We start from the raw sequence: 56,674 nt of genomic DNA, 5'->3' as shown, positions 1-56,674 counted from the left end.
GTCACTTTGCGCACCCGTGTCACCATCTCGGACTGGCCCCGGGCAAAGAAATCGCGCCCCAACTGGTCCCGCGCCATCAGTCGGGCCGCAGAGTCGCGCATCGCCTGCAGGCGTTCGAGCTGGAACGCAAGATGTGCTGCCAGTTCCTCGCCCGATGGCCCCTCTTCTGTGGGATCAGGCGGCAAGAGCAGGCGAGACTTCAGGAACGCGAGCCAGGCGGCCATCACCAGGTAATCTGCGGCCAGTTCCAGCCGCAACTGCTTTGCCTTCTCGACAAACGCAAGATACTGGCGAGCAAGTTGAAGCACAGAGATTTTGCGTAGGTCGACCTTTTGCGTGCGGCTGAGCGTCAGAAGCAGATCAAGTGGCCCCTCAAAGCCATCGACATCGACAATCAGCGCCTCCGCTGCAAGGCGGTCGGCGACCGAAATGCGGTCTTCCTCGAATGTATCTTCAGCCATGCCCCACGCTTTTATCTGCCCCGCTCAAAAGCGCCTCAAGTTCGGCGTTGAGCTCGGCAATGTCAATGTCGTCGGGGGTCTGACGCGCCGCCAAAGCAGCCTCGGCCCGTGTTTGGGCGGCTTCCGTCATTTGACCGGCAGCATTAGCCGATGCAATACGGTCGGAAAGCGGCGCATTACAGTGCAAAACCACATCGCAGCCCGCATCCAATGCGCGACGCGCAATCTGATCAGGTGCTCCTTTCAGCGCCTTCATTCCGATGTCGTCCGTCATGATCAGCCCGTCGAAGCCGATGTCAGAGCGGATCAGGGCCATGGTGTCTTCAGATAGTGTCGCTGGCGCTTCATCCACAGCCTCGTAGACAACATGCGCGGTCATCCCCATGGGCAAGTCTTTGAGCGATCGAAACGGGGCGAAATCCGTCTCGCGCAGGGTGTCGAGGCTGACATCCACGCGCGGCAGATCATAATGGCTGTCCAGATCGGTGCGGCCATGCCCCGGCATATGCTTTACAACGGGCAGAACACCGCCATCCAGATGCCCTTGCGCGGCGGCACGGCCCAAGGCCGCGATATCGCCCGGTGACGTTCCATAGCAGCGGTTGCGCAGGAAATCGTGGGTTTCCTTGACCACAAGATCAACCATCGGCGCACAGTTGCTGTCTATGCTGAGCGCTTTAAGCTCATGCGCTATATGCCTGTATCGCAAGTACATTGCGCGCTCGGCGTCATCTCCGGCGGCTTGTACGAAATCCAGAGGCGGCAACCATTCGGTCCAGGTTGGGCCACGCATCCGCTGCACGCGCCCACCTTCTTGATCAATGGTGATGATCGCGTCGCGCCCCACCGCGTCCCGAAACTCGGAACACAGGCCGTAAACCTGGTCGGGTGTATCGATATTGCGGGCAAACAGTATGAAACCGAACGGATCGGCATCGCGAAAGAATGCCTTTTCATCCTTGGTGAGACGCAAACCATCCGCATCGAGGATGGTCGCGCCGAAATTGCTCATCGTGTGACCACCGGGATGCAGTCCGCGCCTTCAGCGACAAGCGCCGAACAGAAGCGGCGGGCATCACTGAGATCGGCAAAGCCATGGGCGCGCAAGCGGTAGAAGGTGCGGCCACCCGACTGTGCCTGTTGCACGATCCGGTCCTTGCCCCGCAACAGATCGCCAAAGCGCCCCTGCATCTTGTCCCATTCGGACCGCGCCACCTCTGGGCTATCGAATGCGCCAAGCTGCACCAATCGCGTCCCCGACGGTATTGATGCGGCTTCAAGATCGCTTGTTTGTGGCTCTGCGCGGACCGTGGTTGCAGGAACAACTGTCTGCGGCGCGGAAGCTGGGCGCAGTTGGGGTCGTTTGGAGGCTTTTGGCCCTGGCCCCTTTACGACCGCCGGAACCGGCGTTGGCGTTTCCGGCAGATCAGCAGTTGTTACGCTGGCCAGCACCGGCTCCACCTCAGCCGGGCTGGCTTCAATGGTCTCGGCACCGCTGGTCAGCTGTCTGACCAGATCATCAATATCACCACCGTCAAGCGCAGTCGCCACATCCACTTGAGCGGCCTCAAGGCTGGCTGCGACGTTCAGCGGTTCGGGCTGTTGCACAGGCGCCACCGTTTGAGCGGGGATCGGCTGATCTTCTTCCGTCAGATCCACGGGGCGTGGGGCCAATGTGACCTGATCCACCGGGCCAGATGCTTCGCCTGCAGCGGCCACTTCGTTCACGGCGAGGCCTGTGTTGCGTGCCAGTTGGCCGCCCGGATTTTCAGGACGCACACGCATCTCGCCTTCGGCGGCGCGGACAACCGGGATACCGGATACATCCCGCATCACCAGCTTATAGCCCCAGACCGACACCCCTGCGATTAATGCGAGGGAAACAGCGGCACCTGCGAAATTCGTAAGGTTCTTCAGTGTGTTCGAAGGTGGCGCTGATGTTCCCTGGTAAGCGTCATAGCCCCCGGGACCCGCGTCGTGGGAATAATGCATATCTGCCATCTGTAGCCTCATTGCCCGCACGGATACATGCCCGCGCAAGTCATCTTGTTGGTTGTGCCCGCCCGGTGGCGTGCCTTGGGATATGTGCCTGTGTGCCCCTATTGGCGGGACGTTAACGCAGCTCTTCGGCCGGTTTCACCCCAAGAATACCAAGGCCCGCTGCAATTACAACGGCGGAGGCACGCGCGAGCGCGATTTTTGACTGGGAGGTTGCGGCATCATCCTGCAGGAAGCGCAATTCGGGCAGTTCATTCCCCCGGTTCCACAAGCCGTGGAACACACCAGCAAGGTCGTAGAGGTAGAATGCAATGCGATGTGGTTCATTGGTCCGGGCAGCCGTTTCGACCAGTCGCGGCCATTCAGCGAGCTTGGCGGCCAGCGCCAGTTCCGCCTCGTGATCCAGCTTGGACAGGTCAGCAGCGGCCAAGGTCTTGTCATCAACCCCAACACCTGCCTCTACCGCCTTGCGCAAAACCGATTTCACCCGCGCATGCGCATATTGCACGTAGAAGACCGGGTTTTCCTTGGACTGCTCAAGAGCCGCATCCAGATCAAAGTCGAACATCGCGTCGTTCTTGCGCGTCAACATCATGAAGCGGGTCACGTCGGGGCCAACCTCGTCCACCACGTCGCGCAGGGTCACAAAGGTCCCTGCCCGCTTGGACATCTTGAATTCCTGCCCGTCCTTGAACAGTTTCACCAGTTGGGTGAGCTTGACGTCCAGCGGCACCTTGCCATCGGACAACGCACTGACCGCCGCCTTCATCCGTTTGACATAGCCACCGTGATCCGCACCAAACACGTCGATCAGCGCGTCGAAGCCGCGCTGCACCTTGTCGTAGTGATACGCGATGTCCGGCGCGAAATAGGTCCATGACCCGTCCGACTTCATCACCGGGCGGTCCACATCGTCACCATGATCCGTGGATTTGAAAAGGGTTTGCTCGCGTGGCTCCCAATCCTCGGGCTTCTTGCCTTTGGGAGGCTCCAACACACCCTCATAGATCAGGCCCTTACCACGCAAATCATCCAGCGCCGCCTCGATCCGGCCTGTGCCGTACAGCGACTTTTCGGAGTAAAAGACATCCATCTCAACCCCAAGCGCCGCAAGGTCATCCCGGATCAGGTCCATCATGGCTTCGGTTGCGAACTCCCGCACCTCGGCCAACCAGAACTGTTCGCCCTTGTCGACAAAGGCATCGCCAACCTTGTTTTTCAGCGCTTCACCAACGCCGATCAGGTAGTCGCCGGGATAGGTTCCATCCTCGAATGCAACCTTTTGCCCGTGCGCTTCGAGATACCGGAGGTAGACTGACCGGGCGAGGACATCGACCTGCGCACCGCCGTCATTGATATAATATTCGCGCGTCACATCATGGCCCGCAAAATCCAGTAGCGAGGCCAACGCATCGCCAAAGACCGCGCCGCGCGTGTGACCGACATGCAGGGGGCCTGTGGGGTTGGCCGAGACGTATTCGACATTGACCTTTTGACCGGCGCCCAGATCGGATCGACCATAATCCGTGCCGGCAGCCAGCACGGCGCCAACCACCCCCTGCCAGACCGATGGCGCAAGCCGCAGGTTCAGAAAACCGGGCCCGGCCACTTCGGCACTGGTGATGCGGTCGTCTTCCGCAAGACGCTTGGCCAAGAATTCGGCAATGTCGCGCGGCTTCATCTTGGCAGGTTTGGCCAGCACCATCGCGGCATTCGTCGCCATGTCACCATGCGCTGCATCGCGCGGCGGCTCGACCGTGACGTTGTGCGTTGCCAAATCGGCAGGCAGTTCCCCCGCCTCAGCCATGGCGGCGAGGTTGGTCAGCACAAGGGCGCGGATATCGGCAAAGAGGTTCATGAGGGGCCTATTCATTGGATGCGCGGGGTGTATCACGCGCACCCCAAGCGTCAAGCATGACTACCCGATCAGACGGGCGTGTTCCTGCAGCGCAAATCGATCCGTCATGCCCGAAATATAGTCGGACACGCTGCGGGCCAGCGCCACCTCATCCCGTGCATCCACGTTGCGGCGCCATTCAGAAGGCAGCAGGTCAGGCTTGGACAGGAACAGCGGGAACAGATCGTTGATAATGCACGTCACTTCTTCGCGCTTCACCATGACCGAAGGTGCGCGGTACATGTTGGTGAACAGGAACGTTCGGATCTGTTGCAAATCTGCCCAAAGCGTATTTGAAAAGCGGACCACGGGGCGGCCAAAGTGGCGGATATCCTCGACCGACTGCGCACCGCTTTCAGCGAGCAATGTCCGAGACGTATCGACCACATCCGTTACCATGGCGGCAAAGACACGGCGCAGCCCTTCATGGCGCCGCCGCATCGGATCAAGATCGGGGTGCATCGCGTCTACTTCGGCAAAGGCTGCGCCAATCATGGGCAGGTGGCAGATGTCAGCCTCGTCAAAAAGACCCGCACGCAGACCATCATGCAGGTCATGGTTGTTGTACGCGATGTCATCAGACAGCGCCGCAACCTGTGCTTCCGCACTCGCATGGGTGCCAAGTTCAAGGTCGTGTTCGGAATCGTATTCGGCCAGCGCATAGGGCAGATCACCCGTGACCGGACCATTATGTTTTGCAATACCTTCAAGGGCTTCCCAGGTGAGGTTCAACCCATCGAAATCGGCGTAGTGGCATTCCAGCCGCGTCACGATCTTGATCGCCTGAGCGTTGTGATCGAAGCCGCCAAAGGGGGCCATAAGTGACTGCAGCGCATCCTCACCTGTATGGCCAAAGGGGGGATGGCCCAGATCATGTGCCAGCGCCACGGCCTCGGTCAGGCAATCATTCAGACCCAAGGCGCCTGCAATTGTACGTGCGACCTGTGCCACTTCGATGGAATGGGTCAAGCGCGTACGGTAATAGTCACCCTCGTGCTCGACAAAGACTTGCGTCTTGTGTTTGAGCCGCCGAAAGGCCGAGGCATGAATGATCCTGTCCCGATCGCGCTGGAACGGCGAGCGGAATGACATCTCTTCCTCCGGCCAGCGCCGTCCCCGGACACGGTCAGGATCAGAAGCATATGCGGCTGGCATTTCCGGTGATCCTTGTCGCCTGTTCCTGTCGCGCATATATTGCAGATGCAGCACGAAGAAAACCGTCCGGAGCAGATGCAATGCAATTGCCACCCAAAGTCACCGAACGCGCATTTGAGCGCCTGGCCGAGATCGGCGCAGCCGATCAGGGACAGGCCCTGCGTGTGGCCGTTGAAGGTGGGGGGTGTTCCGGCTTCCAATACGAGATTGCTTTGGACGACCCCAAGGATGACGACCTTGTTCTGGAGGGCGCGGGTCAAAAGGTTGTCGTGGACAGCATCAGCCTGCCCTTCCTTGCCAATGCAGTCATCGATTTCTCCGAAGAACTGATCGGTGCCCGTTTCGTGATCGAGAACCCAAACGCCACCAGTTCTTGCGGGTGCGGTACGTCCTTCTCCATGTAGCCTTCAAGCGCGCGCGAACAGTTCGAAAAACGGCTCGAACTGTGCGGTCGACGCTATGGTCGTTTCCAGGACTAACCCTGCATCGTCATCCAGAAGATCAAAGATATAGTCGCACATTTGCCCCCAATCGCAGCTGCGCGTCTCGGATGTAGCAAGCAGAGCCGCAGATACTGCGCGCAATGCGCTGGGTTGTTCGATCCTTTGCTGAAAGACCGCCCGCCCTTGGGGCAGCGGGCATCCGGTGCCATCTAAGCCAAGAGCCTGCACCGCCCAGGATGCGACAAGGTATTCGTGATAATCGTCTGATGCTGTCCCGGATGGGTCTTCTACAACCCTGAATCCGGAAATCGACCTGCGCACGGCTTCCACCCAAATGGCATTCGGTGCTTTTCCAGCCTGCCGTAATGCGACACAGACCTCGGCCAGTAAGTCGATGTTTTGATCCAGATACGCCAAAATCCCCACATATTCGAGACTTTGCAGCGTCGCGGCATCCAAACATGGGTCGCGGCGCCCGTATTCGGACAGATAAAAAACGATGTGCGTCAGCTCATACGCGGCCTTCTTGTTGGGCAGCGCAAATGTTTCGGGTCGGGCAATAAACCCGCGCAAGCGGTCATCCAGCCCGGGATCGGCGGCAGTGCAATCCACACCGCGGCGGGCCAGCAAACGCCGTGCTTCGGCGCGCTGTAAATCACTAAGCTCAGCCTCCGGCAAATGTTGATGCGCAACCCAATGACACAGACCCTCCATCTGCGTTCCGGGCAGGCCGAGGTCTTCGAGGTCCATGCCTATGGACAAGAGGAATCGGTAGTACTGCGGAAAAAACTGCAGTCGCTCGGACAGCGTCTTGTAAAAATCCTGATGAGGTAGCAACGCCTCAACACCAACTTTGGTGCCTGTACACTCCAGAATGCCAAGAAGCTCTGCATTCTCTTTCAGCCAGAACACATCATCCGGGTGTCGACGGTGCGTTGCAAAAAGTTCGATCAATCCGCCCGCGCGTTCGGTCAGGCGTTGTCGGCGCGGCGGGACGTGAAGCTCAATGACATTTGACATATTTGTCGTGCCCCTTTGTGTGTTGTCTTGTCGTCCCGCCGCCCGAGGTCAGGACCCTGAAGAGAACAGATTTGTCAGTTCACCCTGCATGACCGCGCCTGTCCGAGCAGGCGCACTGCTGGTCGAAAAAAGTTCGACGCCGTCGCCAGCCGCAGTTTCACGCGCAGCCGGTGCACTGCTTGTTGAAAACATCTCGACCCCGTCACCGGCAACGACATCCCGTGCGGTCGGTGCACTGCTGGTCGAGAACATATGAACCCCGTCGCCCATCAGTGTGTCCCGCGCCGTTGGCGCGCTGCTGGTCGAGAACATTTCAACCCCTTCACCAGAGTGCAGGCCACTGATTGAAGTGGTGTCCAGAGCGACGTTTGTTTTGCGTTGAGCCGTCATAGCAGCTTCCCCTTTTCATCTTTTGGTTGTGGTGCCCCAAGCGTTGCCCGTTAAAGGAGATTTGCAAAAGGAAATTTCTTGCTAGAAGCGAGTGGATCAAGGGTTATCCACATAAGGAAAAGCATAGAAGCGTTTGCACGCCCCCGGCTTCAGCCCAGAACATTTTTGGAACAAATTTTCTTATCCACAGCCCTGTTTTTGCTGTGATTTTCCTGTATTGCGCTCAGCAATATTCAAAGATTACCCCGAATCGATTAGTTAAGAAATAGTTAATTTAGGGGATCTGCACCCGTTATCATCGGGTCTTGCTCAGAGCGATTGGATGCGCGACACCGGAAGAGCAGCGCAAACGGGGGCAAACATGAAAATCGCAACCTTCAACATAAACGGCATCAAGGCCCGTATCGAAGCTCTCCCCCGATGGCTGGATGCAGCGAACCCGGATGTTGTGCTGTTGCAAGAGATCAAATCGGTCGACGAAAACTTTCCACGCGAGCTGTTCGAGGATCGCGGATATAACGTCGAAACACACGGTCAAAAGTCGTTTAATGGCGTGGCCATCCTGTCGAAACTGCCGCTTGAGGACGTGACACGTGGTCTGCCCGGTGACGCAGACGACGAACAGGCCAGATATATTGAGGCGACCGTCGTGGGCGACACTCAGGCCGTGCGCCTGTGCGGACTGTACCTGCCCAATGGCAATCCGGTGCCTGGACCAAAATATGACTATAAACTGGCCTGGATGGAACGGCTGCGGCAGCGCGCGATTGCCCTGATGGCCGAAGAGACGCCCTTCCTCATGGCCGGAGACTACAACATCATCCCGCAGGCCGAAGATGCCAAGCGACCGGATGCATGGCGCGAGGACGCGCTGTTCCGCCTCGAAAGCCGCACCGCCTTCCGGCGCTTGCTGAACCTTGGACTGACCGAAGCCTTCCGTGCGCGTAGCTTTGGCCCCGGGCATTATTCATTCTGGGACTACCAGGCTGGCGCGTGGAACAAGGATGACGGTATCCGCATCGACCATTTCCTGCTCAGCCCGAACTGCGCCGACCTGATGATGGACTGTCAGATCGACAAGGCGGTGCGGGGCGAGGAAAAGCCATCGGATCACGTCCCGGTATGGGTTGACCTGGCGGCCTGACATCGCGCCGCCAACAGCGCCCTACATCAGCAATGCGCCCTTGGACTCTTCGGTAAAGACACGGATGTAGTCACCCGGCGACGATCCCGCCCAATACACCCACAGTCGGGTGGGCAGGTTCTCGTCAATCCAGACGTAGTCGCCCTGCTCCAAACCGCGCAGCTCGGTGCTGAGATAGGTTACGCCCGTGTCAGCCAGAAAGTCGGTCGCCGCCATCGTGTCCTGAAAAGCCGCAACCCCAAGGATGGGCGCGTCAAAGTCAACATAGCCAGTGTGAATGCCAGACAGGCTGTCAAAGAACACATAGTGACTTGCGACCACTGTACCTGCTGGAATCAGGCCCTTTTCGCTGCCGATATCCACCCGAATGGGTTCGACCAGCGTGATGTTCTGATCTTCATCGAACCCATACAGATTGTCATCATCGAACGTGTCTTCGCCGACGGCAAAGGGGGTCTCTGTATCCAGCAATACGAACCGTCCGTCTCCGCTTTGCTGGATGATTTTTCCTTGCAATATCTGGGCCGTCACCGGCTGGGTCGCAAGAAGAGCAATAAGACAGGCAATAAAATGGCGCATCCATGAAACATGCCCCAATTCATACGTAGGCGCATGGGGCCTCAGTTCACGAGCACGTGAAGGCGCGACACCATCGCTGCTCTGTTATGCCTGCAGTTCGGCATCCCAATACAGAAAGTCCATCCAGCTTTCATGCAGGTGGTTTGGTGGAAACTTGCGGCCCATGTTGCGCAGCTCTTCCGCTCCGGGCTGTCGCGGTGGTTTGCGCAGGGCCATGCCCGTACGGTGCAGCGCCTTGGAGCCCTTGCGCAGGTTGCACGGACTGCACGCCGCAACCACGTTCTGCCAGCTGGTTACACCGCCTGATGCGCGCGGGACCACGTGATCAAAGGTCAGATCCCCTTTGGCCCCACAGTACTGGCAGCGGAATTCGTCCCTCAGAAATAAATTAAAGCGCGTGAAGGCCACGCGCTTTTGAGGTTTCACATAGTCTTTCAGGACCACGACAGAAGGTATTCGGATCTCGGTACTCGGGGACCGAACGACCTCGTCATACTCGGCCACGATGTCCACCCTATCAAGCCAGGCCGCCTTGACCGCCTCCTGCCAGGGCCACAGGGACAACGGGTAATAGCTGAGCGGCCTGTAGTCCGCATTCAGCACCAACGCCGGGTGCTGTTTTAACGCAGATGGGCTGCGTGTAAATTCCGTTCTGAAATCGCCGTCCATGCGTGACTCCGTCCTCGCCCTGTCTGCCCGTTATGGCACCAGAGCGGGGATCCCGCCCCGGCTTTATGTCGTGACTATATCTTGTGGAAAGCGGGTTGCAAGTGCCATGCTTACCACGAGATGTCGCAGCCGCAATAGAACGGTTTGGTGACAGCGATGTGACGGTTTTTGTGCATCTCAAGCGGTGCGGGGCAGCTACTGTCCGACGGCATCCAGCGGAGTGGACCAGCCTTCCGCACGGCACCGCTCCATACCGCCGAACGGATCGCTTGTTGCATCCTCACCGCCTTCGGTATCCACAGAATAAATGACGTCCCGCACCCCAACAGCAACGCACAGGGCCGGATAGCGTCGCAACCCATGGGCATAGGCAAAACAAGCCGCACCCGGTGAATGCGCCCGTCTCGATCATCGACCAAACGCAGCACGCTCCATTCCAGTACCGTTTCCGCATCCCCGGGCTGATCCACAATCATCCGGCGCAGGGGGTCGTGGAAAATATGATCCTTGTCCGGCACAAACGTATCGCGCCCGTCAACCACCCAGATATAGGCATCCGCGTCGAGCATGGAGAGCGGCGCCACCTCCGTCTCAAAGGCCCCTACCCCGTCATCCAAGGCATACAAATCACGTTTCAGAGTCGGCAGCGCATCACCATCCACGAGAACCGTCAACGGAGTTGCAGAAACGTCAGCGTCATTGGAAGACTGAGCAGTCGCGGACACGTACGACAATGCCATGGCACAGGCCAAGGCGCTTCAGAATGAAGCGGATCAAAGCCCCAGCTTGTCCCGCATAAAGGCCAACGCAACGCTCAACCCATCCGGCGCGATCCCATGCGCTGTGCCCTTCATGACGTGGGCATAGACATCCTTCCACCCCGCCCCCTGCAGGGCCTCTGCGGCCTGCGGCAAGGATTGTGGCGGCACCACATCATCCTGATCGCCATGGATGAGCAAGACGGGCGGGCGGCTGACCACCTCATCGGCCAGCAGTTCGGGGTTCAGCAATCGCCCCGAAAAGGCGACGATCCCTGCGACCGGGTCTTCGCGGCGTGGGGCCACGTGCAACGACATCATCGTGCCTTGGGAAAAGCCAAACAGCACCACCTGTTCGGGCAGCACATCCTCGTCCACCATCAAGGCGTCCAGAAACGCGTTCAGATCCTCCGCGGCAGCATTCAAACCGCGCTCAGCCTCTTCTTCCGACGATCCGTCGATCCACGGGATCGGGAACCACTGATAGCCACCAGGATAGCCCGGAATGGCCTCGGGCGCATCGGGTGCCACGAACAGCGTGTCCGGCAAATGCTCACCCAAGGGTTCCGCCAACCCCAGCAGGTCGGCCCCATTGGCACCGTAGCCATGCAGAAACACAACGATTGACCGCAACTCACCTGATTGCGGCTCAACCCGCCCTGCCTGCAACACCCGTGTCATGTGATCCCCTCTCGGCCCTTTGCGACCCGGTAGTAGGTGAAGAACAGCCGGGCAGCAACCGCCCGCCACGGCGACCAATCATTGGCCATCTGGCGCAGCACTTTTTCCTTGGGCCGCTCCGGCAAATCAAAGATCAGGCGCGCGGCCTCCTGCAAGGCCAGATCACCCGGGGCAAAGACATCCGCCCGGCCAAGCGCGAACATGGCATAGATCTCGGCCGTCCAGACGCCGATGCCCTTCACTGCAGTTAGCGTGGCAATGACATCGGTGTCAGGCGCATGGCGCAATGCGTCGTAGTCGATCCCGGCCTCGGCCAGCGCGAGGGCATAGGCAATCTTCTGACGGCTCAGGCCTGCAGCGCGCAGACCGTCCTCTCCTGCCGCAATCACAGGCGCGGGCGCTACCAACCCGGCCTCTTGCATCCGCGCCCAGATTGCATTGGCCGATGCGGTACTTACCTGTTGGCCGATGATGGCATTGAGCAGTGCGGCAAATCCATCTGGCCGGCGCCTGAGCGGCAGAGGACCCGCCAACTCTAACGCATCCGCCAGCGCCGGATGTCGCGAAGCCAACCACGTAGCACCTTCGGTCACGTCTTCATTGCTGTCGATGATACGCCCGGTCACAGATTATCCATCCAAGCCAGCAGCGCGTCCGTGTCGCTCACAAGCGGCGCATTGCCGGTGTCAGGTTGCGCAATCAGGATCACCGGCAGTCCCAGCGTCCGGGCGGCCTCAATCTTGGGAAACCCGCTGCTTCCACCAGTGTTCCGCGCCAACAGCACATCAATTTCCAATTCTGTGAACAAAGCCACTTCTCCGGCCACGTCGAACGGACCGTTCCCAAACACGTAAGCGCAACCATCCGGCGCAGGATCGTCATGGCGGTGTAATTGTCGCAGGAAGACAGGCCCATCGTGATGCACCAACGTCTCTGCACTGTCGCGGCCAGACGCTGCAAAAATCCGCGCGCCTGACGGCAATGCCGCTACGGCCTGCGCCAGATCATCAACCTCTTGCCAGCGATCTTCAATGCCGGGCGTCCAGGCCGCCCGCCCCACTCGAACTCTCGGCAAAGCAGGCGAAAACCGCGAGATCATGGCAGGCAAAATCTCGTCAAACGGATGCGTCGCATCAACAACCACATCGGCAGACTGCACTCCCGCCCGCAGGGTCGCAGCGCGTGGCAGATCCGCCACCACGGGCGCGCGCGACCAATAGACCTGCACGTCATGCCCCGCAGCCTGCAAGGCACGAACCGCAGGTTCGGTCATGGCCGACCCGCCCAGAACAAGGACCTGTTTCATGCCGCCACCCTAGCCCCCTGTCGCCGGTGCGCAACCACCTGTGCTTAATCGCGCACTTGCCGCAGCAGGCGCTCAGGGATAGCCAGCAAACATGACCTACGTTGATGACACCCGCGCCAAGCGCAACGTGGCCGTTCTGGTCGCGGCGCAGGCCTTCCTTGGCAGCCAGATCACCATGATGTTCGTGGTGGCTGGTCTGGCCGGACAACAGCTCACACCCTACGCCTGTTTGGCGACGTTGCCCATCTCGCTCATCGTGTTCGGGTCGATGACAACAGCGCCGTGGCTGTCGAACGTCATGCAGCGCTTTGGACGCAAAACGGGGTTCATCGTAGGCGCGCTTGGCGGACTGGCGGGTGCAGCCATCGGGGTCTGGGCGCTGAGCATCGGCAGCTTCTGGCTGTTTCTCGCGGGCAGCTTCATGACCGGCATCTACATGTCGGCGCAGGGTTTCTATCGCTTTGCGGCTGCCGACACGGCATCTGACGCCTTCCGCCCCAAGGCCATTTCTTACGTGATGGCAGGCGGCCTGCTGTCGGCCATCATCGGACCGCAGGTCGTTGGTTATGTGACCGCAGACACAGCCGATGCCACGGTCACGCGCTACATTCCGATCTATTGGGTTGCCATGGGCTTCAACGTGATGGGCATGGCGCTGTTCATGCTGCTTGATATTCCCAAGCCAGCCCCGCCGTCAGCGACAGAAGGCGCGGGACGCACGCGCAAGGAATTGCTTCGGGATCCGCGCATCGTGGTCGCCGTAATCTGTGCCGCCGTATCCTACGCGCTGATGAACCTCGTGATGACCTCCACACCTCTCGCCGTGGTCGGCTGCGGGTTTACTGAACCAGACGCGGCAAACGTGGTCACAGTGCACGTTCTGGCCATGTTTGCCCCGTCCTTTTTCACCGGCCACCTGATCTCGCGCTTTGGGGCCGAGCGGATCATGGGTCTTGGCCTTGGCATCCTTGGTGTGGCTGGCGTTGTCGCACTTCAGGGCGTCGACCTCGCCAATTTCTATTGGGCGCTGTTCTTCTTGGGACTGGGCTGGAACTTTGGGTTCATCGGGGCCACCTCCATGCTGGCCGGGGCCCACTCGGCGCAGGAACGGGGGCGTATGCAGGGCATGAACGACCTGATCGTTTTCGGCGGTGTCACCTTGGCATCGCTGGCATCCGGCGGCTTGATGAACTGCGCAGGCGGAGACCCAGTCGAAGGCTGGGCGGCGGTGAACATCGCCATGGTGCCCTTCCTCGTTCTGGCCGGAGGGTCGTTGATCTGGCTTGTGATGCGGAAACGCGCAATCGCCGTGTAAGGCGCATCTTGATGCGCCAGCCTGTGGGCTACAGCATCACACGCCCCGTCAAAGCGCTGAAACTCAGCCGCCATGGCGCGACGGTCGGCACGCGCCCCTCTGCCACCATGGCCGGGTCGCGCGCGATCTGATCTAACAAGGATCGGACGCCAGTTGCGGGCCAAAGCGCTGCCCGCGCCGATGTGGGCAATCCTGGAGCCGTAAGGCGCATCCTGATGCGCCCAGCCAAGGCCGCAACACCGTCCTGAGTGCCATCAAGTAAGGGAATACGTCCCGCGTCTTCCAGCTTGGGAACAGCCCGCAAAAACGCAACAAGCCCCGCCGCCAAGGCAACGGATCGCACCGAGCTTTCCTGATCTGCAGGCGCCCCAAGACATTCTGCAGCGGTCCACATCAGGTGGCCTGCGGTCTGGTCGATATAGCGGTCAAAGTGCGCCTCATCCTCGAAGGCGTCGCGGTAAACATCCCAACGCCGCGCCGCCACGCTTTCGTCCAACCGCCGCGCCATGTCCGTCCTCAGCACCCCGGCCAAGGGCGTTGTGACCTCATGCTTACGCACCTGTCGCCCCTCCGCAATCTCCTCCAGCGCATCCCGCCACCATTGCAAACGCATCTCGGCAATCATCGCCTCTTGCGTCACCCAAGGCGCACGCGACACCTCCACATTCAGGGCATAGAGAGGAAACAAGATCGCGCGCGCCGACACCGGCGCCGCCATGACCGTTCGAAACCGATCAGGATCGCCCTGCTCGACAATCCGCGCGCAGGGAATGACCATCTCTGGCAGGCTCATTCCGGAGCCACGATCAACAGCGCATAGGCAATCTCATCCCGGGCGGCATGCCACAGGTCAATCTCGCGCTGGCATTCGGCCACGGCTTCCGCGATCACCGGATCGGTGTTGGTCGCCCGCAAATGGTCAATCCGCGTCTGCATCGGATTATAGTAGGCGAGCCAAGGCGCACCGACGATCATACGATGATCCAACACGCGGTAACCAGCGGCGGAAACACGCGCCTCTATCCCGGCAAGGTCGGTGATCTGCGGATACTCTTCCCAGAACGCAGCGGCATCGGCCGACAAAGGCCCCAAAGCAACCGGTTCGGAAAAGGCGACATGCCCACCAGGTTTCAACGCATCACGCCACAGGGTCAGTCCTTCGGTCACGCCCAGAAAATACAGCGCCCCGGCACACCAGATCAGGTCATAGGTCCCACCCGGCTCGGCCATGCTGCCAAGCTCAACGCGCACACGGTCCCCGAACGGCGCAAGACGCGCTTGTGCATGGGCTACAAACGGCTCTGTCGTATCAACCGCCCTGATCCGCGCCTCGGGCAAAGCCTGCGCCAAGGTGACAGTGTCGCCCCCCGTCGCGCAGCCCGCGTCAAACACATCAACCGCGCCAGAGAGGCCAATACGGTCCAAAGCCCAATGCACATCCTCTGGCGCACCCGGCCCCTCGCGGGGCAGGTCATTATGGACCTCCAAAAAAGCAGTCCACTGCTCAGGCGTCATTCCGCACCATCCTGCACCAGTTTCCACCGGATCGCATCCAACAGCGCCTCGAACGACGCGTCCACGATGTTGGCCGACACGCCCACGGTGGACCAGCGCCGTCCCTGCCCGTCCTCGCTGTCGATGATGACACGGGTCACCGCCTCGGTCCCTCCTTGCGTGATCCGCACCTTGAAGTCGACCAGGCGTATATCCTCGACATTCTTCTGATATCGGCCCAGATCCTTCGCCAGCGCCTTGGCCAGCGCGTTGACCGGGCCACGGTCGGTGCCCAGCTCGTCCATGGATTCGGACACGGACAGCATCTTTTTGCCATCGACCTTCACCACAACAACCGCTTCGGACAAGGACACCATCTGGTCCCGCTTGTTCTTGCGGCGCTCAATGGTCACGCGGTAGCGCTTGACCTCGAAGAACTCCGGCAACAGGCCCAACTCGTCCCGCGCCAACAACTCGAACGACGCCTGCGCGGTGTCATAGGAATACCCGGCATCCTCGCGTGTCTTGATCCGATCCAGAATGCGCGGCAAGGCCGAGTCCTTCGCAGGCACCTCCAGCCCCATCTCGGCCAGACGCTTGCGCAGGTTCGACTGCCCCGCCTGGTTCGACATCGGAATGATGCGCGCATTGCCCACCGTGTCTGGTGCCACATGCTCATAGGTGGTCGGATCCTTCAGGATGGCCGACGCGTGCAGCCCGGCCTTGTGCGCAAAGGCAGACGCCCCGACAAAGGCCGCCTGCTTCTGCGGTACCCGGTTCAGAATGTCGTCGAGCATCCGGCTCGTCCGCGTCAGCCCCGCCAGTGCGTCCTTCGACACACCCGTCTCGAACTGACTGGCATAGGGCTCTTTCAACAGCAGGATCGGGATGATCGACGTCAGGTTCGCATTCCCGCACCGTTCGCCCAGCCCGTTCAACGTGCCTTGGATCTGCCGCGCACCCGCATCGACGGCGGCCAAAGACCCAGCCACCGCATTCTCGGTGTCATTGTGGGTGTGAATGCCCAAACGGTCTCCATCAATGCCCGAGGCAATCACCGCCTTGGTGATGGCATGGATGTCATGCGGCAACGTCCCGCCATTGGTGTCACAAAGCGCAATCCACCGCGCCCCTGCGTCATAGGCCGCGTGGATCGCCTCAAGCGCATAGTCCGGGTTGCTCTTGTAGCCATCAAAGAAGTGCTCGGCATCAAAGATCGCCTCGCGCCCGTTGGCGACCAAATGTGCAAAGGTCTGTGCGATGTTGTCCGTATTCTCAGCCAGAGAGATACCAAGGGCCTTTTCAACGTGGAAATCATGGGTCTTGCCGACCAGACAGACGGCTTGCGTACCGGCATTCAGGACGGCGGCGAGGACATCATCATTCTCCGCACTGATCCCGGCCCGCTTGGTCATGCCAAAGGCGGTAAAGGTCGCGCGGGTCTCGGGCGCGTCTTCGAAAAACGCACTGTCGGTCGGGTTGGCACCCGGCCAGCCGCCTTCGATGTAGTCGATGCCAAGACTGTCCAGCGCTTGCGCGATCTGGTGCTTTTCAGGGGTCGAGAACTGCACGCCTTGGGTCTGCTGCCCGTCGCGCAAGGTTGTGTCAAACAGGCAGAGGCGCTCCTTGGTCACAACACGTCCCCAATCTTCTTTGTTCCGGCCGTGGCGCGAGCGTCACGGCCAGCCCCCGACCGCCCCCCCGGGCGGGGGCTACACCCCCACCCGCGGTCGAGGGCTGGCCTTTGTTCAGCGTAACTCATAGGAGGCCCTCCAGTTTTGAGGGATCGAAGTTGGGACCCGGCAACAAATCAACACTGTCTTTTGTCATCCGCACCTCAACTCCTGCAGCAAGCAGACCTGACTTCAGTCGATCCACAATCGCAAAGTCTTTTGTTTCCATAGCAGCACGGCGCGATGCCTTGAGCGCATCAACATAGTCCATGAAGTCAAACCCCTTCGGAACGGCCCATTCGGGGGCTTCATCACCCATCAGCCCAAGAAATTGCAGACTATGACGCAAAGCGGTGAAGTCCTCGGCCAATGAAAGCTGATGCAACTCGGCAATGGCACCTGCCGTGTTGAGGTCATCGCTCAAAGCGTTCGTCACGCCGAAATAGGGTTCGCCAGTACCAACAGCCTGTATGGCTTGCGCATACCATTTGCGCAGGATTTTCTCCGCCTCAGCCCGTTTCTTCTCGGTCCAGTCCATCGGCTTACGATAATGCGTGGACAGCATCACAAACCGGATCACCTCCCCGGGAACGCCCTGATCCAAAAGGTCCCGCACGGTAAAGAAGTTGCCCAAGGACTTGGACATCTTCTTGCCCTCGACCTGCAACATCTCGTTGTGCATCCAAAATCGGGCAAACCCATGGCCAGCGCATTTCGACTGGGCAATCTCGTTCTCATGGTGCGGAAACTGCAAGTCGTTGCCACCACCGTGAATATCGAACGTATCACCCAGCAAATCATAGGCCATGGCCGAGCATTCGATGTGCCACCCGGGCCGCCCTCGCCCCCAAGGACTGTCCCAGCCGGGCAAGTCATCATCCGACGGCTTCCACAGCACGAAATCCATCGGGTCTTCCTTGTAGGGCGCGATCTCAACCCGCGCACCTGCGATCATGTCGTCAACGGAACGACCCGACAGCGCGCCATACTTGTCATACTCACGCACCCGAAACAGCACATGACCGTCCTTGGCATAGGCAAAGCCCTTGCCGATCAGATCCTCGATCATTGCGACCATCTGCACGATGTATTGGGTCGCCCGCGGCTCTTGCGAAGGGCGCAAAGCCCCCAACGCATCCATATCTGCGTGATACCAGCCGATGGTCTCGTCTGACCGCTCGGCGACCAGCTCTTCCAGCGTACCATCCGCACCCGCTTCTTTGCGGGCTAAGGCCGTAGCGTTGATCTTGTCGTCCACATCTGTGAAGTTCCGAACGTAAGTCACTGCATCTTCGCCACAAACATGGCGCAGCAGTCGGAACAGGACATCAAACACAAGCACGGGCCGCGCATTGCCCAGATGCGCCCGATCATAGACCGTGGGGCCGCAGACATACATGCGCACATTGTCAGGATCGAGGGGCTCAAACACCTCTTTCCGGCGGGTCGCAGTGTTGTAAAGCTGGATCGTCATGGCATGGTCTCGCAAGGCATGAGTGTGGGCGCAGGGTTGGCGCGGGCCTAGCAATTCTGATCTGTCATGGAAACAAAGAACCGGCCCGCTGAAGAAATCAGCAGATAATGCAGCAAATGATGCAGGTGTTCCGGGTCATAAACTGTCACTAGCGCGCACGCCCGACGCCGGTCAACCCTTGTTTCGGCACGCAGGCGCCCCCACACTCGCGAAATGACACTCGAAAACGCAAACCGTATCTGCAGCGCCCTGCCCGGCGCGTGGTATCACTCCAGCGCAGATGGCGGGCTTGAGGCCTGGAAAGTCGGTGACAAGATGTTCGCCTGCTACGGCCACGCGCTTGACGGGATTTCGGTCAAGACAGCCGACCCCGAAAGCGCCCAGTTCCTGATCGAAATTGGTGCCGCCGAAAAAGCCAAGTACTTCCATCGCTCATGGGTCCGCATCCCTTTTGATCACCCCGGCGTGTACGCGCTAAAGGACCGCATCCACACCTCCTACGGCATCATCCGCAAAAGCCTTCCCAAAAAGGCCCAAGCCGAACTCGCCGCATGGCAGGACGACACCTGATCCTCCTTCATCTTGCCAAGTAAACTTCGGGGGTCTGGGGGCTGGCCCCCAGTCCATGTGTTGACATCCCCCGCCCCCTCTGCCCCCTTGGCGCCACCACCGCCAAGGAGCCAAACATGAACCTGTCCCAACGCATGCAAACCCTCACCGGCGGCGGTTCAGACGGTTGGGACGTGTTCATCAAGGCACGCAAAATGATCGCCGAGGGCACGCCAGTCACAGAGCTGACCATCGGCGAACACGACATCCGCACGGCAGCTTCGATCCTGCAGGATATGCACAAAAGCGCGCTTGGCGGGCATACCGGCTACGCCATGGTCCCAGGCACGGACACGCTGCGCGACACGGTGGCAAAACGCACCAGCGAACGGACAGGTGTCCCCACAACCCGCGACAACGTACTGATCACACCGGGTGGGCAGTCGGCCCTCTTTGCCGCCCACGCAGCAGCCTGCGACCCGGGCGACACGGCGCTCTACCTTGATCCGTACTATGCGACCTATCCCGGCACGATCCGCGGGGTCTCCGCCATCCCGCACGCGATCCAGACCCGAGCCGAGGACGCCTTCCAGCCCCGCGCTTCAGACATCGCCGCGCACGCCCAAACTGCCAAAAGCCTGCTGATCAACTCGCCCAACAACCCAACGGGCACGGTCTATTCCCGCGACACGCTTACCGGCATCGCGCAGATGTGCATGGATAGCGACCTGTGGCTGATCTCGGACGAAGTCTATGACACGCAGGTCTGGGAGGGCGAACATATCTCACCCCGGTCTCTGTCCGACATGGCAGAACGCACACTGGTTGTCGGGTCCATGTCAAAAAGCCACGCCATGACGGGGTCGCGCTGCGGCTGGGTGATCGGACCGGAAGAGGTGATTGCGCACCTGATCACGTTTGCGACGCACACAACCTATGGCGTGCCCGGGTTCATCCAGGACGCCTCGGTCTTCGCACTAGATCAGGGCCCGAACTTCGAAGCCGAGATTGCCGCACCGTTCAAACGCCGTCGCGCCATCGCAAAACGGGTATTGTCAGGCCAGAACACTATTGGCCTGATCCCGGCACAAGGGGCCATGTATCTGATGCTGGATATCCGCGCGACGGGAATGACCGGGGACGACTTCGCTAACGCCCTTTTGGACGAACACCACGTAGCTGTCATGCCCGGCGAAAGCTTTGGACAAGCCGCCGCCGGTCACGTTCGGGTCGCCATGACAATCGACGACGCCGACTTTGAACAGGCACTGCGCACGCTTACGGCATTTGCCGAAGCGCGCGCAGCCTGAGATCAGAAGCGAATCGAACCGCGTACGGTCAGCGTCGTGGCATCCGCATCGACGCCCGAGCCGTCGATATCGTCAAAGCTGTGCTCCAAAAGCTCGGCCCCGACAGTGTAACGGTCGTTGATTTGGTAGGCCACGCCGATACCGTAAAACTCGCCGGTCTCAGAACCGATCGACGTGTCCAAATCAGCAACACCAGCTGTGAAATACCCCAGCGTGCGACCGAAGTCGTAACCAGCCTGCAGCTTCAACCGGGCGACACTGTCAACATCCGCAGCGCCGTTCAGGTCAATGTCGGTGAAGTCATAGTCAAGCTCGCCACCCAGGACGAAGGTCCCGAAATCGTAGCGATACCCGACATGCGCACCGTAAAGAATGTCGTCACCATCCGCATCGCCAGATCCATCGACATCGCCATAACCCAACTGCAAACCGGCATAACCACCCGTCCAGTCGCCGCCAAACGTCTGTACCGGCGCGGGAGGCGGGGGTACAGGCGCCACAGGTTCAGGTGCTGGGGGCTCAAGGCTGCCAGCCAGAGCCGGGCTTGCCAGGGCCGTTGCCAACCCAATCGCAAAAATGCGCGTCTTCATAAGTCTGCTCCTTTTTTCGTGGCACAGCGCGATCACGCGCCGCCCCGTACACAACTGTGCATGACGCGGCACAGTTCCAGTCCTCACCGCTCACAGTGCAATGACTGCGCATCAGACCGCCCAAATCCGCGCAAAGTGGCAGCAATAAGCCGCGTGCACAGTGTCGCAAACAGACAAGACAGGCGGCGTTTCGCACGCCAGCGTGACGAAGAGTGACATGTTGAAACAAAGGTGACGGAGGAGTCGCACACCGTGCAGGGCACCTTTAGCAAGATTTCACTGGTGGCACGCACCATCGGGGCCGAACGCGGCAGGGCGGCGCGTGGGCGACCCGTATCGTTGTGATCTGACCTCACTCGATACCTCGCCACTTACCCACGGACCATGCAAATGAACGACCAATCTCCCTCTCGCTCTGGCGGCCGGGCCGCACGCCGCGCTGCGCGCGCCACCGCCCTCCCCGACCACCTGCGCCCTGTGCGCCCCGGCCTTGAGGGCGGCCGCTACAATCCACTGACCGACGCAGAGGTTCAGCGCATCCACACGGCTGCACTGGACGCTCTCGAAACTATCGGTCTCGCCGACGCTCCACCGTCAGGCGTGGAGTACCTGACCAATGCGGGCGCGATCCTGGGCGAAGATGGGCGCATTCGTTTCCCTCGCGCACTTGTCGAAGACACCATTGCGCGCGCGAACAGATCCATCACACTATGCAGCCGCGACGGCAAGCACGACCTCGACCTCAGCGGCTCCCGCGTCCACTACGGCACGGCGGGTGCGGCTGTGCATATGGTCGATATTGACGGACGGAACTACCGCGACAGCACAGTGCAGGACCTGCACGACGCGGCGCGTATATGCGATGTGCTCGACAACATTCACTTCTGTCAGCGGCCGATGATTTGCCGTGACATCCCCGACACGGTCGAGATGGAGTACAACTCGGTCTATGCTTGCGTATCGGGCACAACCAAACACATCGGGACCAGCTTTTCCGAACCGCATTGCGTGGCTCCGGCGGTCGAGATGCTGCACATGATTGCAGGCGGGGAGGACGCCTGGCGCGCCCGGCCCTTTGTCTCCAATACAAACTGCTTTGTCGTGCCACCGATGAAATTCGCCTCTGAAAGCTGCCAGGTGATGGAGGCGTGCATAAAAGCCGGGATGCCGGTCCTGCTTTTGTCGGCGGGCATGAGCGGAGCCACCGCCCCCTCGACCATTGCAGGCGCCATTGTGCAAGCCGTGGCCGAGTGCCTCGCGGGCCTCGTCTATGTCAACGCCGTCAGACCGGGCGCACCTGCCATCTTCGGCACATGGCCCTTCGGCCTTGATCTGCGCACCGGGGCAATGTCGATCGGCTCAGGCGAGCAAGCCTTGTTGACAGCAGGCTGCGCACAGATGCACCGGTTCTACGATCTGCCGGGCGGCGCTGCTGCCGGTGCGTCGGACAGCAAGCTGCCGGACATGCAGGCGGGATGGGAACAGATGTGTTCCAATGTCATGGCGGGGCTGTCGGGGCTGAACATGGTCTACGAGGCCGCAGGCATGCATGCATCGCTTCTGGGGTTCTGCCACGAAAGCCTGATCCTGGGCGACGACATCATCGGTCAGGCCCTGCGCTGCACACGCGGGATCGAAGTGACGGATGAAACGCTGGCCCTGGACCAGATGGCGCAGGTGTGCATGGAAGGCCCAGGTCACTACCTTGGGACCGAACAGACGCTGTCGCGCATGCAATCAGATTGCGTCTACCCGACATTCGGAGACCGCACCTCACCCAAGGAATGGGCCGAACTAGGCAAACCGGACCTCCTGGAGAAAGCGGCGGCGCGCAAGGCGGAAATTCTCGCCAGCCGTCCAGCGGCCGCACTCGAACCCGCGCTCGATGCAGATCTCCGCGACACATTCAAAATCCACCTGCCAGACGCCTGAACCAGAATAAGGAGGGACCACCCGGTCAGAACGGTCCCTCTTCCCTGTTTCAAAAAAATCCGCCCCGAAGGGCCCGTCGGCCAAGCAGCCGATGCGTGGCAGGCCGAGGGCTCAGGCCTCCACATACCCAGCAAATGGCGTCGCGCAGCGTCCTTTGGATCACCGTGCGTTGCGTTAACCTCCGCTCCTCCGCCCGTTGGGGGTGTACAGGGGGTGTACGGATGCTGCATGGGGGGTGACACCCTGTCACCGGCCTTCATCTTCATGAAAACAAGGTGAATCCACGGGCGAATCCGCCCCTGTTACACCTCAAACAAAAATGAGGCCCGGCCCCTGGGGGGAGACCGGACCTCACACCCCCACCCTTCACCACGCGGACAATGACACGCGGTAAAAGTCGGGTGTACGGGTTAGCCGTCCGTGGGTGGCATAAGGCCGGCTTCTTGGGCTGCGGCGACTTCATCTGCATCCAGCGCGCCATCGGCGTTCAGGTCCATCGCGGTGAAAACATCGGATGTTACGTCGGGAAAGCTTGCTTGCACTTCGTCGATGGTCAGCACGCCATCCCCATTCGTATCAAGATCCGCTGCGCCCTGGGCCACTGCAAAGGCCGGGATAGTGAGCGCTGCTACGAAAGTCAGAGAAGCAATCTTGGTCATTGGTGAACTCCTATCGAGTTTGGTTGTTTGAGGGGCCTGTTTCCGGCGCCCTTGATGTACATGAGCACAAATTTCAGGACTGCACCCCCCTCGAGATCGCCACCCCTGCAACCGCGCAAGCGCCTGCCGATCCGGGCAATTGGCATGCGCGGCGTGCTGCCCAAAAAGAGGGCGCAGCGGGGATCGGCGAAAACCCCCGGGCTATTCAAGCGGTATGAGAAAGCCCAGCTTCGCAGCCATGACTCACCCCATCAGTCCCCGCGGCCTCGTACCACTTATCCCCCTGTTGACGCGGCGCGCGCTCAAGCTGGCGGGCAACCGCGCCGAGGCCGAAGACCTCGTGCAGGACACGTTGCTCGCCCTGTGCCAACGGCTGCGCGACGGCCATCCCATCGACGACTTGTCCGCCTACGCAATGCACACGCTGTCAAACCGTGCGCGGCGCGGGTTGAGACTGCAGACCACGGACAAGCTGAAGGATGATCACGCGCTGACAGAACCAGATGCCCTGCTGCGACTGGATTGTGCAGACACCCTTGCCGCGATCACAAAGCTGCCCAAACCACAGCGCCAGTTGATGGAACTCGTCGTTACCGGAGAAACCTCACCCCGCGCACTTGCAAACAGCACGGACCTGCCTCTTGGCACGGTTATGTCGCGTCTCGCCCGCGCCCGCGCAAAACTACGGCTTGTCCTGACCGAGTAAGAACAGAAGCGGTCGCCCCTCCGCAGGGGCGGTGGGTGGGCGAATTTGCGCAGCAAAGAGAGCACCAACCGCATCAAAAGAAAAAAGGGGGACCAAAAGGCCCCCCTGTGAGTTTCGCCGTTCAGGCTCAATATGTTAACCGCCCGGTACTTTTCTGCCTGCGGCCTGAACGTCGTTAGGGGCGAGCGCACCCGCCCCGTGTAAAGGTGGGGGGACAAAGTACCGCCCCACCCTATTCCATCTTCGTCGGGAGCCAGACCGGTCCAGCCGGCCCGGCCCCCTCGCGCCCCTTCCCCGGGGTGCGTAACTCTTAGCTACACCCGGACGTGCCGCCGCAGGTGTTGCACTTCATGCAAGTGCCGTTGCGCACCAGCGTGTAGTTGCCGCATTCGCCACATGCCTCGCCTTCGTAGCCCTGCATCTTGGCCTTGGTGCGGGCGTCCATGGTCGTGGTTGCCGCCGTCACAGTCGTGGTCGACACCGATGCCGCACCGTTCACAGCCACCTCGGGCACCAGCGTCTGCAATGCGACTTCTGCGTCCACCGTGACCCCTTCAGCCATGCCGCCCTGCAGCACCACCAGATCCTGGGGCAAACGCTTGCGCAGATAGCCGGTCGAGCTGATTTGTTTCAGCACTTCCAAGGACTTCGATGCTGCCGTCTCAGACAGTTCCGAAACGTTGGACACGCCCTCTTCCTCGCCCCGACCGATATCGTCGAACGTGGCCCCTTCGGGTTTCACATGCGCCAAATCCGTGCGGTCAAGGTAGGACACAGCCAGTTCACGGAACACGTAGTCAAGGATCGACGTCGCGTTCTTGATGCTATCATTGCCCTGGACCATACCTGCGGGTTCGAACTTGGTGAAAGTGAAGGCGTCCACGAACTCTTCGAGCGGCACACCGTATTGCAGGCCCACGGACACGGCGATGGCAAAGTTGTTCATCATCGCACGGAAGCCAGCGCCTTCCTTGTGCATGTCGATGAAGATCTCGCCCAGATTGCCGTCCTCATACTCGCCCGTCCGAAGGTAGACTTTGTGGCCCCCAACGATGGCCTTCTGAGTGTAGCCCTTGCGGCGCTGAGGCATCTTTTCGCGATGAGATTTCACAATCTCTTTCACGATGATCTTCTCAACAATCTTTTCGGCCAGCACGGCGGCCTTTTCGGCGGGTGCACCGCTTTCCAGCACCTCTTGGGCGTCCTCGTCATCCTCGACCAGCGCAGCCGCCAAAGGCTGCGAGAGTTTGGAGCCATCACGGTAGAGCGCGTTCGCCTTCACACCCAATGACCAAGACAGCTCATAAGCACGCTGGCAGTCTTCGATGGTGGCATCGTTCGGCATGTTAATGGTTTTGGAAATCGCACCTGAGATAAAGCTCTGTGCAGCGGCCATCATCGTGATGTGGCTGTCCACGCTCAGGAAACGCTTGCCCTTCTTGCCACACGGGTTGGCGCAGTCGAAGATATGGTAATGCTCTTCTTTGAGGTGCGGAGCGTCTTCCAGCGTCATCGTTCCGCAGACGTGATCGTTCGCAGCGTCGATATCGGCCTTAGAGAAGCCCAGCGACTTCAGCAGGTCAAAGGTTGGGTCGTTCAGCTTTTCGGCCGGAATGCCCAGCACGCCTGTGCAGAACTCTTCGCCGAGCGTCCACTGGTTGAACACGAACCGGATGTCGAAGGCACTTTCCAGCGCCGCATCCACTTTCGCCAACTCGTTGGCACCAAAGCCATGCCCAGTCAGTGTCGTGTGGTTGATCGCAGGCGCATTACCGATGGAGCCATGGCCCACCGCGTAGCTGATGATCTCTTCGATCTGAGCCGAGCCGTAGCCGAGGTTTTCGAGCGCCGCAGGCACCGAACGGTTGATGATCTTGAAGTAACCACCACCGGCAAGCTTCTTGAACTTCACCAGGGCAAAGTCAGGCTCAATCCCGGTTGTATCGCAGTCCATGACCAGGCCAATCGTGCCGGTCGGTGCGATCACAGTGGATTGCGCGTTGCGGTAACCGTTCTTCTCGCCCAGTTTCAGCGCTTCGTCCCATGCACCCATGGCGACGTCGATCAGACGTGGATCTGGGCAGTTGGCGTGGTCCAGAGCGACCGGTTTGACCGCCAGTTCCTCATAACCTTCGGTCGCACCATAGGCCGCGTTGCGGTGATTGCGCATGACCCGCAGCATGTGGTCGGCGTTCTTCTTGTAGCCCGGGAACGGACCCAACTCACCCGCCATCTCGGCAGATGTGGCATAGGACACGCCGGTCATGATGGCAGTCAGGGCACCACAAAGCGCGCGGCCTTCGTCGCTGTCATAGCCGTGGCCCATGTTCATCAGCAGTCCGCCGATGTTTGCATAGCCAAGACCCAAGGTACGGAAGTCATATGAGCGCTGCGCGATTTCCTTCGACGGGAACTGCGCCATCATCACGCTGATTTCCAGTGTCACAGTCCAAAGGCGGGAGGCATGCATGTAGTCCTCGACCTGAAACTGCCCGTCCTTGAGGAAGGTCAGCAGGTTCATCGACGCGAGGTTACATGCAGTGTCGTCGAGGAACATGTATTCCGAACACGGGTTCGAGCCACGGATTTGCCCGTCTTCGGGGCATGTGTGCCAGTCGTTGACAGTGTCGTGGTACTGAATGCCCGGATCGGCACAGGCCCATGCGGCATGGCCCACTTGTTCCCACAATTCGCGTGCCTTTACCGTCTTGGTGACCGATCCATCGACACGGCTGATCAATTCCCAATCAGCGTCCTTTTCGACCGCAGTGAGGAAGGCGTTGGTCACGCGGATCGAGTTGTTCGAGTTTTGGCCCGAGACTGAGCTATACGCTTCAGAATCCCAGTCGGTGTCGTAGGTCGGGAACTCGATGGACGTATGCCCCTGACGAGCGTAGTCCAACACGCGCTTGATGTAGGTTTCAGGGATTGCAACCCTCTTGGCCGCTTTCACTGCATCCTTCAACGCGTTGTTTTTCTTGGGATCGTAAGCGTCCGCTTCCGCACCATCCCAGGTACCAATGGCTTCAAAGATGCCGTTCAGCTTTTCCTCGTGCATCTTGGAGCCTGCGACGATGGACGCCACTTTCTGCTCTTCGATGACCTTCCAGTTGATGAAGTCCTGAATATCGGGGTGGTCTGCATCCACGATCACCATCTTGGCTGCGCGCCGAGTGGTGCCGCCCGACTTGATGGCCCCAGCTGCGCGGTCACCGATTTTCAGAAAGCCCATAAGACCCGACGACTTGCCGCCGCCCGACAGGCTTTCACCCGCAGCGCGCAGGCTGGAAAAGTTGGTGCCGGTGCCGGAGCCGTATTTGAACAGCCGCGCTTCGCGCACCCACAGGTCCATGATACCGCCATCATTCACCAGATCGTCGGCGACAGACTGAATGAAGCAAGCATGCGGCTGCGGATGTTCATAGGAAGACTTGGATTTGGTCAGCTTGCCGGTCTTGTAGTCGACATAGTGGTGTCCTTGCGCGGGACCATCAATGCCATACGCCCAATGCAGGCCGGTGTTGAACCACTGGGGAGAGTTCGGTGCAGCGCGTTGCGTCGCCAGCATGTGACGCATTTCGTCGTAATAGGCGCGCGCATCTTCTTCGGTCGAGAAGTAGCCACCCTTCCAACCCCAATAGGCCCAGGCGCCTGCCAGACGGTCAAATACTTGCTTGGAGGACGTTTCACCGCCCATTTCGGCGCCGTCAGCCGCTTCGGACCGCCAAAGGAACTCGGGAACGTCCTTTTCTTCGACCTTCTGCAGTTTGGAAGGCACGCTAGCCTTGCGGAAATACTTCTGCGCGATGACGTCGCTGGCAACCTGGCTCCAGCTGCCCGGCACTTCCACCTCGTCCAAGCGGAACACGACGGTTCCATCAGGATTGCGGATCTCGGACGCGGTCGTCACGAAATCAAGAGCCGCATATGCGTCCTGACCGGCTTTGGTGAACTGTCTTTCAATCTTCATCGCGCTGCCTCATTCCCAGCTGGTGTTCCGAAAGGTGCGCCTGACGTTGCAGGGCCCCGTTGTTAATGCCGGCACAAATTCACTGAACCACCCGCCAGACCCGGATACGTGTCTGCGAAATCCCCTAGTATGGCGGTGTCCCCTATCCCTCGTGCCCGGCGGTTCACTCATAGCGTTGACCACTAAATGTTGTGGTGAACCACCCGGCCCACACAAACTGACGTATAGGGAGGGTTCACGTCAACGACATTTTAAAAGTTTTTTGACATCTTTTTCCTTGACCGTCGGAGGCAATTTTGCGCGACGGCGTTGCACGCGATTCACTTCGTTAATACCTCGGTGTTTCGGCAAAATTTCGTCCACGGCATCCATCCGGAAAACGCAAACCAATCTCGCTACTTAATCCAAGCTGTGGATGCTTCACGTTAAGTTATCCACAGTTAACGTCCGCAAAGGCAGAAAGGTTTTGCCGCGCTGCGGAAAATATGATGAGGTCTGCATATCCCCAAACAGAGGCACGGAAATGCGACCCCTGATAGCCTGTTTCGCGGTCGCCCTATGCGCCTGCGCACCACAATATGTAGAAACCGTGGTGACTGACGAACAAGATCTGCCTGTGCGGCGAGCCTCGTTCACGGCGAATCCAGAAACTCTTGATGAAGCTATGCGCGCCTCATGCGCTGCACCCGGCGATGAGCTGCGTGAAGTGTCCGGCTCAGTCATTCAATGCAGGATTCTGCCGCCGCCGGATTTTGCCGCTTTTTTGGTACTGCGGTATGATGGTGCCTTAGAAGCACCCGCGCTCGTGCTGCAAAAGGAAACAGACCAGAAGGACGAGACCTACACTGTGGGATTGTCTTTTTTTGCAGAAGTCACGCAAAAGTCCGGAAATCCACGCCGCATATACTTTAAGCTGCTTGGCCTCGACAAAATGATGGATCGGCTACTCATTTCGACCGGGGGGATGCCAGAGGATTTTTGAAATGGTCGGAGCGAGAGGATTCGAACCTCCGACCCCCTGTACCCAAAACAGGTGCGCTACCAGGCTGCGCCACGCTCCGACCGTGGCGCTGTCTTAGACGGGGCAAACGCAATTGAAAAGCCCAAAGCGTGCAATCAACAGGGCCAAACCGCGATATCTTGATCAAAGCTGGGGTGTCGCATCTGCGCCCCTTCCTGAATCCCCATCATGCGCGCAAGGCCCCCGTTGATTTCGAGGACATGAGTAAGGCCATCCCCCCCGGGAATAGGCGTCTCGTCCAGCGGGATCGCCTCGTGATGTATCTTGGTTACCGTTCCAGTCGGATCCACGAATAACAGATCAAGCGAGATCAGTGTGTTTCGCATCCAGAACGACAGCGGTTGCGGGCGGGGATAGATAAACAGCATCCCCTCGCTTGTTGGCATTGACGGTCTGTTCATCAGTCCAATGGCGCGCTCACGATTGGTATCTGCAATCTCAACGTTAAAGCGCGCCGAACCAAAATCACCACGGAGCCAAACAGTCGCATCATTGCACTTTGCTGCAACAACCTGCGCACATAGACAAAAAATCAGTACTGCAAATGCCCGATGCAACGAGCCGCGCATGATCAATCGCCCTTCTTGGTGAGCGCCGCTTCCCACGCCAACACTTCGGCCGCCATGTGACCGCGCTTTCCATCAATCACGCGCAACGCAAGCGCTTCGCCCGGCTGGAGGTCAGACAAACCGGAGCGGCGCAATACTTCGACGTGCAGGAACACGTCATCTGCACTGCCGAACACATTGGCAAATCCAAACCCCTTACCCTTGTCGAACCACTTGACGCGACCCGGTTGCAACGGCGCATCTGTCACATCGTGCTGGTCCATCTCAGCAAGATCGGTAAGGGAGGACGAATCCGTATGGTCTGGTGGTTTTATCGATATGACCTCGACAGCCTGCACGCCACGCTCCGTATGTTGGATACGCACGTTTACCTCGGCGCCATCCGCCACCGAAGACTGACCAAAGTTTCGCAACACATTTACATGCAGCAAAATGTCCGGACCACCTGAATTGGCCACGATAAAACCGAATCCCTTAACGGGATCGAACCACTTCACGGTCCCAGTGACCACATCCGTATCTTGAGTGTGTTGTGACACGACTTGTCTTTCTATGAGTGCATTATGCCGCATACCAAGACTTGCGCCATTTTCACCTCATAATTCAAGCATGAAATACTGTTTATAATTCAGTTATTTACATTTCACGCTACGTGAAATTCATGGGCTGAGCCGTGTCACTTGCCACGCAGAACCAGGTTTTTCACGCCTCCAGCAGAAGCGATCATGCAATCGGAACGCACCGTCAGCCCAAAATTCGATCTCAACCGGTGTGATCCTGTAGCCGCCCCAAAACGGTGGACGGGATGGATTGGTGCCCTGTTGCGCTGTGACCTTGGCGACCGTAGCCATCAGTGCGGCACGACTGTCCAGCGGCGCACTTTGGTCCGACGCCCATGCCCCAAGGCGTGATTTCAATGACCGGGACGCATAGTAGGCGTCGGCCTTCGCTCCCTCCTCTTTCTCGACAATACCGCGCACCCGCACTTGCCGCCGCAGCGACTTCCAATGCATCACAAAGGCGGCCTTGCCCGCCTGATCCAGCTCTGCCGCCTTCGCGCTGGTGTAATTTGTATAAAAGACAAAGGCGTCATCCTCGACATCCTTCAACAACACCATGCGGACATTGGGCAAGCCGTCAACGTCCACGGTGCTGAGCGCGATGGCATTCGGATCGTTCAGCTCCGCCTCTTCCGCCTCGGCCATCCATGCACGAACAATATCAAAAGGGTTCTCGCCAGCGAATTTGCCCGCTCGGTCTGCCATATCTGTCTCCTGTCGTGTTTTGAAACAGCTAGCCCTGCACGCAACCAGGTTCAACTGCCGCACCCTCTCTTGATGCGTGTTGGGCAATGGCATAAAGCTGGCCGCCAGACACAAAGCCAATAACGAGGGACGGGATGGGTAGCGACATGGCGAGCGATCTGATGACGGGCAAGCGAGGTCTGATCATGGGTCTCGCCAATGATAAATCCATCGCATGGGGTATTGCACGGACCCTCAGCGAGGCTGGGGCCGAACTTGCGTTTTCTTATCAAGGTGATGCACTCAAGAAGCGCGTCGATCCGCTGGCCGCTCAACTGGGCAGCGACATCGTGCTTCCTTGCGACGTGGGCGATGAGGCATCGATTGATGCCCTATTCGAAGCACTGAAAGAGCGTTGGGGCAAACTGGACTTCATCGTTCACGCCATCGGCTTCTCGGACAAGAATGAGTTGCGCGGCCGCTATGTTGACACAAGCCGCGGCAATTTCACGCTGACGATGGATATCTCAGTCTATTCATTCACCGCGGTAATGCAGCGGGCCGAAAAGATGATGACAGATGGGGGCAGCGCCCTGACCCTCACATACTACGGCGCTGAACAGGTCATGCCGCACTATAACGTCATGGGTGTCGCCAAGGCTGCACTTGAGGCGTCGGTCAAATATCTGGCCGAGGATCTGGGCAAGGACAACATCCGCGTCAATGCGATCAGCGCTGGACCGATCAAGACCCTTGCAGCCTCGGGCATCGGCGACTTCCGCTACATCATGAAGTGGAACGAGTACAACTCGCCCCTGCGGCGCAATGTGACCATCGATGATGTTGGCAAATCGGCGCTGTTCCTGCTCAGCGATCTGGGGTCTGGCACGACCGGCGAAAATCTTCACGTCGACGCGGGCTACCACGTGGTCGGCATGAAGGCGGTCGACGCGCCTGACATCGAAAAAGGGTAACGGATGAGCCTGACACTGGCAGAGCTTGTTGCCTTCAATACCATCCTGCTGGCTGCCTTGCTTTCACCCGGAGCAGCCATGTTGTTCATTACCAAGGCAACCGTGACAGGCGGCCGAGCCGCCGGGATTGCCACCGGCATTGGTCTTGGCACCGCGGCCGCGATGTGGACCCTCGCGGCATTGCTTGGACTTGAGGCTGTGTTCACGTTCTTTCCATGGACTTACACCGCGCTCAAGATCGGAGGGGCGCTGTACCTGATCTGGATTGCCATCCAAACGTGGCGACATTCGCGCGACCCGCTTGGGGATGCACCGAAACCGCGCGGGCAAGCGATCTTGTCCGGAATACTTTTGAATTTGGGCAACCCGAAATCGATGTTGTTTGCGGCGGCTGTGATCGTCGTTGTCTTTCCCAAAGGGCTCGCGGCGGCTGATATCGTGGTGATCGTCCTGAACCACTGGCTGCTTGAACTTGTGTTCTACACCCTTCTCGCCCTTGCTCTGAGCACGCCGCACATTCGACGCGGCTATGTCAGCCTCAAACCTGTTTTCGACCGCATCGCGGCTACACTGCTTGGCGCGCTTGGCCTGCGCCTGATCCTGGAGAAATAACCAATGGCAGACCGCCTCCCCCATGAAAAAGGGTTCCACATCAGCTGGGATCAAATCCACCGCGACAGCCGGGCGCTGGCGTGGCGCCTTGACGGGCAAGGACCGGACAACGGTGCCTGGCGCGCCGTGGTGGCGATTACGCGTGGCGGCATGGCACCGGCGATGATCGTCAGTCGCGAGTTGGATATCCGCACTGTGGATACGATCAGCGTCAAATCCTACCATCACCAAAGCCAGGGCGAAGTTGAAGTCCTGAAAGCACCTGACGCAAACCTGATGGGGGATGGCACAGGCATCCTTGTCATTGATGATCTGGTCGACTCTGGCCGCACCCTCGAAGTGGTGCGCGATCACTACCCAAAGGCGCATTTTGCCACTGTCTACGCCAAGCCCAAGGGCGAGCCGATGGTTGATACGTTCATAACCGGCGTCAGCCAGGACACATGGATATTTTTCCCATGGGACATGGCGCTGCAATATGTCGAACCATATCGCGGCACCGATTAATCTCCGTCATCTTGCCAGATAACTACCGCCGGAGACTCCGGTGCTTTCAAAACGAGCGACCTCATGACCCTGACGCGCACCGCATCCACATTCGCTCCTCCGGTGATGGAGGCGCGGCGCTGGATTGAAGGCGTCAATTTCCCTGAAGACCGTCCGCTGATCAACGTGAGCCAGGCCGCTCCGGTCGATCCTCCACCGGATGCCCTGCGCCAAGCCATGGCCGATGCGGCTCTCACCAAGGACGACGCGCATCTCTACGGTCCGGTTCTAGGCATGACGGCCCTGCGCGCCGGATTGTCTGACCAGATCAACCGGCACTATGACGCGCGCACGACGGCAGAAAACATCGCCATCACCTCCGGCTGCAATCAGGCCTTCGCCGCGGCAATCGCAACGCTGTGCGAGGAAGGGGATGAAGTTATCCTGCCAACCCCATGGTATTTCAATCACAAAATGTGGTTGGACATGAGCGGGGTTGCCTCCGTGCCGCTGCCTGTCGGGAACGGTATGTTGCCGGATGTCGCCGCAGCAGAGGCTTTGATCACAGACCGGACACGCGCCATCGCACTGGTCACGCCGAACAATCCGGCAGGTGTCGAATACCCCGACAAACTCGTGCTGGATTTCTTCGAATTGGCAAGGGCGCGCGGAATTGCCCTAATCGTCGACGAAACCTATCGCGACTTTGACAGCCGCAGCGGCGCGCCCCATACCCTTTTCCAGCAGGATGGCTGGGATGAGACGTTCATCCACCTCTATTCGTTCTCCAAGACATACCGATTGACCGGTCACCGGGTCGGCGCATTGGTCGCGTCCCCTGCGCGTTTGGCCGAGGCCGAGAAGTTCCTTGATACGGTTGCCATCTGTCCCGGCCAGATCGGGCAATACGCTGCCCTTTGGGGGCTTGAGAACCTTGCCAATTGGGTCGCCGGAGAACGGAACGAAATCCTTGTTCGGCGCAAGGCCATTACCGATGGGTTTTCTGTGTTGGCGGACAAAGGTTGGGAGCTTATGGGGTTGGGCGCCTATTTCGCCTACATGAAGCACCCGTTCGATATGTCGTCGGCCGAGCTTGCCCCGAAACTGGTGCAGGAGGCGGGCATCCTATGCCTACCCGGTACAATGTTCTGGCCCGACGATGCCGTCGAGGGACGCCAACAATTGCGCATTGCCTTCGCCAATCTCGACGCCAGCGGCATAAATGAACTCTACACAAGGCTGTCAGCCCTGACCCTTTGAATCCCACGCGCTCTTGCCCGTCTCCGGCAGTGCCGTTAGACATCCTCAACCGAAACGACACCCGTTAGAAGGCGCACATGGCCAAGAGCAAAACATCCATCTCGAAAATCGCCGTTTGGATCCTTCTGGGCCTTTTATTCGTCGGTCTCAGCCTCGGCTTCGGCCTTGATGGTCTGGGCGGTACGATCCGCACCGTGGGCAAGGTCGGCGACAGGCACATCGATGTGCAAACCTACGCCAATACGCTGCAGCGCGAAATGCAGGCGGTAGGGCAACAGACGGGCAGCCCACTGACCTTTGCCCGTGCACAAGCCATTGGACTGGACCAGGCCGTTCTGGCCCGTCTGGTCCGCGCCCGTGCGCTGGACCACGAAGCAGGTGAAATGGGCCTGAGCGTGGGTGACGAAACGATCCGAGATGAAATCCTGAACATTCCAGCGTTCCGTGGCCTTGATGGTTCGTTTGACCGCGACGCCTATCGCTTCACCTTGGATCAGCAAGGCACCAGCGAGTCGGAGTTCGAAAATCAACTGCGCGAGGAAGTGTCCCGCTCAATCCTGCAAGGTGCCATCGTTTCGGGTGTCAGCATGCCTGAAACATATGCCCGCACGCTCGTGTCCTTCCTTGGTGAAACCCGCGACTTCACATGGGTGCGTCTGGGTCAGGCCGACCTTGAAACGGCACTGCCCGCACCCTCGGACGAGGTGTTGCGCGCGTATTACGACGACAACCTTGACGACTACGAACTGCCCGAAACCAAGCGCATCACCTATGCAGCACTGCTGCCCGACATGATCCTGGACTCCATGGAGGTTGAGGAAAGCACGCTGCGCGCCGAATACGACGCGCGGGCGGATCAATACAACCAGCCCGAGCGGCGCCTCGTTGAACGTCTCGTCTATCTTGATGCAGATGCAGCTGAACGTGCTGCGGCGCAGCTCGAGGTGGACGGCACCACGTTCGAAGCACTGGTGACGGAACGCGGGTTGGAATTAGCTGATGTCGACATGGGCGACGTGAACCGGCTTCAACTGGACGCAGCGGGTGAAGCTGTTTTCAATGCCGAGGTCGGAGATGTCGTTGGCCCACTTCCCTCATCGCTTGGCCCGGCGCTGTTCCGTGTGAACGGGGTCCTTCCTGCTCAGACCACCAGCTTTGAGGACGCCGAACCACAACTGCGCCAGGAACTGGCGCTGGACGCCGCACGCCGGCAGGTCGCCGTTCTGGCCGAAGAGTTCGACAATCTGTTGGCCGGAGGTGCCACGCTCGAAGAATTGGATGCGGAAACAGATATGCAGCTGGGAACCATCGACTGGTTCCCGGTCATGGGCGAAGGCATTGCAGCCTACGATGGTTTCCGCGATGCGGCGGTGGAACTGACCCAAGACGACTTCCCCGAAATCGTCGAACTGGACGACGGTGGCATCGTCGCCATGCGGATGGACGAACTGCTGCCGCCACGCCCTGCCCCGTTTGAAGAAGCGAAGTTGAACGTTCAAGGGAACTGGGAAGCGGAGCAGACCGAAGCCCGCTTGACCAAAAAGGCCGAAGCCCTGCTGCCCGCGTTGGAAGCTGGCGAAAGCTTTGCCAGCCAATCCTTGGACTCCATCGTTGAAACCGATCTGGATCGCAGCGCGTTTGTGCAGGGCACGCCGCCCGCGTTCATGCCAGCCGTGTTCGAGATGGAGCCCGGCGACGTTGGCATCATCCCGGGCTATGGCGCTGTGCTGGTTGTGCGCCTCGACGCAATCAACGAAACCACTGACACACCGGAAGTTCAGGCGGAAACCGAAGCGCTCAGCGCCGAGATGGGTCAGCTCCTCGCCGGTGAAATCTTCAACATCTTTGGCGAAGATGTTGTGCTGCGCGCGGGAACGCAAATCAACCAGCAGGCCCTGGACGCCGTGCACGTGAACTTCCCCTGATGGCACTGGTTCCCGATTTCGACAGCTTTGCCGCAGCCTATGCGGAGGGCCAGAACCAAGTGGTTTACACCCGGCTGGCGGCAGATCTGGACACACCCGTGTCTCTCATGCTGAAGCTAACGGGTGCTCAGAAAGATGCCTTTGTACTTGAGTCCGTCACCGGAGGTGAGGTGCGCGGGCGATATTCGATCATCGGGATGAAACCGGACCTGATTTGGCGCTGCGATGGCGAAGCGTCCTCGATCAACCGCATGGCGCGTTACGACGCTGACGCGTTTGAACCGCTCGATGGCAATCCGCTTGATGCGCTGCGCGCCCTGATCGAGGAAAGCCGCATCGCCCTGCCCGACGATCTGCCGCAAGCTGCCGCCGGCCTGTTTGGCTATCTTGGCTACGACATGATCCGGCTGGTTGAACGCTTGCCAGACATAAACCCTGACCCGCTTGGCCTGCCCGATGCACTGATGCTGCGCCCGTCCGTCGTTGCCGTTCTTGATGGCGTGAAGGGTGAGGTCACAGTCGTCTCGCCTGCATGGGTGAGCGATGGCCAATCAGCCCGCGCCGCCTATGCACAGGCCGCAGAACGGGTAATGGACGCCGTCCGCGATCTTGAACGCGCTACGCCGGTTGAAACCCGTGATCTGGGGGATGCAAGCCCGCAAGCCGAACCGGTGTCGAACTTCACCAAGGATGCCTACAAGGCCGCCGTCGAAAAGGCGCGCGACTACATCAAGGCGGGCGATATCTTTCAGGTCGTACCGGCGCAGCGTTGGACGCAGGAGTTCCGGGAGCCACCCTTTGCGCTCTACCGGTCGCTCCGGCGCACTAACCCATCGCCCTTCATGTTTTACTTCAACTTCGGTGGGTTTCAGGTCGTCGGCGCAAGCCCCGAAATCCTGGTCCGTGTGTTCGGCAACGAGGTCACGATCCGCCCGATTGCAGGCACCCGTCCCCGCGGGGACACACCTGAAAAGGACAAGGAACTGGAAGCCGATCTGCTTGCCGACAAGAAAGAGCTGGCAGAGCACCTCATGCTGCTGGACCTCGGCCGCAACGACGTGGGCCGCGTGGCCAAGATTGGCACCGTGCGCCCCACCGAGGAATTCATCGTCGAACGCTACAGCCACGTGATGCACATCGTCTCGAACGTCGTGGGCGAACTGGCCGAGGGCAAAGACGCGCTTGACGCATTCTTTGCCGGGATGCCCGCTGGCACCGTATCTGGCGCACCCAAGGTAAGGGCGATGGAAATCATCGACGAATTGGAGCCGGAAAAGCGCGGAGTGTATGGCGGCGGCGTCGGCTATTTCAGTGCGGGTGGCGACATGGATATGTGCATCGCCTTGCGCACGGCCGTTGTTCAGGACCAGAAGCTCTACATCCAAGCTGGCGGCGGCGTTGTCTATGACAGCGATCCCGAGGCCGAATTCATGGAAACAGTGCACAAGTCTGGCGCCATCCGGCGTGCGGCAGCGGATGCTGCGCGCTTTGGCGGCGGCAATCAGTGACGCACAGACTGGCGTGGCAATGGGTCAGAGCTGATGCCGCGTGACGCGTTCGAGCTGGGCGGCACAAGTGTTGCAGCAGGCAGCCGCGCATCGGTAGCCCTGCCCGTTTCGGATTTGCCGGATCACACGCCGGTTTCCCTTCGGGTCGAGGTTTTGCACGGCAAACGCCCAGGCCCAACCATGTTCGTCAGCGCCGCTGTACATGGGGATGAGGTGATCGGGGTAGAAATTGTACGCCGTCTGCTCCGCACATCGCAGCTCGACAAATTGCGGGGGACTCTGCTGGTTGTTCCGATCGTAAATGCATTCGGCTTTCTGGCGCGATCCCGCTATCTGCCAGACCGCCGCGACCTGAACCGTTGTTTTCCCGGCAGTGCGAGCGGATCCCTTGGATCGCGCTTGGCCCACATCTTTCTGAATGATGTGGTTCTGCGCTGCGATTTCGGCATCGACCTGCATTCAGCAGCCGTTCATCGCACCAACCTGCCTCAAATTCGCATCACGCCTGGCGACCCGATCACCGCGAAAATGGCGCGCAGCTTTGGTGCACCTGTCATTCTGACGTCCTCCCTGCGCGAGGGATCATTGCGCGGCGAAGCGGCAGAGCGCGGGACACCCGTTTTGCTTTATGAAGCAGGTGAAGGTCTGCGGTTTGATGAGTTTTCTGTGCGCGCTGGCGTCGCGGGCATCCTCCGCGTCATGCGCGACCAGGACATGTTGGCCGCCAAGGGCATCGCACCCCCAAGGACGCCATCTTTGACCTGCAATGGCTCTACGTGGCTGCGCGCGCCATCCGGCGGTCTGCTGCGGACCTTTCGGGCAGAGGGCGACGTTGTCGACGAAAACGAGGTTCTGGCGGCTATTTCCGATCCATCCGGGTCGACGGAAACCGAGCTCGTTGCCCCGTCGCCCGGCATCCTGATCGGACGCGCCGTTTTACCGGTCGTGAACGAAGGGGACGCCGTCTTTCATCTTGCCGAGATCAGTCCCACGGCAGACGAAGACACGGTCGGGGCGATGACGGCCCAATTGGAAACCGACCCACTCTTTGACGAGGATGAGATTATCTGAGCGCTATTGCGGTTGTTCGGCAAGCAACTGCAGGACAGATGACACTGGCGCAAGCGCCACGCGCTCTGCCCTGTCTTGCAAGCCCCACAACAACAGGGCCGAGATTGTGTCCGGCCGCACCCGCCCCACCATGATCACACCGCCTTCTTGCCCCGCGCGGAACGCCGCCTGATCCAAAAAGCGCCGGATGACCGTCGGTGTCTGACCCGCGCTATCGAAGTCGCGGAACACCAGACCGGTCGGCACTCCGTCGCGCGCGGCCAGCTTTTGGGCAGTGTTCAATCCCTTGGATTGCAGGATCAATCCGTGACCGGATGCCAAGACAGCCGCAGCCACCTGGTCGGATGTGTCGCGTGTCTCTTGCAAGCCAGTGCCAGTCCCTTCCATTACCGCAACAGCTTCCGGCACGGCATCTATGGCCGCCGAAAGCGTCACCTCGGTATCAGAGGCCGTTGCACCCGCAGGCAGATCCAAAAGCGCCGCAACCTCGAACCCCTGTCCGCGGTACTCGGCGGCCCGCTCCGCTGCATCGGGCAGCGACGCCTTCACCGCGAATGTCAGCGGATAGGGAAAACTCTGCAAAGCAGCGAGGCCAACGCTGCCGCCGGTAAGATCTGCGCCCTCATCAATCAAGACAATGGACATCAAGGGCTTGTCTTCAGGGTTCTCGAAAGGCGCAGCATAAATCTGGATCGGAGGCCCATCTGCCGCTGCACCATTTGCCACCTCGTCCGTCTCTGCAAGCGGCTCCTCCGCACTGGGAGCGCGATCAACCAGGGACGTGGCAGGGCGCCCAATCGTGGGCCGTGCAATATCAGTCTCTGGATCCAGCGCCGAGGGAAGTGCGGCAGACCGTTCAGGTGCTGTTTCTGGATCAGCTGGTGTATCGACCCGCTCGGGAACGTCCGGAGCCGGGGCAGCATCTGGCGCATCGGGCGCCGCAGCTTCGGCGGTTGGCGCGTCCGTGCCGTCAGGCGTTGTTGGCGCGTCTTCAGCGAATGCGCTTGGCGCATCCGGAACCTGCGGTGCAGGCGGTTGCGCGGGGTCTGTCGAAATGGACAATTCCGTCTCACCCACAGGCGCTTGTGGCGCTTCGCCCTGTGGGCTGGGCTGCACCGGTGCATCCGTGTCGATTGCGACAGTTGCACCTTCACCAACCTCGGCAGGATCAGCCAGCCCTTCTGCCTGACCGGTCTGTGGTACAGATGGTGTATCGGCACCCGCCGCTTCTGCGGCAGTCAGGTCATCGGCCTCCGGACTGTCGATTTGTGGCGCGTCACCATCCATGACCAGATCGGCATCGCCACGGGTCTGCGGCGTCTCGCCTGTGCCTTCCTGAGGTGCGTCAACACCCTGCGGTGCGCGCACGACTGCATCTGGCGCCGTCGGGCCGTCACTGGCAATAGACAAGGCCGCCGCGCCTGCAACGCTCACCACGCCACCCCAAAAAATGCCGCTCAGAAAACCCCGTGCCATATCTGACCTCTTTGCCTGTCCCGCTGTGACCTCGCTTTGCGATGTGCCACAGCCTGCTCTTCGTGCCTGTTCGAACACCCCCCGCCTCTTGACGCTGGCGGGCAAGCCTGAACATGTATGGCGCAACTATACCGGCCAACGCCCGCCCTTGGAACATCGAATACGCCCATGCTTCTGCTGATCGACAATTACGACAGTTTTACCTACAACCTCGTCCATTATTTGGGATCGTTGGGGGCGGATGTTCATGTCTACCGCAATGACGCCCTGAATGTGCAAGAAGCGATGGCACTCAAGCCCGAAGGCATCCTTCTGTCACCTGGTCCCGCGACGCCGGATCAGGCCGGTATCTGTCTTGCACTCACCGCAGCCGCTGCTGAAACACGCACCCCCCTTATGGGTGTATGCCTTGGTCACCAGACCATCGGGCAAGCCTTTGGCGGCAAGGTCGTGCGCGCGGACGAGATCGTTCATGGCAAGATGGGCACCATGCACCATGACAATCGCTCGGTGTTCAAAGGGTTGCCCAGCCCGTTCGAAGCAACCCGTTACCATTCGCTGATCGTCGACCGGGACAGCCTGCCGGATGAGCTGGAAATCACCGGCGCGCTCGAAGACGGCACGATCATGGGCCTTGCCCACAAGGAATTGCCGATCCACGGCGTGCAATTCCATCCGGAATCGATCCGCTCGGAACATGGGCACGCCATGCTCCAGAACTTCCTGGATCTGATGCCGGTGGCCGCATGAGTGACGCACTAAAACCGCTCATTGATGCAGCGGCAAACGGTCCCCTGACACGCGATCAGGCCGAATCTGCTTTCCAGATTCTCTTCGATGGCGAAGCAACGCCCAGCCAGATCGGCGGATTGCTCATGGCCTTGCGGACGCGCGGGGAAACCGTTGATGAATATGCGGCAGCAGCGGCTGTCATGCGTGCCAAGTGCAATGCGGTCAGGGCGCCTGAAGGGTCAATGGACATCGTAGGCACAGGTGGGGATGGCAAGGGGACCTTGAACATCTCGACAGCCACCGCATTCGTCGTGGCAGGCGCAGGCGTGACGGTCGCCAAACACGGCAACCGCAACCTCAGCTCCAAATCCGGGGCAGCGGATGCGCTGACCCAGATGGGAATCAACGTGATGGTCGGCCCCGATGTGGTCGAAAAAGCCATCAAGGGTGCTGGCATTGGCTTTATGATGGCCCCCATGCATCACCCCGCCATCGCCCATGTGATGCCGACGAGAGCAGAACTTGGCACGCGCACAATCTTCAACATCCTCGGACCGCTCACAAATCCCGCAGGCGTCAAACGGCAATTGACGGGCGCATTCTCGCGCGACCTGATCCGCCCCATGGCCGAAACACTGGGTCAGCTTGGTTCCGAAGCTGCATGGCTGGTGCACGGTTCGGATGGCACGGATGAACTGACGATCACAGGCGTGTCCTGGGTGTCCGGCCTGTCCGATGGCACAGTCACTGATTTTGAAGTGCACCCAGAAGAAGCTGGCCTGCCCACCCATCCGTTCGAGGCGATCGTAGGCGGCACGCCGGAAGAGAATGCCAAATCGTTCGCAGCCCTGCTGGACGGGGCGCCGGGCGCCTATCGCGACGCTGTCCTTCTGAATTCCGCAGCCGCACTCAAAGTTGCCGGCACCGTCACGGACTTGAAGGAAGGGACCGCACGCGCCGCGGAAAGCATCGACAGCGGCGCCGCACGCGACAAGATCAATATGGTCGCAAAGATCACGCAAGCGGGTTGATGCTCATTCACCCAGCCAGATAAACTCCGGAGAGCACGAGAGACTGCCCCTCGTCCCCACCGTCAGACAAAAAGCGCGCCAGATGACCGATACGATCCTCGACAAAATCAAAGCCTACAAACTTGAGGAAGTGGCGGCCGACAAGGCGTCCAAACCGCTCGAAGCCGTGGAAGCGGAGGCACGTGAAGCGTCCCCCGTGCGCCCGTTTGCAAATGCGCTGCAGGTTGCGAACCGCGAAGCCTATGGCCTGATTGCCGAGATCAAAAAAGCCAGCCCGTCCAAAGGCCTGATCCGGGCGGATTTTGATCCGGCGGAGCTCGCGAAAGCCTACGAAGACGGCGGCGCCACATGCCTATCGGTCCTGACGGATACCCCAAGTTTTCAGGGCGCCAAAGAGTTCCTGACACAAGCCCGCAACGCCTGCGCCCTGCCCGCTTTGCGCAAGGATTTCATGTACGACACCTATCAGGTGGCCGAAGCGCGCGCACTTGGGGCCGATTGCATCCTGATCATCATGGCATCAGTCAGTGATGCACAGGCCCACGAGCTGGAAGAAGCGGCGATGGAATGGGGCATGGACGTGCTGCTAGAAGTGCACGACGCGGAAGAGCTTGAGCGCGCTGCGGCTCTGAAAAGCCCGCTCATGGGCATCAACAACCGCAACCTCAAGACATTCGAGGTGACGCTCGACACCACTCGTACCCTGTCCAAACAGGTGCCAGCCGATCGGACCATCGTGGCCGAAAGCGGTCTCAACACACCGGCCGACCTCGCTGATCTTGCCATGTACGGTGCTCGAACCTTCCTGATTGGGGAAAGCCTGATGCGGCAGGACGACGTGGCCGCTGCCACGCGAACCTTGCTCGCCAACCCGCTCACTGCCGGAGGGGGGATGTAATGGCACTTACGCATTTCGACGATCAGGGTGCGGCCCACATGGTCGATGTGTCTGACAAGGATGTCACTGACCGCATCGCCGTGGCTGAAACATGGGTGAAGATGAAGCCGGAAACCTTTGATATCATTACCGAAGGACGCGCAAAAAAGGGTGATGTCATCGGGGTTGCACGTCTGGCCGGGATCATGGGGGCCAAGCGCACTGCTGACCTGATCCCGCTGTGCCATCCGCTGCCCATAACCAAAGTGTCCGTTGATCTGACCCCTGACGCCGCCCTGCCGGGTCTGCGTATCACGGCCACTGTGAAGACAACCGGCCAAACCGGTGTCGAGATGGAAGCGCTGACCGCCGCCTCCACCGCCGCTCTCACGGTCTACGACATGGCCAAGGCCGTCGACAAAGGCATGGAGATCGGCGGTCTGCGCGTCGTTCTGAAAGATGGCGGGAAGTCTGGGCGCTACGAGGCGACATGATCACCGTCACCCAAGCGCTGGAAAACCTGTTCGACCTTGCGGACGAAATGCCGACCGAACATGTGCCCCTTCTTGAAGCGGATGGTCGGGTGCTGGCTGAACCCGTCGCTTCGCAGCGCACCCAACCGCCCTTTGCCGCATCTTCAATGGATGGCTACGCGCTCAAGGCGGTCGAGGCAGATTTGCACGCGCAGTTCAAAGTGGTGGGTGAAGCCGCCGCTGGACATGGATGGAACGGGACCGTCGGCGCCGGTCAAGCCGTGCGCATCTTTACTGGCGCGCCAGTGCCCGATGGAGCGGATAAGGTTGTCATCCAGGAAGACGTCACACGCAGCGGCGATCTGATCACGATCACGGACGATCCCGGCACAAAAGACAACATCCGTCCCGCTGGCATCGACTTCTCTGAAGGGGACACGCTCGACGCCCCCCGCATCCTCGCCCCGGCCGACATTGCGCTTTTAGCGTCGATGAACGTGCCGCAAGTTGCCGTTCGGCGCGCACCGGTCGTGGCACTGATCGCAACAGGTGACGAGTTGGTTATGCCTGGCGAAGACCCCGGCCCGGATCAGATTATCGCATCGAACACGTTCGGCCTGGCTGCGATGCTTAGACGGCTTGGGGCGATACCCCGCCTATTGCCGATTGCACGTGACAGCGCCGCATCCCTGACAACCGTGTTCAGCCTGGCAAAGGGCGCTGATCTGATCGTCACCATTGGTGGCGCATCGGTCGGCGATCATGACCTGGTTGGCCATGTTGCAGGCGAGTTGGGTATGGAGCGCAGTTTCTACAAAGTCGCGATGCGCCCTGGCAAACCGCTGATGGCGGGACGACTGCACGGCACGCCCATGGTTGGCCTTCCGGGAAATCCAGTGTCCGCCATGGTGTGTGGTACTGTTTTTCTGGCTCCGATGATCCGCGCAATGCAAGGGTTGGGCCGGGCTCCCGCCACACGTCACCTGATGCCGCTCTCTGCGCCACTTGGCGCAAATGGCCCGCGCGAGCATTACATGCGCGGGCGGGTCCGGAATGGTGCCGTAGAAGATGCCGGGCTGCAGGACAGTTCATTGTTAAGTGTGCTGGCCAACGCAAATGCCCTTATCGTGCGCGCGCCAAATGATCCGCCCCGTAACGCCGGTGATCTGGTGGATGTGGTAGATTTGACCTGACCCGTTGACACAAAAGGGGAACGTCCGTAGAACAAACCCAAACAAAATGGGCTTGGAGGACGAACAGTGTTGACAAAGAAGCAGCTGGATCTGCTCGAATTCATTCATAAACGGGTGCAGCGCGACGGGGTTCCCCCCAGCTTTGACGAGATGAAAGAGGCGTTGGACCTGCGGTCCAAGTCGGGCATCCACCGCCTGATCACGGCGCTTGAGGAACGCGGCTTCATTCGCCGCCTCGCCCACCGCGCCCGTGCCATCGAAGTTGTGCGGCTGCCTGAAAGTCTGGGCGGTGCCCCGAGCGGCTTCCAGCCCCGGGTCATCGATGGCGACAAACCTGACGCGCCGCCCCCGGCTGCTGCCCGTCCTGTTGAGACCGCAGACGCGATAAATTTGCCTGTTATGGGCCGGATTGCCGCCGGGGTGCCAATCTCTGCAATATCAGAGGTCTCGCACTCCGTGGCTGTGCCCGGACAGATGCTTTCGGGACAGGGCGATCACTATGCGCTTGAGGTCAAGGGCGACTCGATGATCGATGCAGGCATCAATGACGGCGATGTCGTGGTCATTCGCGAAACATCAACGGCGGACAACGGCGACATCGTTGTGGCACTTGTCGAAGACCACGAGGCAACGTTGAAGCGCTACATGCGCAAGGGTGATACGATTGCGCTTGAAGCGGCAAACCCAGCCTACGAGACACGTGTTTTCCCCGTGGGACAAGTCAAGGTGCAAGGGCGGCTCGTTGGTTTGATCCGCACCTATTGAACAAGGGCGCACGACACGTGCGCCTTACTCGTTACGATCACCGCACAGAATGTGTGTCGTAGGGCGGACCAATGGTCCGCCTTACTTGTTTTCCGCAACAGCCCAATTGTTTTCGAAAAGCCTTGTCAGTTCGGGTGGTGGGGCTTTGGCCCAGCCAGACCACATGCGATCCCCGGCAACGTCACGCGCTGTGCGAATACGCAACCCGCCCCCTGTTTCCACAAAGGCAATGGCACCGGTGCGCCGCAGAATGGGTGGGGATAGCACAAGACACGGAAGGTTTGCAGCGTCGAGCAGCTCCGTGTTGCTGACAACAATGTCGCCCTTCGCGCAGCCAGAAAATCCCGCAGCCGCGCGTTTGCCACTCAGGTGCACGATCCGGGGACCGCTCCCCTCTTTCCAGCGCGCTGCGGCATCTTCTTGTTCAATCCCCTCCCCATCGTTTTCCAACCAGTTGCGCGCGACAAACCCCGCGCCCTTGGCTTTGCTCAAGGCGCGCCCTTCATCGGTCATGAGGCCCACGATACCGCCCGTATCGGCCACCAACACCTGCGGGCGCGATCCTGTTTGCCAAAGCAAGAAAGCAAGAGCGACGGCGGCCCCCCCTGCAAAGCGCACACGCCCCTGCCAAAGGATCACAAAGAGCATGCCCAAAGCCATCAAGGGCAACACGGCTGGACCCGGCCCCGCCACGTAACCCTGTGCCCCCTCCAACCCGGACACTGTATCGGCAACCCAAAGAATCCAACGCAACCCCAGACCCATCAACCACAAACCGATGCCATCAAGGCCAACAGGTGCCAGCACCAGCGCCAAAACCGCCGCCGGAATCACAAGCGTGCCCATGAGCGGCACACTTGCGAGGTTCGCAATTAGCCCGTAATGCGCCATCGTGTTGAAATGCGCGGCACCGATGGGTGCCGTCGCAAGCCCTGCCACAGCCGAAGAGATCACAACCCCCAATACAGGCTGCAACCATTTCGGACCTAGCGACCAATCAAGATCGCGGATCCAGCCAAAGACAGCGACAAGTGCGGTGGTGGCGGCAAAGGACATCTGGAAGCCGGGGCCCATCAACGCCTCTGGTCGTAAAGTCAAAACAATCAACGCGGCCATGGCCACCGCCCGCAGGCTGAGGGCACGCCGATTGACCAGCACCGCACAGAGGGCCACCGCTACCATAACAAAGGCACGCTCGGTCGCTACATTTCCTCCGGACAAAGCAAGATAGACCGAAGCCGCGATCAAAGCGCCCACGGCGGCCATTTTTCGAGCAGGCCAATACAGTGCAATGCGTGGTATCAAGGCAAAGAGCAGGCGCAGCAGACCGAATACAAAGCCCGACAGCAGGCCCATATGCAGCCCCGAAATCGCCAGCAAATGCGCCGTGTTTGAGGCTCGCAGGTCTTGCAAGGCATTCTGGCTGATCCCGCTGCGATCCCCCGTGGTCACAGCCGCCGCGAACCCGCCCACATCCCCAGGCAGGATCGCCCGTACATGGGTCGAAACAGTCATGCGGATACGGAAGACTGTCTGGCGCAGATCGAATTCCGCCATGCTGATGGCAAGCAAAGGCACGCGAGTGTAACCGACCGCACCCAGTTCTGCGAACCACGCATGGCGTTGGAAATCGAAACCTCCGGGCTCCACCGGGCCACCCGGAGGCCCAAGATGCGCGGTGGTCATCACCCGCAAACCGGGTTCCGGCGTCACACCCAGATCAGATTTGTCATGTAATGAAATGCGCACCCGTCTTGGCGTATCCGACGGGGCAACGCGGTCCAGCTTGACGTGATCCAGGGTCAGGCGCACAGCATCAGATGCACTGCGATCCATACCAACGATGCGTCCCTCAACTGGCCCGTAATAGCGCCAGTCCAGCACCGGACCAGCCACGGAATGCGCCCGCCATCCGGCCAGGACAAAGCCAAGAGCAATCATTGTCAGGAACACGAACGCAGGTGACATCACCTCGCCAATGCGCCGGGACAGAAACGCAGCACCGGCCCCCGCCCCCCCGACACTCAGGATCAAGGCCACCGATGGCTCAAACCGTAATCCGAAAAACAGCGCAATCCCGCAGGCCATTCCAACCGGACACCATCCAAACAGGTGGCCGCGCTGGATCAGCATCACGTGGCGAAATCCCAGGCCATGCCCCATGCTTGCCCCTCTCGCCCATGGTGAGTATCAGGAGCGCAAACCGTAGACCCACCGTGGTTAAACAAAGGTAAACGCACACCATGTCACAACCCGTCGTCACCCGCTTTGCCCCTTCACCCACGGGGTTCCTGCACATCGGCAGTGCACGCACGGCGCTGTTCAACTGGCTGTACGCGCGGGGGCGCGGCGGAACCTTCCTGCTACGGATCGAAGATACCGATCGCGCGCGCTCCACCCCGGAAGCAACACAAGCAATCTTCGATGGGATGGCGTGGCTCGGGCTTGACCACGATGGCGAGGCGACCAGCCAGTTCGCAAACGCTGACCGCCATGCAGAGGTCGCGCATCAGCTTCTGGCAGAAGGCAAAGCGTACAAATGCTTCTCGACGCAGGAAGAGATTGCAGCCTTCCGCGAAACCGCGCGGGCCGAAGGCAAATCGACCCTTTTCCGTTCACCCTGGCGCGACGCTGACCCCGCCACACACCCCGATACGCCGTTCGTTGTTCGGATCAAGGCGCCTCAGGAAGGCGCGACCGTGATCAGTGACGAAGTCCAAGGTGATGTGACCATTCGGAATGACCAACTGGACGACATGGTTCTGCTGCGCGCTGACGGCACGCCCGTCTACATGCTTGCCGTCGTGGTGGATGATCACGACATGGGGGTCACGCACGTGATCCGCGGCGACGATCATCTGAATAACGCCGCCCGACAGATGATGATCTATGATGCCATGGGCTGGGATGTTCCCGTCTGGGCGCATATCCCACTCATCCACGGGCCAGACGGTAAAAAATTGTCGAAACGGCACGGTGCGCTTGGTGCGCAAGAGTATCAGGTCATGGGGTATCCCGCCGCCGGTATGCGCAATTACCTTGCTCGCCTGGGATGGAGCCACGGCGACGACGAGTTCTTTACCGATGCGCAGGCAAAGGAGTGGTTTGACCTTGGCGGCATCGGGAAAAGCCCCGCCCGCTTCGACGTAAAGAAGCTTGAAAACCTCAGCGGTCAGCACATCGCGCAGACCGAAGACGCTGCGTTGCAGCAAGAAATTGAGAACTTTTTGAAGGCTGCGGGCAAGGAACCTCTGAAACAATCGCAGAAAGATGGGTTGTTGAACGCGCTACCCCACGTCAAGGAACGGGCAAAGACCTTGCCAGAACTGCTTGAAAAAGCGCATTTTGTTCTGACAGAGCGGCCAATCGCACCGGATGAAAAGGCATCAAAAGCGCTTGATACGGTATCCCGTAGTATACTGTCGCAATTGACGCCGCAGTTGCAAACCGTTACTTGGTCCCGTGACAGTTTGGAGGCGGTCCTGAACGATTTTGCTGCGTCACAGGACACGAAATTCGGCAAGCTGGCAGGCCCGTTGCGGGCCGCCCTTGCGGGTCGGGCCGTAACGCCTTCGGTCTTTGACATGATGCTGGTGCTGGGGCGCGAAGAAACCCTTGCAAGGCTTGAGGATGCTGCCGCCTGACGAGGTTCATCAATCGTTCATGGTGCGCAGTCTAACGATGGGCACGCGGGTCTACCGCGGCCCAAGGCGGGCATGCCCGCCACGCGACGAAAGGAACGACCCTGATGGCCGATACCCAAAAATCCGCAACCCTGACAATTGGTGACGACAGCTTCGATCTGCCAATCCACTCGCCCACCGCGGGCCCCGATGTGCTGGATATCCGCAAACTCTATGGCCAGGCGGGTGTGTTCACCTATGACCCCGGCTATACCTCGACCGCCAGCTGCGACAGCACCATCACCTTCATCGACGGGGACAAGGGCGTGCTACTGCACCGTGGCTATCCCATTGATCAACTGGCTGGCAAATCGCACTATCTCGAAGTGTGCTACCTGCTGCTCTATGGTGAATTGCCGTCAGCCGCACAATTGGAAGAATTCGAAAGCCTCGTGACAAACCACACCATGCTGCACGAGCAGATGGTGTATTTCTACCGCGGCTTCCGCCGGGACGCGCACCCTATGGCGATCATGACCGGCGTGGTTGGGGCGATGTCGGCCTTCTACCACGACAGCACCGACATCCACGACGCCCACCAGCGCGAGGTCGCCTCGATCCGCCTGATCGCCAAGATGCCGACGATTGCCGCCTGGGCCTACAAATTCTCGATCGGCCAGCCGTTCATCTATCCGCGCAACGATCTGGATTATGCGTCGAACTTCCTGCGCATGTGCTTCGCCGTCCCCGCCGAGGACTATGAGGTCAACCCGATCCTGTCCCGTGCCATGGACCGCATCTTTACCCTGCATGCCGATCACGAACAGAACGCCTCGACCTCGACTGTGCGTCTGGCGTCGTCCTCGGGTGCCAACCCGTTTGCGTGTATCGCGGCCGGTATCGCCTGCCTCTGGGGCCCGGCCCATGGCGGTGCAAACCAGGCATGCCTCGAGATGCTCAAGGAAATCGGCAGCGTCGACCGCATCCCCGAATTCATTGCCCGCGCCAAGGACAAGAACGATCCGTTCCGCCTGATGGGTTTCGGCCACCGCGTCTACAAGAACTTCGATCCCCGTGCGACGGTGATGAAGCAGTCGGCCGACGAGGTTCTGGAGCTCTTGGGGGTCGACAACAACCCGATCCTGCAAGTTGCCAAGGAACTTGAAAAACAGGCGCTGGAGGATCCGTACTTCGCCGAGAAGAAGCTGTTCCCGAACGTGGACTTCTATTCCGGCATTATCCTCGAAGCGATGGGCTTCCCCACGTCGATGTTCACACCAATCTTTGCGATGTCGCGGACGGTGGGCTGGATCTCGCAGTGGAAAGAAATGATCGCAGATCCGCAGAACAAGATTGGCCGCCCGCGCCAGTTGTATCTGGGCGAAACGTCCCGCGATTACGTGGACATCGAAAACCGCTGATCCAAGGAAAAGCCCCGCCCAGTGCGGGGCTTTTTTTCGGTCAATTCAATCTGTTTTCCCGCATCGTTTCGTCGCCGTCGACAATGCCCATATCTGCTTGACAGAAGACGCACCACCGCTCCAAAAAAGACAAAACACTGGGGGGTGTTGTTATGGTAATTGGTTTTACTCTTCTGACGTTGCTGGGCATTGGCCTGATCGTTAGTCTTGTGGATGATGACGACGACAGTTCAAGCAACTCGGTCACAGAGCCAGACGGTGTAGAAGTCACCGGCACCGAAGATTCAGAGATCATCAACGGGACAGAAGGGACGGACCTTCTGATCGGCGGCGATGGTCAAGACATAATCAACGGTGATGCATCTTCGGACACGATCGAAGGCGGCGCAGGTGACGACCGCATTGTGGGCGACGCTGGTGATGACCAACTTCTAGGCCAAGCGGATGACGATGTGATCATCGGCGGCGGAGGCGATGATACAATTGCCAGCGGCCAAGGCGACGACTTTGCACAAGGTCGCGGCGGCGATGACAGGCTGACAGGCAGTCTCGGTCGGGACTGGCTTGAAGGCGGCGACGGCAGTGACACCATTGCGGCCGGGTTCGGAGAAGACACGTTGGTTGGCGGTACCGGCGCCGATTCACTTGAGGGCGGCGGCGGCACTGACTTGATCATGGGCGGCGACTTGGCCGAGATTGACCTGTCAGAATTTGAATTGGTCGGTTTGCGGGATGGGACGCTGAGCTTTGTCGAAGCCGCCGGGCTGGAAGACTTGGACGACGTCCTGCTTGACGTGGGCGACGCGGAAGACAACGCCGCCGATACACTGAACGGCGGTGACGGCAATGACGCACTACTCATCGGAAGCGGAGATATCGCAACCGGTGGCGAGGGCGAGGATGAGTTCGGGATTTTCGCGGATGCCCTGTCCGGAGATCAGGGCCCGAGCACCATCACGGACTATGTCCCTGGAGAAGACTTTATCTTCATTCTGGATGATCCAGATGCCGCGACACCAGCAAGCGTTTCTGTCCTGACAGCAGGTGACGACGCAATTGTCGCCCTGAATGGTCAACCTGTTACGATTGTGAACGGGGCAGCAGGATCGCTGTCAACGGACGACATCGGCTTTATCGCCGGTATCCCTGTCTCGGTTCTCGACCCCAACACAACGGTCTGATCCGCGGGGGTGCTGATCCCGCGCGGGTCAGCGCCCCTCGAAACTCGGCTTGCGCTTCTCGACAAAGGCCAGCACGCCCTCACGGAAGTCACGGCTTTGACCGCAATCGCCCTGCTCGGACGCTTCTGATGCCATCTGTGCCTCAAGGTCGTTGCCCCAGCTTGCGCGGATCACGCGCTTGGCGGCGGCAAAGGCCTTGGTCGGACCATTCGCCAGATGCGCGACACGCGCTTTCCAGTGATCCTCGAACCCCTCATCCGCCACGGCTTCCCAGATCATGCCCCATGCGTCCGCTTGGCGGGCCGTGATCTTTTCGGCAAACAGCGCGGCCCCAATGGCCTTGGCCATACCCATCGTACGCGGCAGCACATAGGTCCCCCCCGCATCCGGGATCAGGCCGATCCGGGTAAAGGCTTGCAGAAAATACGCGCTTTCTGATGCGATCACTACATCGCATGCCAGTGCAAGGTTCGCCCCTGCCCCGGCGGCCGCACCATTGACCACAGCCACAGTGGGTACGGGGCAGTCAACAATCGCATTCAACATCGGTGTGTATTCGTCGCGCAATGTGCGTTCCAAATCCAGGTTGGACGCATTGGCGCGATCCCCCAAATCCTGACCCGAGCAAAAGGCACGCCCGGCACCAGTCAACACCACAACGCGCGCCGTCTTGCCTGCATGGGTAACGGCCACCTCGATCTCCGCTCGCATCTGCGTCGTCAGCGCATTCATCACGTCGGGCCTGTTCAGCGTGATGATCGCCGCGCCATCTTCCATTGCGTAGGTGAGCGTCTCGTAATTCATGGCCGGTGTCCCTTCAGGTTCCGATCCTCAATATCAAACCGATCAGTTTAGAAAAGCCCCGACGCGCCGTTACTCGTCCATAATCTCGCGCAAACGACGGGTTTCCTCATCGCTCAACCCGGCTTCTGTGGTGACAGGCGCACGACTGCGTCCGCGCAAATAGCCAAAACCGATGCCAGCGGCCAAAAGGAACATCAGCGGCCCAGCCGCCCACAACATCCAGTTGGACCCAGATGTGCGGGGCGTCATCAACACGAACTCTCCGTAGCGTTCGACAAAGAAATCAACAATCTGCGCGTTGCTCTGTCCCTCCGCCACCTGCTCGCGAATGACCTGCCGCGCATCAATGGCCCACTGTGCATTCGACGATGCAACGGATTCGGACTGGCAAACCACGCAGCGCAGCGCATGATCCAACGAACGGGCGCGTGCCTCTTGCTCGGGGTCTTCAAGCATTTCAGACGGATCAAGCGCCAGTGCTGCTGTGCTCAGAACCATCCAGAAAAGAACAACAAGCCGCTTCATTCCGCAGGCACCGCCTGAACCTTGCGCGCCCCAACGGCCACACGGAAGCGCCGGTCGCTCAGTGACAAGAGCCCTCCCAGGGACATCAGTGCACAACCAATCCAGATCCAGTTGGTCAACGGCTTGATATACGTCCGCACTGCCCAACCGCCGCCCTGCTGGGCGTCACCGATCACAACATACACATCCCGAGCCAAATCATAATCGATCCCGGCTTCGGTCGTGGGCATCTGCGCCACCGGATAGATACGTTTCTCGGGGCGCAGCTGCGCAATCTCACTCCCGTTTCGTGACAGCGTGATAGAGGCCATCGTGGACAGGTAGTTCGGTCCTTCCACATCCTCGACGGCATCAAGGGTCAAATCATATCCACCGACATTGAATTGCTCCCCAATCTGGGCGACACGGATGTCTTCGGTTTGCCAAGCCGTCAGGCCCGCAACACCAATCATCGTGACACCCAGGCCAGCATGGGCAACCGTCTTGCCCCAATCCGCCCGCGGAAGGCGCCAAAGCCGTCCGAAATCAAATTTCTTCCCGGTCCGAGACGCAAGATCGACCATTGCCCCCATCACCAGCCACGCGCCAAGGAACGCACCCAGTGGGCCAGTCAACGGCTTGCCTGTGTTCATCGCCCAGGCCAACCCACCAAAGGCCAAGGCCAACACAAAGACATAGCGCAGCGGCCGCACCGCTTTCGAGATCTGCCCCCGCTTCCACGGGATCATCGCGCCGATCGGCAAGATCAAACCAAGGATCACCATGAACGGTGTAAACGCCATGTTGAAGAAAGGCGGACCAACACTCAACTTCCGGTCAAAAAACATCTCGGCCACCAGCGGCCACATCGTACCTACGAAAACCACAAAACAACTGACCGCAAGCAGCAGGTTGTTGGCAATCAGTGCACTTTCGCGGCTGACCATGCCAAACACGCCCCGCGCCTCCATGGTACCCGCGCGCAGCGCAAACAGCAGCAACGCGCCTCCCATGAAAAAGCCCATGATCATCAGGATGAACACACCACGCTCGGGATCATTGGCAAAGGCGTGGACCGAGGTCAGCAAGCCAGAGCGCACGATAAACGTGCCGATCAACGAAAACCCAAAGGCAAGGATCGCCAGCAGGATGGTCCATGATTTCAGGCTCTCGCGTTTCTCAACCACGATGGCCGAATGCAGCAGCGCTGCCGCCAGCAGCCATGGCATGAAAGACGCGTTCTCGACCGGGTCCCAGAACCAGAAGCCGCCCCAACCCAGCTCGTAATAGGCCCACCAGGATCCCAGCGCGATTCCAATGGTCAGAAAAACCCAGGCCGCCAGCGTCCAGGGTCGCACCCAACGGCCCCAGGCCGCATCTACACGGCCTTCGATCAACGCAGCGACGGCAAAGGAAAACGCCATGCTCAGGCCAACATAGCCCAGATACAGAAACGGCGGGTGGAAGGCCAAACCGGGGTCCTGCAACAGCGGGTTCAAATCCTGCCCGTCAAAGGGCGGCACGGCCAAACGTAGAAACGGATTCGATGTGAACAGGATGAAGGCAAGAAAGGCGACACCAATCGCCCCCTGAACCGCCAGCACCCGTGCGCGCAGCGTGGGCGGCAGATTGTCCCCAAACCACGCGGCCATCGCGCCGAACAGGGCCACGATCAGCACCCAAAGCAGCATGGAGCCTTCGTGGTTCCCCCATGTGCCCGAGATTTTGTAGAGCATCGGCTTTGCCGAATGGCTGTTCAGCACCACCAGCCGCAAAGAGAAATCCGAGACGATGAACGCCCACATCAGCGCCGCAAAGGAAAAGGCAATCAGCAGGAACTGAGCTGACGCCGCAGGTTCCGCAACCGCCATCCAGCGCGCATCGCGCCGCCATGCGCCGACCAACGGGACAACAGCCTGAACAATGGCAATCAGAAAGGCGAGGACGAGGGCGAAGTGACCGAGCTCTGTAATCATGTCTCGGTTATATGACGCCCTATGCCCGCCGCCAATGGGTATGCCGTTTATGTCGCATCACGACATCGCCAGAAACTGCGTTTCTTCTGACAATAAATACGACGGGGACGCCGCAGGCGGGGGCAGAGCCCCTGAAGAGCGTCGTCGCGCAAGCGGCCTTTGGATCACGCCGCAGCACGCCACTCGTCAAGTGCCGCATTCTCGCCCCGCGCCAACGACGCGACAGTCAGCCGCGCATCACCGTCCGTCGCAGCCGCACCAATCCCGTCATGCCGCATCTTCCGAAGGGCCGAGACATTCTCCATCACCTGTGGAACATGCGACATCGTCTGCACGATCTCGCGCTGAAACTGCTGCGCCTTAACCTGATGGCGGGCGCCGAAATAGAACGACACGATCACACCCAACAGCCACCACAGCGGCTCAGGCACCAGCGCAATCCCCTGCATACGTTCCGCAAACCACAAGGGCGCCACCATGGCCGACACGAACAAGCCCAGGGTCCCCAAAGCCAGCGCCGGACGTGGCAAGCGGTTGATCCCGTCCATCACGCGGTCAAACCAACCCACGCGCGGCACCGCAAACTCGGCCCCCAACTCGCGCATCGCCTGAATTTGAACCTCATGGGCCCGTGCCGATCCAGCCTCGGCATTCTCCCGGAACACCTCAACCGTGTCCTTCACCACATTACGATCACCGCCGAACAGCAGCGCGAACAACCCCTGCATCAGCCCCATGCCGCAACCCTTTCCCGAAACTGCGTCTCTGTCAGATGAAAGCGCGGGGCGATGAACTCCTCCGCCCGCTTGATCCAGCCACCCTTCCCGCCTGCACGGCTGCGCGCGTATTTGCGGCTAGCGGGCCGATTGTCAGCGATGCGGAAGTAATAGTTGCGCCGCGCAATACCGTAAGCATCAACCAGATGATCAGGGGCGGCGTCATAGGCTGCGCGCGTGGCCCCGATGCTCTGAGGTCCCAGCGCCCCATCCACCACAACGGCATGCCCCATCGTATTCAGCAAACGCTGCAATATCTTGATCGCATTGGCACCGGCGTTGACATACATGTCAAAGACGGTGGCGTGCAGTGGTTCCGGCAATGCTGCAATTCGTGGCCGCTCGAAGTAATGCGTGACGAAAATATCCACTGCTTGCGCACGGCTCAGACGGCGCACATCGCGCACGTCCACATCGCCATCCCGGTCCAGATCAAGACCCAAGCGCTCCATTGTGTGGATCGTGACACCAAACTTCGTGGCGCCGCCCGGATCATCCGGATCATTCACGAATCCGCCCTCGCGGCCCACAATCTCTTCTGCAATGTCTCGGACACTCTGCATCGGCCAGCCCTTCCCGTAGATGTGATGGGAAGACTGCTGTGATGTCGGTTAACGGGCTTTAACTTGACCGAACGCTACGTGTCGGGCTCTTTGTAGACACCTTGCGCCTTGAGCGCATCGACGACCTCCGCAGGCATATAGGTCTCATCGTGTTTCGCAAGAATTTCAGAGGCTTCAAATACGCCGTTGATGTACGATCCGGTCCCAACCATGCCTTGGTTCTCTTCAAAAAGATCCGGCAACACACCTGTAAACACAACGGGCACCGTTGCGCCGCCATCGGTCACTTCAAAGCGAATCGACTCGCCCTGGCCACGTATCAACGACCCTTCAGCGACCAGTCCGCCAATGCGGAACACCTCGTTTGGACCAGGCGGTTCCGCCATAATCTGACTGGGCGCCCGAAAAAAGTTGATACCGTCGCGCATGGCATAGC

General features: G+C 59.8%; 55 protein-coding genes and 1 tRNA gene (2 of these 56 running past the window's edge). 24 read left to right on the top strand and 32 right to left on the bottom strand.

All coding sequences use genetic code 11. From position 1 onward, the window contains the following. From Q1A51_RS09010 to Q1A51_RS08990, 5 genes are all read right to left on the bottom strand, one after another. Positions 1-461 carry the 5' portion of a ScpA family protein gene (locus Q1A51_RS09010; protein ID WP_299597122.1) on the bottom strand. The gene continues 343 nt to the left of window position 1, outside the view, so 461 of the gene's 804 nt are visible here — the first part of the coding sequence; the start codon lies at positions 459-461; its stop codon lies beyond the left edge, outside the window. After that, a complete protein-coding gene (gene nagZ, locus Q1A51_RS09005; RefSeq protein WP_299597125.1) occupies positions 454-1,473 on the bottom strand; it encodes a beta-N-acetylhexosaminidase in 1,020 nt (339 codons plus the stop codon). The genes Q1A51_RS09010 and nagZ overlap by 8 nt, the downstream gene beginning before the upstream one ends. Then, positions 1,470-2,462: an SPOR domain-containing protein gene (locus Q1A51_RS09000; RefSeq protein ID WP_299597128.1), complete on the bottom strand. Its 993-nt coding sequence runs from the start codon at positions 2,460-2,462 to the stop codon at positions 1,470-1,472. The genes nagZ and Q1A51_RS09000 overlap by 4 nt, the downstream gene beginning before the upstream one ends. A gap of 112 nt (positions 2,463-2,574) precedes the next feature. Beyond that, positions 2,575-4,317, bottom strand: a complete 1,743-nt coding sequence (gene argS, locus Q1A51_RS08995; RefSeq protein WP_299597131.1) for an arginine--tRNA ligase — start codon at positions 4,315-4,317, stop codon at positions 2,575-2,577. 60 nt (positions 4,318-4,377) lie between these two features. After that, entirely contained in the window at positions 4,378-5,511 is a 1,134-nt protein-coding gene (locus tag Q1A51_RS08990) for a deoxyguanosinetriphosphate triphosphohydrolase (protein ID WP_299597134.1), read from the bottom strand. Between the two features lie 80 nt (positions 5,512-5,591). Between Q1A51_RS08990 and Q1A51_RS08985 the strand changes: the two genes are divergently transcribed. Continuing rightward, complete coding sequence (locus Q1A51_RS08985; protein WP_189370509.1) at positions 5,592-5,915, top strand: iron-sulfur cluster assembly accessory protein; 324 nt, start codon at positions 5,592-5,594, stop codon at positions 5,913-5,915. A gap of 3 nt (positions 5,916-5,918) precedes the next feature. Here the strand turns inward: Q1A51_RS08985 and Q1A51_RS08980 are convergent, their stop codons facing one another. Both Q1A51_RS08980 and Q1A51_RS08975 read right to left on the bottom strand, forming a co-directional pair. Beyond that, complete coding sequence (locus tag Q1A51_RS08980; protein ID WP_299597138.1) at positions 5,919-6,974, bottom strand: hypothetical protein; 1,056 nt, start codon at positions 6,972-6,974, stop codon at positions 5,919-5,921. A 48-nt stretch (positions 6,975-7,022) separates the two neighbouring features. Next, on the bottom strand, positions 7,023-7,364 hold the full coding sequence (locus Q1A51_RS08975) for a DUF6749 domain-containing protein (protein ID WP_299597141.1): 342 nt from the start codon (positions 7,362-7,364) through the stop codon (positions 7,023-7,025). Between the two features lie 361 nt (positions 7,365-7,725). On the opposite strand from Q1A51_RS08975, the gene xth reads away from it, so the two are divergent. Beyond that, positions 7,726-8,508: an exodeoxyribonuclease III gene (gene xth / locus Q1A51_RS08970; protein WP_299597144.1), complete on the top strand. Its 783-nt coding sequence runs from the start codon at positions 7,726-7,728 to the stop codon at positions 8,506-8,508. A gap of 21 nt (positions 8,509-8,529) precedes the next feature. Here the strand turns inward: xth and Q1A51_RS08965 are convergent, their stop codons facing one another. The 6 genes from Q1A51_RS08965 to Q1A51_RS08940 form a co-directional block, all read right to left on the bottom strand. Then, positions 8,530-9,087, bottom strand: a complete 558-nt coding sequence (locus Q1A51_RS08965; protein WP_299597147.1) for a hypothetical protein — start codon at positions 9,085-9,087, stop codon at positions 8,530-8,532. Between the two features lie 84 nt (positions 9,088-9,171). Continuing rightward, positions 9,172-9,756 carry an HNH endonuclease gene (locus Q1A51_RS08960; RefSeq protein WP_299597150.1) on the bottom strand — a complete coding sequence of 195 codons (585 nt, stop codon included), beginning with the start codon at positions 9,754-9,756 and terminating at the stop codon, positions 9,172-9,174. 110 nt (positions 9,757-9,866) lie between these two features. Next, on the bottom strand, positions 9,867-10,496 hold the full coding sequence (locus Q1A51_RS08955; protein ID WP_299597153.1) for a hypothetical protein: 630 nt from the start codon (positions 10,494-10,496) through the stop codon (positions 9,867-9,869). Positions 10,497-10,529: 33 nt separating this feature from the next. Further along, the gene (locus Q1A51_RS08950; protein ID WP_299200021.1) at positions 10,530-11,195 is read right to left on the bottom strand and encodes an alpha/beta fold hydrolase; all 666 of its coding nucleotides are present in this window, start codon (positions 11,193-11,195) and stop codon (positions 10,530-10,532) included. Then, positions 11,192-11,821, bottom strand: coding sequence for a DNA-3-methyladenine glycosylase 2 family protein (locus Q1A51_RS08945; protein WP_299597158.1), 630 nt, complete (start codon positions 11,819-11,821; stop codon positions 11,192-11,194). The genes Q1A51_RS08950 and Q1A51_RS08945 overlap by 4 nt, the downstream gene beginning before the upstream one ends. Then, positions 11,818-12,501, bottom strand: a complete 684-nt coding sequence (locus Q1A51_RS08940) for a precorrin-6A/cobalt-precorrin-6A reductase (protein WP_299597161.1) — start codon at positions 12,499-12,501, stop codon at positions 11,818-11,820. Before Q1A51_RS08940 ends, Q1A51_RS08945 begins: the two co-directional genes overlap by 4 nt. A 91-nt stretch (positions 12,502-12,592) precedes the next feature. Between Q1A51_RS08940 and Q1A51_RS08935 the strand changes: the two genes are divergently transcribed. Further along, positions 12,593-13,816, top strand: coding sequence for an MFS transporter (locus Q1A51_RS08935; RefSeq protein ID WP_299200034.1), 1,224 nt, complete (start codon positions 12,593-12,595; stop codon positions 13,814-13,816). Positions 13,817-13,844: 28 nt separating this feature from the next. Here the strand turns inward: Q1A51_RS08935 and Q1A51_RS08930 are convergent, their stop codons facing one another. The 4 genes from Q1A51_RS08930 to cysS all read right to left on the bottom strand — a co-directional run bounded on the left by Q1A51_RS08930 (position 13,845) and on the right by cysS (position 18,457). Continuing rightward, positions 13,845-14,609 carry a squalene/phytoene synthase family protein gene (locus Q1A51_RS08930; protein WP_299597165.1) on the bottom strand — a complete coding sequence of 255 codons (765 nt, stop codon included), beginning with the start codon at positions 14,607-14,609 and terminating at the stop codon, positions 13,845-13,847. Then, complete coding sequence (locus Q1A51_RS08925) at positions 14,606-15,331, bottom strand: trans-aconitate 2-methyltransferase (protein WP_299597168.1); 726 nt, start codon at positions 15,329-15,331, stop codon at positions 14,606-14,608. Before Q1A51_RS08925 ends, Q1A51_RS08930 begins: the two co-directional genes overlap by 4 nt. Then, entirely contained in the window at positions 15,328-16,944 is a 1,617-nt protein-coding gene (cimA, locus tag Q1A51_RS08920) for a citramalate synthase (RefSeq protein ID WP_299597171.1), read from the bottom strand. Before cimA ends, Q1A51_RS08925 begins: the two co-directional genes overlap by 4 nt. Positions 16,945-17,068: 124 nt before the next feature. Beyond that, complete coding sequence (cysS, locus tag Q1A51_RS08915; RefSeq protein ID WP_299597176.1) at positions 17,069-18,457, bottom strand: cysteine--tRNA ligase; 1,389 nt, start codon at positions 18,455-18,457, stop codon at positions 17,069-17,071. Positions 18,458-18,670: 213 nt separating this feature from the next. Between cysS and Q1A51_RS08910 the strand changes: the two genes are divergently transcribed. After that, positions 18,671-19,027, top strand: coding sequence for an MmcQ/YjbR family DNA-binding protein (locus Q1A51_RS08910; RefSeq protein ID WP_299597179.1), 357 nt, complete (start codon positions 18,671-18,673; stop codon positions 19,025-19,027). Positions 19,028-19,143: 116 nt separating this feature from the next. After that, complete coding sequence (locus Q1A51_RS08905; protein ID WP_299200107.1) at positions 19,144-20,316, top strand: pyridoxal phosphate-dependent aminotransferase; 1,173 nt, start codon at positions 19,144-19,146, stop codon at positions 20,314-20,316. Positions 20,317-20,318: 2 nt separating this feature from the next. On the opposite strand, the gene Q1A51_RS08900 is transcribed toward Q1A51_RS08905, so the two are convergent. Continuing rightward, positions 20,319-20,906 carry an outer membrane beta-barrel protein gene (locus tag Q1A51_RS08900; protein WP_299200120.1) on the bottom strand — a complete coding sequence of 196 codons (588 nt, stop codon included), beginning with the start codon at positions 20,904-20,906 and terminating at the stop codon, positions 20,319-20,321. Between the two features lie 390 nt (positions 20,907-21,296). On the opposite strand from Q1A51_RS08900, the gene Q1A51_RS08895 reads away from it, so the two are divergent. Beyond that, positions 21,297-22,838, top strand: coding sequence for a trimethylamine methyltransferase family protein (locus Q1A51_RS08895; RefSeq protein ID WP_299597183.1), 1,542 nt, complete (start codon positions 21,297-21,299; stop codon positions 22,836-22,838). Between the two features lie 410 nt (positions 22,839-23,248). Here Q1A51_RS08895 and Q1A51_RS08890 read toward each other — a convergent pair whose 3' ends face one another. Then, on the bottom strand, positions 23,249-23,497 hold the full coding sequence (locus Q1A51_RS08890; RefSeq protein WP_299200149.1) for a hypothetical protein: 249 nt from the start codon (positions 23,495-23,497) through the stop codon (positions 23,249-23,251). Positions 23,498-23,735: 238 nt separating this feature from the next. On the opposite strand from Q1A51_RS08890, the gene Q1A51_RS08885 reads away from it, so the two are divergent. Further along, on the top strand, positions 23,736-24,203 hold the full coding sequence (locus Q1A51_RS08885) for a sigma-70 family RNA polymerase sigma factor (RefSeq protein WP_299597187.1): 468 nt from the start codon (positions 23,736-23,738) through the stop codon (positions 24,201-24,203). 310 nt (positions 24,204-24,513) lie between these two features. Here the strand turns inward: Q1A51_RS08885 and Q1A51_RS08880 are convergent, their stop codons facing one another. After that, the gene (locus Q1A51_RS08880) at positions 24,514-28,173 is read right to left on the bottom strand and encodes a vitamin B12-dependent ribonucleotide reductase (RefSeq protein ID WP_299671241.1); all 3,660 of its coding nucleotides are present in this window, start codon (positions 28,171-28,173) and stop codon (positions 24,514-24,516) included. Positions 28,174-28,765: 592 nt separating this feature from the next. On the opposite strand from Q1A51_RS08880, the gene Q1A51_RS08875 reads away from it, so the two are divergent. Continuing rightward, the gene (locus Q1A51_RS08875; RefSeq protein WP_299597193.1) at positions 28,766-29,155 is read left to right on the top strand and encodes a hypothetical protein; all 390 of its coding nucleotides are present in this window, start codon (positions 28,766-28,768) and stop codon (positions 29,153-29,155) included. Between the two features lie 2 nt (positions 29,156-29,157). Here Q1A51_RS08875 and Q1A51_RS08870 read toward each other — a convergent pair. From Q1A51_RS08870 to pdxH, 4 genes are all read right to left on the bottom strand, one after another. Beyond that, positions 29,158-29,234 (bottom strand) — tRNA-Pro (locus tag Q1A51_RS08870). 55 nt (positions 29,235-29,289) lie between these two features. Further along, complete coding sequence (locus tag Q1A51_RS08865) at positions 29,290-29,763, bottom strand: DUF192 domain-containing protein (RefSeq protein ID WP_299597196.1); 474 nt, start codon at positions 29,761-29,763, stop codon at positions 29,290-29,292. Positions 29,764-29,765: 2 nt separating this feature from the next. After that, positions 29,766-30,302 carry a cold-shock protein gene (locus tag Q1A51_RS08860; protein WP_299597200.1) on the bottom strand — a complete coding sequence of 179 codons (537 nt, stop codon included), beginning with the start codon at positions 30,300-30,302 and terminating at the stop codon, positions 29,766-29,768. A 120-nt stretch (positions 30,303-30,422) separates the two neighbouring features. Further along, on the bottom strand, positions 30,423-31,121 hold the full coding sequence (gene pdxH / locus Q1A51_RS08855; RefSeq protein WP_299597203.1) for a pyridoxamine 5'-phosphate oxidase: 699 nt from the start codon (positions 31,119-31,121) through the stop codon (positions 30,423-30,425). A 53-nt stretch (positions 31,122-31,174) separates the two neighbouring features. Between pdxH and fabI the strand changes: the two genes are divergently transcribed. The 7 genes from fabI to Q1A51_RS08820 all read left to right on the top strand — a co-directional run bounded on the left by fabI (position 31,175) and on the right by Q1A51_RS08820 (position 38,843). Continuing rightward, positions 31,175-31,981 carry an enoyl-ACP reductase FabI gene (gene fabI, locus Q1A51_RS08850; RefSeq protein WP_299599639.1) on the top strand — a complete coding sequence of 269 codons (807 nt, stop codon included), beginning with the start codon at positions 31,175-31,177 and terminating at the stop codon, positions 31,979-31,981. A gap of 3 nt (positions 31,982-31,984) precedes the next feature. Further along, positions 31,985-32,593, top strand: coding sequence for a LysE family transporter (locus tag Q1A51_RS08845; protein WP_299597206.1), 609 nt, complete (start codon positions 31,985-31,987; stop codon positions 32,591-32,593). A 3-nt stretch (positions 32,594-32,596) separates the two neighbouring features. Next, positions 32,597-33,100, top strand: coding sequence for a xanthine phosphoribosyltransferase (gene gpt / locus Q1A51_RS08840; protein WP_299552696.1), 504 nt, complete (start codon positions 32,597-32,599; stop codon positions 33,098-33,100). Positions 33,101-33,163: 63 nt separating this feature from the next. Next, positions 33,164-34,339: an aminotransferase gene (locus tag Q1A51_RS08835; RefSeq protein ID WP_299597209.1), complete on the top strand. Its 1,176-nt coding sequence runs from the start codon at positions 33,164-33,166 to the stop codon at positions 34,337-34,339. A gap of 77 nt (positions 34,340-34,416) precedes the next feature. Beyond that, positions 34,417-36,264, top strand: a complete 1,848-nt coding sequence (locus Q1A51_RS08830) for a peptidylprolyl isomerase (protein ID WP_299597212.1) — start codon at positions 34,417-34,419, stop codon at positions 36,262-36,264. Further along, complete coding sequence (trpE, locus tag Q1A51_RS08825) at positions 36,264-37,772, top strand: anthranilate synthase component I (protein WP_299597214.1); 1,509 nt, start codon at positions 36,264-36,266, stop codon at positions 37,770-37,772. Before Q1A51_RS08830 ends, trpE begins: the two co-directional genes overlap by 1 nt. 33 nt (positions 37,773-37,805) lie before the next feature. Further along, positions 37,806-38,843 (top strand): succinylglutamate desuccinylase/aspartoacylase family protein, encoded by a 1,038-nt coding sequence (locus Q1A51_RS08820; RefSeq protein WP_299597217.1) that lies wholly within the window; start codon positions 37,806-37,808, stop codon positions 38,841-38,843. A 3-nt stretch (positions 38,844-38,846) separates the two neighbouring features. On the opposite strand, the gene Q1A51_RS08815 is transcribed toward Q1A51_RS08820, so the two are convergent. Continuing rightward, positions 38,847-40,319 carry a divergent polysaccharide deacetylase family protein gene (locus tag Q1A51_RS08815; protein WP_299597220.1) on the bottom strand — a complete coding sequence of 491 codons (1,473 nt, stop codon included), beginning with the start codon at positions 40,317-40,319 and terminating at the stop codon, positions 38,847-38,849. A 168-nt stretch (positions 40,320-40,487) separates the two neighbouring features. Here Q1A51_RS08815 and Q1A51_RS08810 point away from each other — a divergent pair, with 168 nt between their 5' ends. The 6 genes from Q1A51_RS08810 (at position 40,488) to lexA (ending at position 45,390) form a co-directional block, all read left to right on the top strand. After that, positions 40,488-41,069, top strand: a complete 582-nt coding sequence (locus tag Q1A51_RS08810) for an aminodeoxychorismate/anthranilate synthase component II (RefSeq protein ID WP_299597223.1) — start codon at positions 40,488-40,490, stop codon at positions 41,067-41,069. After that, positions 41,066-42,082 carry an anthranilate phosphoribosyltransferase gene (gene trpD, locus Q1A51_RS08805; protein WP_299597226.1) on the top strand — a complete coding sequence of 339 codons (1,017 nt, stop codon included), beginning with the start codon at positions 41,066-41,068 and terminating at the stop codon, positions 42,080-42,082. The genes Q1A51_RS08810 and trpD overlap by 4 nt, the downstream gene beginning before the upstream one ends. Before the next feature lie 82 nt (positions 42,083-42,164). Next, the gene (gene trpC, locus Q1A51_RS08800) at positions 42,165-42,980 is read left to right on the top strand and encodes an indole-3-glycerol phosphate synthase TrpC (RefSeq protein ID WP_299597229.1); all 816 of its coding nucleotides are present in this window, start codon (positions 42,165-42,167) and stop codon (positions 42,978-42,980) included. After that, positions 42,980-43,453, top strand: coding sequence for a cyclic pyranopterin monophosphate synthase MoaC (moaC, locus tag Q1A51_RS08795; protein ID WP_299597232.1), 474 nt, complete (start codon positions 42,980-42,982; stop codon positions 43,451-43,453). Before trpC ends, moaC begins: the two co-directional genes overlap by 1 nt. Beyond that, positions 43,450-44,625, top strand: coding sequence for a gephyrin-like molybdotransferase Glp (gene glp / locus Q1A51_RS08790; protein WP_299597234.1), 1,176 nt, complete (start codon positions 43,450-43,452; stop codon positions 44,623-44,625). Before moaC ends, glp begins: the two co-directional genes overlap by 4 nt. Positions 44,626-44,691: 66 nt before the next feature. After that, positions 44,692-45,390 (top strand): transcriptional repressor LexA, encoded by a 699-nt coding sequence (lexA, locus tag Q1A51_RS08785; protein WP_299200288.1) that lies wholly within the window; start codon positions 44,692-44,694, stop codon positions 45,388-45,390. A gap of 81 nt (positions 45,391-45,471) precedes the next feature. Here lexA and Q1A51_RS08780 read toward each other — a convergent pair whose 3' ends face one another. After that, positions 45,472-47,553, bottom strand: coding sequence for a ComEC/Rec2 family competence protein (locus Q1A51_RS08780; protein WP_299597238.1), 2,082 nt, complete (start codon positions 47,551-47,553; stop codon positions 45,472-45,474). A gap of 80 nt (positions 47,554-47,633) precedes the next feature. Between Q1A51_RS08780 and gltX the strand changes: the two genes are divergently transcribed. From gltX to Q1A51_RS08765, 3 genes are all read left to right on the top strand, one after another. Continuing rightward, positions 47,634-49,034, top strand: coding sequence for a glutamate--tRNA ligase (gltX, locus tag Q1A51_RS08775; protein ID WP_299597241.1), 1,401 nt, complete (start codon positions 47,634-47,636; stop codon positions 49,032-49,034). 104 nt (positions 49,035-49,138) lie between these two features. Further along, positions 49,139-50,434, top strand: a complete 1,296-nt coding sequence (gene gltA, locus Q1A51_RS08770; protein ID WP_299200312.1) for a citrate synthase — start codon at positions 49,139-49,141, stop codon at positions 50,432-50,434. Positions 50,435-50,586: 152 nt separating this feature from the next. Further along, on the top strand, positions 50,587-51,615 hold the full coding sequence (locus tag Q1A51_RS08765; RefSeq protein ID WP_299597244.1) for a calcium-binding protein: 1,029 nt from the start codon (positions 50,587-50,589) through the stop codon (positions 51,613-51,615). 27 nt (positions 51,616-51,642) lie between these two features. Here the strand turns inward: Q1A51_RS08765 and Q1A51_RS08760 are convergent, their stop codons facing one another. The 6 genes from Q1A51_RS08760 to ccmE form a co-directional block, all read right to left on the bottom strand. Next, positions 51,643-52,419, bottom strand: a complete 777-nt coding sequence (locus Q1A51_RS08760) for an enoyl-CoA hydratase-related protein (RefSeq protein WP_299200324.1) — start codon at positions 52,417-52,419, stop codon at positions 51,643-51,645. Positions 52,420-52,488: 69 nt separating this feature from the next. Continuing rightward, positions 52,489-52,944: a cytochrome c-type biogenesis protein gene (locus Q1A51_RS08755; protein WP_299200333.1), complete on the bottom strand. Its 456-nt coding sequence runs from the start codon at positions 52,942-52,944 to the stop codon at positions 52,489-52,491. Beyond that, complete coding sequence (locus Q1A51_RS08750; protein WP_299200341.1) at positions 52,941-54,899, bottom strand: heme lyase CcmF/NrfE family subunit; 1,959 nt, start codon at positions 54,897-54,899, stop codon at positions 52,941-52,943. The genes Q1A51_RS08755 and Q1A51_RS08750 overlap by 4 nt, the downstream gene beginning before the upstream one ends. 164 nt (positions 54,900-55,063) lie before the next feature. After that, a complete protein-coding gene (locus tag Q1A51_RS08745) occupies positions 55,064-55,636 on the bottom strand; it encodes a holin family protein (RefSeq protein WP_299597249.1) in 573 nt (190 codons plus the stop codon). Then, positions 55,627-56,238 (bottom strand): holin-associated N-acetylmuramidase, encoded by a 612-nt coding sequence (locus Q1A51_RS08740; RefSeq protein ID WP_299597252.1) that lies wholly within the window; start codon positions 56,236-56,238, stop codon positions 55,627-55,629. The genes Q1A51_RS08745 and Q1A51_RS08740 overlap by 10 nt, the downstream gene beginning before the upstream one ends. Positions 56,239-56,312: 74 nt before the next feature. Next, positions 56,313-56,674, bottom strand: the 3' portion of a protein-coding gene (ccmE, locus tag Q1A51_RS08735; RefSeq protein ID WP_299200365.1) for a cytochrome c maturation protein CcmE. 82 nt of this gene lie beyond the right edge of the window; 362 of the gene's 444 nt are visible here — the last part of the coding sequence; the start codon falls outside the window, past its right edge; it ends in the stop codon at positions 56,313-56,315.

The sequence above is a fragment of the uncultured Tateyamaria sp. genome, assembly GCF_947496075.1.
Classification (GTDB): domain Bacteria; phylum Pseudomonadota; class Alphaproteobacteria; order Rhodobacterales; family Rhodobacteraceae; genus Tateyamaria.
This window is presented reverse-complemented; position numbering and strand designations above follow the sequence as displayed.

Bases quoted from the DNA above. Each gene is read 5' to 3' on its own strand.
- nagZ (WP_299597125.1), bottom strand. From the start codon at position 1,473: ATGAGCAATTTCGGCGCGACCATCCTCGATGCGGATGGTTTGCGTCTC.
- Q1A51_RS09000 (WP_299597128.1), bottom strand. From the start codon at position 2,462: ATGGCAGATATGCATTATTCCCACGACGCGGGTCCCGGGGGCTATGAC.
- argS (WP_299597131.1), bottom strand. From the start codon at position 4,317: ATGAACCTCTTTGCCGATATCCGCGCCCTTGTGCTGACCAACCTCGCC.
- Q1A51_RS08990 (WP_299597134.1), bottom strand. From the start codon at position 5,511: ATGCCAGCCGCATATGCTTCTGATCCTGACCGTGTCCGGGGACGGCGC.
- Q1A51_RS08985 (WP_189370509.1), top strand. From the start codon at position 5,592: ATGCAATTGCCACCCAAAGTCACCGAACGCGCATTTGAGCGCCTGGCC.
- Q1A51_RS08980 (WP_299597138.1), bottom strand. From the start codon at position 6,974: ATGTCAAATGTCATTGAGCTTCACGTCCCGCCGCGCCGACAACGCCTG.
- Q1A51_RS08975 (WP_299597141.1), bottom strand. From the start codon at position 7,364: ATGACGGCTCAACGCAAAACAAACGTCGCTCTGGACACCACTTCAATC.
- xth (WP_299597144.1), top strand. From the start codon at position 7,726: ATGAAAATCGCAACCTTCAACATAAACGGCATCAAGGCCCGTATCGAA.
- Q1A51_RS08965 (WP_299597147.1), bottom strand. From the start codon at position 9,087: ATGCGCCATTTTATTGCCTGTCTTATTGCTCTTCTTGCGACCCAGCCG.
- Q1A51_RS08960 (WP_299597150.1), bottom strand. From the start codon at position 9,756: ATGGACGGCGATTTCAGAACGGAATTTACACGCAGCCCATCTGCGTTA.
- Q1A51_RS08955 (WP_299597153.1), bottom strand. From the start codon at position 10,496: ATGGCATTGTCGTACGTGTCCGCGACTGCTCAGTCTTCCAATGACGCT.
- Q1A51_RS08950 (WP_299200021.1), bottom strand. From the start codon at position 11,195: ATGACACGGGTGTTGCAGGCAGGGCGGGTTGAGCCGCAATCAGGTGAG.
- Q1A51_RS08940 (WP_299597161.1), bottom strand. From the start codon at position 12,501: ATGAAACAGGTCCTTGTTCTGGGCGGGTCGGCCATGACCGAACCTGCG.
- Q1A51_RS08935 (WP_299200034.1), top strand. From the start codon at position 12,593: ATGACCTACGTTGATGACACCCGCGCCAAGCGCAACGTGGCCGTTCTG.
- Q1A51_RS08930 (WP_299597165.1), bottom strand. From the start codon at position 14,609: ATGAGCCTGCCAGAGATGGTCATTCCCTGCGCGCGGATTGTCGAGCAG.
- Q1A51_RS08925 (WP_299597168.1), bottom strand. From the start codon at position 15,331: ATGACGCCTGAGCAGTGGACTGCTTTTTTGGAGGTCCATAATGACCTG.
- cysS (WP_299597176.1), bottom strand. From the start codon at position 18,457: ATGACGATCCAGCTTTACAACACTGCGACCCGCCGGAAAGAGGTGTTT.
- Q1A51_RS08910 (WP_299597179.1), top strand. From the start codon at position 18,671: ATGACACTCGAAAACGCAAACCGTATCTGCAGCGCCCTGCCCGGCGCG.
- Q1A51_RS08905 (WP_299200107.1), top strand. From the start codon at position 19,144: ATGAACCTGTCCCAACGCATGCAAACCCTCACCGGCGGCGGTTCAGAC.
- Q1A51_RS08900 (WP_299200120.1), bottom strand. From the start codon at position 20,906: ATGAAGACGCGCATTTTTGCGATTGGGTTGGCAACGGCCCTGGCAAGC.
- Q1A51_RS08895 (WP_299597183.1), top strand. From the start codon at position 21,297: ATGAACGACCAATCTCCCTCTCGCTCTGGCGGCCGGGCCGCACGCCGC.
- Q1A51_RS08890 (WP_299200149.1), bottom strand. From the start codon at position 23,497: ATGACCAAGATTGCTTCTCTGACTTTCGTAGCAGCGCTCACTATCCCG.
- Q1A51_RS08885 (WP_299597187.1), top strand. From the start codon at position 23,736: ATGACTCACCCCATCAGTCCCCGCGGCCTCGTACCACTTATCCCCCTG.
- Q1A51_RS08880 (WP_299671241.1), bottom strand. From the start codon at position 28,173: ATGAAGATTGAAAGACAGTTCACCAAAGCCGGTCAGGACGCATATGCG.
- Q1A51_RS08865 (WP_299597196.1), bottom strand. From the start codon at position 29,763: ATGCGCGGCTCGTTGCATCGGGCATTTGCAGTACTGATTTTTTGTCTA.
- pdxH (WP_299597203.1), bottom strand. From the start codon at position 31,121: ATGCCATTGCCCAACACGCATCAAGAGAGGGTGCGGCAGTTGAACCTG.
- fabI (WP_299599639.1), top strand. From the start codon at position 31,175: ATGGCGAGCGATCTGATGACGGGCAAGCGAGGTCTGATCATGGGTCTC.
- Q1A51_RS08845 (WP_299597206.1), top strand. From the start codon at position 31,985: ATGAGCCTGACACTGGCAGAGCTTGTTGCCTTCAATACCATCCTGCTG.
- gpt (WP_299552696.1), top strand. From the start codon at position 32,597: ATGGCAGACCGCCTCCCCCATGAAAAAGGGTTCCACATCAGCTGGGAT.
- Q1A51_RS08835 (WP_299597209.1), top strand. From the start codon at position 33,164: ATGACCCTGACGCGCACCGCATCCACATTCGCTCCTCCGGTGATGGAG.
- Q1A51_RS08830 (WP_299597212.1), top strand. From the start codon at position 34,417: ATGGCCAAGAGCAAAACATCCATCTCGAAAATCGCCGTTTGGATCCTT.
- trpE (WP_299597214.1), top strand. From the start codon at position 36,264: ATGGCACTGGTTCCCGATTTCGACAGCTTTGCCGCAGCCTATGCGGAG.
- Q1A51_RS08820 (WP_299597217.1), top strand. From the start codon at position 37,806: ATGCCGCGTGACGCGTTCGAGCTGGGCGGCACAAGTGTTGCAGCAGGC.
- Q1A51_RS08815 (WP_299597220.1), bottom strand. From the start codon at position 40,319: ATGGCACGGGGTTTTCTGAGCGGCATTTTTTGGGGTGGCGTGGTGAGC.
- Q1A51_RS08810 (WP_299597223.1), top strand. From the start codon at position 40,488: ATGCTTCTGCTGATCGACAATTACGACAGTTTTACCTACAACCTCGTC.
- trpD (WP_299597226.1), top strand. From the start codon at position 41,066: ATGAGTGACGCACTAAAACCGCTCATTGATGCAGCGGCAAACGGTCCC.
- trpC (WP_299597229.1), top strand. From the start codon at position 42,165: ATGACCGATACGATCCTCGACAAAATCAAAGCCTACAAACTTGAGGAA.
- moaC (WP_299597232.1), top strand. From the start codon at position 42,980: ATGGCACTTACGCATTTCGACGATCAGGGTGCGGCCCACATGGTCGAT.
- glp (WP_299597234.1), top strand. From the start codon at position 43,450: ATGATCACCGTCACCCAAGCGCTGGAAAACCTGTTCGACCTTGCGGAC.
- Q1A51_RS08780 (WP_299597238.1), bottom strand. From the start codon at position 47,553: ATGGGGCATGGCCTGGGATTTCGCCACGTGATGCTGATCCAGCGCGGC.
- gltX (WP_299597241.1), top strand. From the start codon at position 47,634: ATGTCACAACCCGTCGTCACCCGCTTTGCCCCTTCACCCACGGGGTTC.
- gltA (WP_299200312.1), top strand. From the start codon at position 49,139: ATGGCCGATACCCAAAAATCCGCAACCCTGACAATTGGTGACGACAGC.
- Q1A51_RS08765 (WP_299597244.1), top strand. From the start codon at position 50,587: ATGGTAATTGGTTTTACTCTTCTGACGTTGCTGGGCATTGGCCTGATC.
- Q1A51_RS08760 (WP_299200324.1), bottom strand. From the start codon at position 52,419: ATGAATTACGAGACGCTCACCTACGCAATGGAAGATGGCGCGGCGATC.
- Q1A51_RS08755 (WP_299200333.1), bottom strand. From the start codon at position 52,944: ATGAAGCGGCTTGTTGTTCTTTTCTGGATGGTTCTGAGCACAGCAGCA.
- Q1A51_RS08750 (WP_299200341.1), bottom strand. From the start codon at position 54,899: ATGATTACAGAGCTCGGTCACTTCGCCCTCGTCCTCGCCTTTCTGATT.
- Q1A51_RS08745 (WP_299597249.1), bottom strand. From the start codon at position 55,636: ATGGGGCTGATGCAGGGGTTGTTCGCGCTGCTGTTCGGCGGTGATCGT.
- Q1A51_RS08740 (WP_299597252.1), bottom strand. From the start codon at position 56,238: ATGCAGAGTGTCCGAGACATTGCAGAAGAGATTGTGGGCCGCGAGGGC.